Source organism: Thioclava sp. GXIMD2076, from assembly GCF_037949795.1.
GTDB classification, from domain to species: Bacteria; Pseudomonadota; Alphaproteobacteria; order Rhodobacterales; family Rhodobacteraceae; genus Thioclava; species Thioclava kandeliae.
Genome location: NZ_CP149932.1, coordinates 2656174 through 2713844, shown reverse-complemented (window position 1 = coordinate 2713844; position 57671 = coordinate 2656174). Strand labels below are relative to the sequence as shown.

The window sequence follows — 57671 nt, the reverse complement described above, 5'->3', positions numbered from 1 at the left end:
TGATGAGGGCGAGTCTGTCATGCGGCATCGGGTCGTCCTTATGTTGTGCTCCGCGCCGGAGCCGGTTTCTCTCGGGCCATCGAGGCCCTCGCGAAACCGGTCGGGGCCGCTGGCCCCTCCGGCGTCATCCATCTGTCAGCTACGAGAAAAGGCCGGGAATCTCCCGGCCTTTCCATGATCTGTATCAAATGCAGCTTTGATCAGCGGTCTTCGACGGGCACATAATCGCGTGCGGTCGCGCCGGTATAGAGCTGGCGCGGACGGCCGATCTTGCCGGTCGGATCCTCGATCATCTCTTTCCACTGCGAGATCCAGCCGATGGTGCGCGACAGCGCGAAGATCGGGGTGAACATCGAGGTGGGGAAGCCCATCGCTTCGAGGATGATGCCCGAGTAGAAGTCCACGTTGGGGTAGAGTTTCTTCTCGACGAAATAGGGGTCCTCGAGGGCGATTTTCTCGAGTTCCTTCGCCACCTGCAGGAGCGGGTTATCCTCGATACCCAGCAACGCCAGCACCTCGTCCGCCGATTCTTTCATGACCTTCGCCCGCGGGTCGAAGTTCTTGTAGACGCGGTGACCGAAGCCCATGAGGCGGAAGGGATCGTTCTTGTCTTTCGCCTTCGCGACATATTCCGGAATGCGGTCGACGGTGCCGATTTCACGCAGCATCTCGAGGCAGGCCTGGTTGGCGCCACCATGTGCCGGACCCCAGAGGCAGGCGATGCCGGCAGCGATACAGGCGAACGGGTTGGCGCCCGAGGAGCCCGCGAGGCGCACGGTAGAGGTCGAAGCGTTCTGCTCGTGATCGGCATGGAGCATCATGATGCGGTCCATGGCTTTGGCAAGCGCGGGCTCCACATGATAGGGCTCAGCCGGAACCGCGAAGCACATATGCAGGAAGTTCGACGCGTAATCGAGATCGTTGCGCGGATAGACGATCGGCTGGCCGACCGAATACTTATACGCCATCGCGGCGATGGTCGGCAGCTTCGCGATCATGCGGATCGCGGCGACCTCACGCTGCCACGGATCGTTGATGTCGAGGCTGTCGTGATAGAAGGCAGACAGGCCACCCACGACACCGACCATGGTCGCCATCGGGTGTGCATCGCGACGGAAACCACGGAAGAAGTTGTTGATTTGCTCGTGCAGCATCGTGTGACGGGTCACACGATATTCGAAATCTTCCATCTGCGCCTTGTCCGGCAGTTCCCCGTAGAGAAGCAGATAGCAGGTCTCGAGGAAATGCGAGTTCTGCGCGAGCTGGTCGATGGGGTAGCCGCGATGCAGAAGCTCGCCCTTTTCCCCGTCGATGAAGGTAATTGCGGATTCACAAGACGCGGTCGAGGTAAAGCCCGGATCATAGGTAAAGACGTCAGCCTGTGCATAGAGCTTGCGGATGTCGATGACATCCGGGCCTGCAGCCGGAGAAAGCACGGGGAGATCGTAGGACTTCCCGTCCAGGGTGAGCGTCGCCGTTCTATCAGCCATTGGGTTCCCTTTCGTAATGCCGGCTGGGCCGCGCCGGTCTGTAATTATCCGGTCGAGCCGGAAGGTGGCCCGGCCTCAGGCCACCTGATCACTCAGCCTCGCCACGGTCTCGTCGCGACCGAGGATCAGCATCATATCGAAAACACTAGGGCTTACTGAACGCCCTGCCAGAGCCGAGCGCAAGGGGGCAGCAAGCTTGCCAAGCCCCAGTCCATGCGCCTCTGCGACAGTTTGTACAATTGCCTCCAATTCCTCTCGCGTCCAGCTAGCATTTTGCAACTGCGGCGTCAATTCTTTCAGGATACCACGGTATACCGCATCCAAAGCCTTTTCCGATTTCTCGTCCAGTTCCAGCGGACGCTGGTTGAGGACAAATGCCGCTTTTTCAAGGAGTTCTGGGAAAGTCTTCGCGCGGTCTTTCAGGCAATACATTGCCCGCTCCAGGTCGGCTTTTTGTGCGTCAGAAAGCAGGGGCTGTTCGGCAGCTGCAAGATAGCCGTCAATTTGAGCAACAATATCGGCGTCATTCATCACGGCGATATGCTGACCGCAGATATTGGCGAGTTTCTTGAAATCGAGCCGCGCGGGAGATTTGCCGATTCCGCCCAGATCGAACCATTCGCGGGCCTGCTCGTCGCTGAAAAATTCATCATCGCCATGGCTCCAGCCGAGGCGCGTCAGATAGTTGCGCATGCCGGCCGCCGGATAGCCCATGGCCTGATATTCCTCGAGGCCGACCGCGCCGTGGCGTTTGGAAAGCTTTTTGCCATCGGGGCCATGGATCAGCGGAATATGCGCGAAGGTGGGCACATCCCAGCCCATCGCATTATAGACCAGCATCTGACGGGCGGAATTCGTCAGGTGGTCATCGCCACGGATCACATGCGTGACGCCCATATCATGATCATCCACAACCACAGCAAGCATATAGGTAGGCGTACCATCAGAACGTAAACAGATCATGTCGTCGATCTGGTCATTGCGGATGGTTACATCGCCTTGCACGGCATCCTTGATCACCGTCTTGCCCTCGAGCGGCGCTTTCACGCGGATTACGAAAGGCGCGTCGGGATGGGTCGAGGGGTCCGCATCGCGCCACGGGCTGCGGAAGAGGGTGGATTTACCCTCGGCCTTGGCGGTGTCGCGGAAGGCTTGGATCTCGTCCTGGGTCGAGAAGCACTTATAGGCCTCGCCACGCGCCAGCATTTCGTTGGCCACTTCGGCATGGCGGGGCGCGCGCTCGAACTGGCTGATCGGGTCGCTGTCGAAATCGAGGCCCAGCCAGTCGAGCCCTTTCATGATCGCCGCCGTGGCCGCATCGGTCGAGCGCTCGCGGTCGGTATCCTCGATCCGCAACAGCACCTTGCCCCCCATATGGCGGGCATAGAGCCAGTTGAAGAGTGCGGTGCGCGCGCCCCCGATATGCAGGTAGCCGGTCGGCGAGGGGGCAAAGCGGGTGACGATCTGGTCGGACATCGTGAGGGCCTTTCGAGGCGCCATTTAGCGCGCATTAAGCATTTGGAAACCATGTTGCCTGACCGTGGTCGGCGTAGGGTTCCGGTTTCTTTGCGTCGATGAATAAGAGGCACAGCCCGGAAGGACAAGGGTTCGAGCCATCACGCAGGGGCAGCCCGGCCAAATCTTTCGGGGTTTTCTACGGGGCATGGAGGCGTGATGAGCGAGGTTTTCTCGCAAGATCATATGGCTGAACGGGAGAGCCGCTGGTATGCGAGGGCACTGACGGTCCTCGGGCATGCCTCTATGCAGGCCTATCTGCAACTCATGCTCTGGCTGCCGCTGGGGTTGGGGACGGGAATCGGGCTCTGGTTCGGGCTGAAGACCGAGCCGGACGCGCCGGTTTATCTCATGGCAGGGGGCATCGTCGCGCTTGCACTGCTCGGGCGCGGGCGATTGCCAGTAGCACTATGGTTTCCCTGTGCGATGATCGGGGTGATGGCGCTCGGTTTCTGTTTTGCGGGGCTCAGGGCGCATCTGGTGGCCGCCCCCGTGCTGGACTTCCGCTATTACGGCACGATCGAGGGTCGGGTGCTCTCGCTGGATCGCAGCGCCTCGGACAGGCCGCGCCTGCTGCTGGACCGGCTGCGCCTCGACAGGGTCGCGCCGGAGCGCCTTCCTGCGAAGGTGCGGGTCTCGCTGCACGGAACACAGGACCATCTGGCGCTGCGCCCCGGCCAGCGGGTGATGCTGACAGGCTACCTGATGCCGCCGCCGCCCCCTGCTGCCCCTGATGCCTTCGATTTCCGCCGGATCGCCTTTTTCCAGCAGACCGGCGCGGTGGGTTATTCCCGCACCCCGGTGATGCTGATCGATCCGCCGCAAGGGGCCGCATTGCTGGCCAGCCGTCTCCGCGAGCGGCTGTCACGTCTGATCCTCGCCCATCTGCCAGGACAGAACGGGGCCATCGCCAGCGCCATCCTCACCGGTGACCGGTCCGCGTTATCGGAGAGCACGAACGAGGTGATGCGCGCGGCCAATATCTATCACGTCGTGGCCATCTCGGGTCTGCATGTCGGCTTGTTGACGGGGCTCGTCTTTGCCTTTGTGCGGCTTTGCCTTGCGGGGCTCGGGCGGCCCGCGCTGCTATGGCCGAGCCGCAAGATCGCCGCCGTTGTCGCGATCCTTGCGGCCAGCGCCTATCTCTGGCTGTCGGGCGGGCAGGTTTCCACCCAGAGGGCATGGGTGATGGCGGCGGTGATGCTGGGCGCCGTGATCTTCGACCGGCGCGCGCTCAGCCTGCGCAATGTGGCTCTGGCGGCGATCGTCATCCTGATGGCCACGCCTGAGGCACTCCTCAATCCGGGGTTCCAGTTGTCCTTTGCGGCGACCGTCGCGTTGATTTCGGGCCTTGCGCTATGGGTTAGGCTCGCACCGCGCCTGCCGCATGTCCTGCGCGTGCCGATCGGGTTCGGCTCCAGCTCGCTGATCGCAGGGCTGGCAACAGCGCCACTGACCGCAGCCACCTTCCATCGCATGGCCGATTACGGGCTCGTCGCCAATCTTCTGGCAGTGCCTGCTATGGGGATGGTGATCATGCCGGCGGGGCTTCTGGCGCTGGCGCTGGCGCCACTGGGTCTGGGCGGACCGGCCTTCTGGCTGCTGGGGCTCGGAACCGGCTGGCTGCTGGGCGTGGCGCGGATGGTGGCGGGGTGGCCCGGTTCTGTCACCGCCGTCAAGGCGCCGCCCGAACTGGTTGTGGCGCTCCTTGGAGCGGGGGCGGTGGTCTTTATCCTCTCGCGCGGGATCGGGCGGGGGGGCGGGGCGCTCGCTCTGTGTCTCGCGGCGCTTATATGGTGGCAGGCCCCGCGTCCGGCCCTGATCGTTGCGCCCGAAGCCGAGCAGGTCGGATTGATGACCCCTGCGGGGCGGGCGCTCTCACGCGACGGGGCGGGGTTCGTGGCAGGGATATGGCTCGAGGCCGATGGGGATATGGCGGGGATCTCGGAGGCGGCGTCCCGTCCGGCTTGGGCGGGGGACAAAGGCATCCGGCACAGCCATTGGCGTGGTGCGGATCTGGTCCACCTGACCGGTAAGGCCGCGCCCGATCACCTATCCGAGTATTGCCGGAACGGGGCACTGGTGATTATTGCGGCGGAGCTGCCACCTGATCTGCCGCGCGATACCGTGCAATGCCGGATCTGGGACAGGGCGCGGCTGGCGCAAACGGGGGCGGTGTCATGGGGCGAGGATGGGTCGCTGACCTCGGTCCGCGAAAGGGTCGGGCGCAGGCTCTGGACCACGCCCGAGCTTTATCAGTAGTTGCGGATCAGCCCGACAAGCCGCCCCTGCACACGCACCTGATCACCACGCAACATCCGGGTCTCATAGGCGGGGTTGGCCGCCTCCAGTGCGATCATGCCACTGCGGCGATAGAAGCGCTTGAGCGTTGCCTCCGCCTCGTCCACCAGCGCGACAACGATCTCGCCATTCTCGGCGGTGGATTGCTCGCGGATCACGACGATATCGCCATCATTGATCCCAGCCTCGATCATGGAATCACCCCGCACCTCCAGCGCGTAATGACGACCCGCTCCGGCCAGCATGCTTCCCGGCACCGCGACATTATGCGAGACCTCGGAGATCGCCTCGATCGGCACACCCGCCGCTATCCTGCCCATCACCGGCAGCTCCAGCGCATGCACCGCCTCGAGATCCATCGCCTTGGCGGGACGTTCGGGGCGGCCACCGTCTATCACCGCGGGCGTAAAGCCGCTATCACGCTGTTTTTCTTGCGTCTCCGGCATCTTGAGCACTTCGATGGCCCGCGCCCGGTGCGGCAGACGGCGGATGAAACCACGTTCTTCCAGCGCTGTGATCAGCCGGTGGATCCCCGATTTCGAGCGCAGTTCCAGCGCGTCTTTCATCTCGTCGAAAGAGGGCGGAACGCCGTCCTGCTGCAGACGCAGATTAATGAAATTGAGCAATTCCAGTTGTTTGCGAGTCAGCATCTGGGTCTCCGACGAAAATCTAAGCGCGTGTCAAGTCATGTTCGTTTAAAGTTCTACCTGTGTTCCTGTTCCGTGTCAATTCCGGAACGGGATTTTGCTTAGATCAAAGGGAGATAGGAGACTTCATCGCCTTGTTTGAAAGGCCCTTCACCACGTTCACAAATAAGTAAGGCGTCTGCCTGCGCCAGAAGGGACAGCATCGCGCTATCCTGATTGGCGAAGGGGGTGATGCGGGGCAAGCCGTCCGCTTCCTCCAGCGTCGCGCGCATGTAATGGGTGCGCGGACCGGTCGGGCCGAGGTCGCAGCCCAGAATGGCGCGCAGCGGTTCTTGCCGATGTGCACGGCCCTGCATCTTGGCCAACATCGGTTTCAGGAACAACTCGGCGCAGACCGTGGCCGAGACCGGATTGCCGGGCAGCCCCAGGAGGACCGCATCACGCATGCGTCCCGCCATCAGCGGCTTGCCCGGACGCATGGCGATTTTCCAGAAGCTACGCTCGAGGCCCAACTCTGCGGCCACCTCGCCCACCAGATCATGATCTCCCACCGAGGCCCCGCCCGAGGTGACGATCAGATCGGCACCCTTGGCCAGATCGAAGACCAAGCGTAGGCTCTCGCGGTCATCCGCAGCGATCGGCAGCATGCGCGCGATGCCCCCCATCGCCTCGACCTGGGCTGCCACGATGAAGCTATTGGAGGAGAGGATCTGGTCTGGGCCCGGAGGATTGCCGGGCATCACCAGCTCGTCGCCTGTCGCGATGATCGCGACCACCGGTTTGCGATACACCGTGACATTGGCCACATTCATCGCCGCCAGAAGTCCCAGATCGCGGGGCGTCAGCGGGCGTTCGGGATGGAAGAGGGTGCCCTGCGCGAAATCCTGACCTTTGGGCCGGATATTGGCATTGGTGGACAGCTCTGCGGCAAGCGTGAGCCTGCTTCCCTCACGAGTGGTGTTTTCCTGCAGGACCACCACGCCGCCCTCGCGCGGCACGGGCGCGCCGGTGAAGATGCGGATCGCCTCACCCTGTGCGATCTCGCCCTGATAGCTGCGACCGGCGGCGGATTCACCTACCACGTCAAGCTGTGCCGAGGGCAGATGGTCGGCGGCGTCCAGCCAGTAGCCGTCCATCGCCGAGGCCGAGAACGGCGGTTGGGTCAGGCCCGCATGGGCCGGCACGCCCATCACGCGGCCAGCGGCGGCGCGCAAGGGCACGGTCTCGAGGGGCAGGGGCGAGACCAGCGCGAGCACCCGCTCGAGCGCCTCCTCGACAGGGAGCAGGCTCATGCGCCCACCTCGTAGCGGCCCGATTTGCCGCCATCCTTCAGTACGACTTCGATTCCTCCGATCCGCATGGATTTCTCGACCGCCTTGAGCATGTCATAGACGGTCAGGCAGGCTGCCGACACGGCGGTCAGCGCCTCCATCTCGACACCGGTCTGGCCCGTGGTTTTGACGGTGGCTTCGACCCGCACACCGGGCAATGTGTCGTCGGGCACCAGATCCACCGCGACCTTGGTGATCGGCAGCGGATGGCACAGCGGGATCAGATCGGCGGTGCGTTTGGTGGCCTGAATGCCCGCAATCCGCGCGATCCCCAGAACATCACCCTTTTTGGCTGTGCCCTGGATCACATAGGCCAGAGTCTCGGGCGCCATCACCACATGGCCACGCGCCACAGCCACGCGGGCAGTGACGGGCTTGTCCGAAACATCGACCATATGGGCCTGACCGGCGGCGTCGAAATGCGACAGGCTCATGCGCGGGCCAGCAGGGCTTTGGTGGCAGCCGCCACATCGTCCTGACGCATCAGGCTTTCGCCGATCAGGAACCGGCGCGCCCCCACACCCGCCATATCGGCCATGTCTTCGGTGGTGAAGATGCCGCTCTCGCAGACCAGATCGCGGCCTTCGGCGAGGATCACCGGCGCCAGATCGCGGGTCACATCGAGCGTGACGTCGAAGGTTTTGAGGTTGCGGTTATTCACCCCCATCAGGGGCGATTTCAGCTTCAGCGCGCGGTCCAGTTCCTCGCGGTTATGCACCTCGAGGAGCACATCCATGCCATAGTCAAACGCCGCAGCCTCCAGCTCGGCGGCCTGACCGTCCTCGACGGAGGCCAGAATGATCAGGATGCAATCGGCCCCCCAGGCGCGGGCCTCGGTCACTTGATAGGTGTCATACATGAAATCCTTGCGCAAAGCGGGCAGCGAGCACGCCCCCCGCGCCTGCATCAGGAACTCGGGCGCACCCTGGAAAGAGGGCGTATCGGTCAGCACCGACAGACAGGCCGCCCCACCGTCCTCATAGGCTTTGGCAAGGCTCGGCGGGTCGAAATCGGGGCGGATGAGGCCCTTGGAGGGCGAGGCCTTCTTGATCTCGGCGATCAGGCCATAGCCTGCCTCGGATTTCGCAGCCAGCGCCTTGGCAAAGCCACGGGTGGGCGATTGCGCACGCGCCTCGGCCTCGATCCCCGCCAGCGGGCGGGCCTGTTTGGCGGCGGCGACTTCTTCAAGCTTGTAGGCCTTGATCTTGTCCAGAATGGTGCTCATGCCGTGGCCTCCTGCGTGATCTTGGCAAGCGTATCAAGGGCGCGCAGGGCGGCCCCGCTATCGATGGAATGGGCGGCAAGTTCGGCGCCCTCTTTCAGGGTCGTGGCGCGATCCGCCACCACGAGCGCTGCGGCCGCATTCAGCACAACCGCATCGCGATAGGCGCATTTCTCGCCATTGAAGATCGCGCGGAGGGCTGCGGCGTTCTCTGCCGCCGTGCCGCCCACGATATCGCGGAACCGGTGCACCGGCAGGCCCGCATCCTCGGGATGGATCTCGAACTCGCGGATCTTGTCGTTTTCGAGCGCGGCCACGGTGGTCACACCGGTGATGGTAATCTCGTCTGTGCCATCCGAGCCATAGACGAGCCATGCTTTCTCGGAGCCCAGCAGTTGCAGGGTCTCGGCCATCGGCCAGATCAGATCGGGAGCAAAAACACCTGTCAGCTGGCGTTTGACACCTGCGGGATTGGTCAGCGGCCCGAGGATGTTGAAGATGGTCTTGCAGCCCAGCTCGGAGCGGACGGGCCCCACATGGCGCATGGCAGGGTGGTGGACCTGCGCCATCAGGAAGCCGATGCCCGCCTCATTCAGCGAGCGCTGCGCCGCCTCCACGCCGGCCATCACATTGATGCCCAGCTCGCCCTGCACATCCGCCGTGCCCGATTTGGACGAGGCCGCGCGGTTGCCATGTTTGGCCACCGGCACGCCGGCTCCCGCCACCACAAAGGCCGTCGCGGTCGAGATATTGAGCGTGTGTTTGCCATCGCCACCGGTGCCCACGATATCCATCGCGCCCTCGGGCGCATGGATCGGCACACAGGCCGCGCGCATGGCGGCCGCGGCCGCGGCATATTCGCTCACGCTCTCGCCGCGCGCGCGCATGGCCATCAGGAGCCCCGCGATCTGGGCGGGCGTGGCCTTGCCCTCGAACAGGAGCGTGAAGGCATGTTCGGCCTGCGCACGGCTAAGCGGCCCCTCGGAGGCCGCAAAGATCAGCGGTTTCATCGCATCGCTCATCGCTCAGGCCTCTTTCATGTCTTTCAGCGTGACACCGGCATCCTCGAGGAAGTTGCGGATCATCTGGTGGCCATGTTCGGAGGCAATGGATTCGGGGTGGAACTGCACCCCCTCGATCAGCTTCTCCTTATGGCGCAGCCCCATGATGGTGCCATCTTCCAGCCATGCGGTGACCTCGAGACAGTCGGGCAGGGTAGCACGGTCCACCACCAGTGAATGGTAGCGCGTGGCCTGAAGCGGCGAGGGCAGCCCGCGGAACACGCCTTTGCCGTTGTGATGGATGGTGCCCATCTTGCCATGCACGATCTCGGTATGGCGCACGACATCGCCGCCGAAAGCCTCGCCGATGGTCTGCTGGCCGAGGCAGACGCCAAAGAGCGGCAGGTCCGCCTCATAGGCTGCCAGCGTCACAGGCACACAAATCCCCGATTGTGCGGGCGTGCCCGGACCGGGCGAGAGCACCAGTGCCTCGGCTCCCATGCCCATCGCGTCTTGCGTGTTCAGCGCGTCATTGCGCACGACCTTCACATCCGCGCCCACCTCGCCGAAATAATGCACCAGATTATAGGTGAAGCTGTCGTAGTTATCGATGAGAAGTAGCATATGCTCGCCTAACGCCTTCGGGCCGGAACCGGGGAAGCTTTTGGGTCACGTCCGCGCAGGCTTTGCACGTCCGAGCCGATTTCCGGGGTGATCCGGGATGGATGTCGCGCTATAGATGCCCGCAGCGTGGCGCGATGGTCAAGAGCAGGACCCATGATTTCCTGCATCCCGCCCGCGAGATTGGCAAGAACGAGGGAGTTTGCCTTATGGTGCGAGGCCTTTTGTCCGGTGTAGCAGTTGGCGCGATCGTGTCGGTGCTGGGTTTGGGCCTTGTGTCGCTCATTCTGCCGCTGGACGGGCCGCAGGCCGACGATGCCCCTGTCAGCCAGTCCGAAGCGCCCTCGGAGGGTCGAGCATCTTCCGGAGCGCCCGTGGCGGATACGCCCGTTCAGGGCCATGCGCTGCAGGACAAGGAGAGCGCCGCACCTGAAGAGGAAATGGCGCCCGATACCGCGCCCGTATCGCCGCTGGCCGTATCGCCGCTGGCCGCGCTCGATGATTCGACCGATGCGCCCGCCGGTTTCACCGCCGGGCTTGCCGCTGCCCTGCCGGAAGCCGCCCCCGATATAGCGCCTGACTTGGCACCGGAGCGCGCGCCCGATCCCCGCCCCGCGCCGCAGGCCACACGACTGGCACAGGTCGTCGGTCCCGATGCGGGGGAGGTGGAGGATTTCACCGATCCGGGCGCGCGTCCCGAGGCGGGCCTGAGCGCGCCCGATACCGCGGGCACTCCCGCGACCGGCGATGAGGCCGCCAATATGCCCGGGAGCATCGAGCAGATCCCCGTTCCGCCACCCGGCGAGGCCGTGGCGCCCGATCTGCCGATGGCCGAGAAACCGGTCGATCCGGCGATCACCCCCGAGGGCGATGACGGCGCCAGCGCCCCCCCGTCCGGAACCGCCTCCGAGATCGTGCTGCTGCCCGATGGCTCGCAGGTCCTGCCGGATGGGCGGGTCGAAAAACCGCGGGTCTTTGCCGCAGGCGAGGGGGCGGGGCTCCGCGCCGATCCCGATGTGGCGACGGACCGCCTGCCGCAGATCGGTGCGGGGGCCGCGCCGTCTGCTGCCGCCCCGACCCCCGACGCCAGCGCATGGAAAACCAATCGTGCGGCGTTCGAGCGGCCCGAGGGCGCCGCGCTCTTCTCGGTGGTGCTGATCGATAGGGGCATCGCCAGAGGTGGTCTGGATCAGGACACGCTTCTCAGCCTCGGCTATCCGCTGACCATCGCGATCGACCCCGCGCGGTCGGATGCGCGGGCGGTGGCGCAGGCGTATCGGAGCGCGGGCTACGAGGTCGCTATCCTGATGACGGGGCTGCCTGCCTCACCCGTGGTGCAGGATCTCGACACCGCGATGGAGGCATGGCGGCAGGCCGTGCCGGGTGCGGTGGCGCTGGTCGAACCTGCGGCACCTGTGGTGCAGAACGACCGCCAACTCTCGCAGCATCTGCTGGAGCTGGCCGAGCGCGACGGTCTGGCCCTGATCACGCAGGACCGCGGTAGCAATTCGGCTTCCCAGCTGGCGCATAATGCCGATTGGCCCGAGGCGAAGATCTGGCGGGTGCTCGATGACGGGCGCGAGCGGGCAAGCCATATCGCCCGTGAGCTGACCCGCGCCGAATTCGAGGCGAAGCGCGACGGGAAGACGGTGGTCATGCTAAGCGCATGGCCGGAATCGGTGGCGGGCCTGCGCGACTGGGCCTCGGGCGCGCATGATGACGTGGCACTGGCGCCGGTCTCGGCGCAATTCGATACGCAGGACTAAGCCAGACAGCAAAAAGGCCCGCGCGCTGCGGGCCTTTCGTTGTTCAATTGCCGCGATGGGCGAAGAGACCGGCATCCTCGGCCGCCTTGCGCAGGGCCTTGGATTTATTGACGGTTTCCTCGTATTCCGCCGCCGGATCGCTGTCATAGACGACACCGCCCCCGGCCTGGATATAGAGCGTCTGGTCCTTCACCACCGCCGTGCGTAGCGCGATGCACATATCCATCTCGCCATTGGCCGCAAAATAGCCCACGCCGCCGCCATAGATCCCGCGCTTCTCGGGTTCCAGCTCGTCGATGATCTGCATCGCGCGGACCTTGGGCGCCCCCGACACGGTGCCCGCAGGCAGCCCTGCCAGCAGCGCCGAGAGCGCGTCATGCTCGTCCGAGATCTCGCCTACCACATTGGACACGATATGCATGACGTGGCTGTAGCGCTCGATGATGAATTTCTCGGTCGGATGGACGGTGCCGATCTTGGCCACGCGCCCCACATCGTTGCGCCCCAAATCCAGCAGCATCAGATGCTCGGCCAGTTCCTTCTTGTCCGACAAGAGATCGGCTTCCAGCGCACGATCGGCCTCGGGCGTCGCACCCCGCGGACGGGTGCCCGCGATGGGACGGATCGTCACCTCGCCATCGCGCACCCGCACGAGGATCTCGGGCGAGGCGCCCACGATCTGGAACCCGCCGAAATTCAGATAGAACATGAAGGGCGAGGGGTTGGTGCGGCGCAGCGAGCGATAGAGTGAGAAGGGCGGCAGCGGGAAATCGGCCGACCACCGCTGAGCGGGGACGCATTGGAAGATATCGCCTGCGCGGATATAGTCCTTGGCCTTCTCGACCGCGGCCATATAGCCCTCGCGGGTGAAGTTCGAGCGCAGCTCGCCCACGGCAAAGTTCTCGCCCATTTCACGGGGCTGGTTGGGGGTGCGGTCCAGATCGCGCAGCGCGTCCATCACCCGTTCGGCGGCCTGCGCATAGGCGGCCTTGGCCGAAAGGCCCGAGCCGGTCCATGCGGGCGCACAGAGGATGACCTCTCCCTTCACGCCATCAAGGACGGCAATCACCGACGGGCGCATCAGCACCGCATCCGGCACGCCCAGCGGATCGGGGTTCACATCGGGCAGTTTCTCGACCAGGCGGATCATGTCGTAGCCAAGATAGCCGTAAAGGCCGGCGGCCCCTGCAGGCAGGTCTTTGGGCATGTCGATGCGGCTTTCCGCAATCAGCGCGCGCAGGCTGTCGAGCGGGTGACCGTCGAGCGTCTCGAAGGTCTCCTCGAAACGCGCCGAACGGTTGATCCGCGCGGTCTCGCCACGACATTCCCAGATCACATCGGGTTTCATACCGACAAAGGAATAGCGCCCGCGCACCTCGCCACCGGTGACCGATTCCAGCATGAAGCTGTTTTTCGACGCATCGGTGAGTTTGAGCATCAGCGAGACGGGCGTATCGAGATCTGCCGCCAGACGCGCATAGACCAGTTGGTTCTTACCGTCTTGCCAGCCGGAGTCGAACGCCTCGAAAGACGGGAATAGGGCAACCATGTCGAACCTCCTCAGGCTTTGGGTAATGGGTGGCGTCAGCGCATCTGCGCGTTGACGCCGTTGATGGCGGTGGAATTTATCTGCATGCCATCCTCGTTCTGGATCGCGGTGGCATAGAGATCGACCATGTCACCGGCCAGCGATTGCGAGACCTGATTGCGCAGGTTCTCCACCATCTTGGCGGTCGCATCATCTTTCAGATCGGGTTTGGTGATCTTGACGGGGCGCACAACGAAGACCTTCTCGCCATCGGTGACCTTGGCGGCCGCGTTCAGATCGAGCGTGAAGGCCTGTTGCAGGGCGGCAGGCGAGAGGCCCTTGACATAGGCGCCCCGCGCCAGATTGCCGCTTTCGGTGGTCAGAAGCCCGGTGGCCGAGAGTTGGGTGTCGGGTTGGTCGGTGACGGCTTTCACGGCCTCGTCGGCACGGGCCTGTTTGGCCTCTAGAAGCTTCTCGGCCTCCCATGCGGCCTGGACCTGATCGCGGGATTTGTCGAAGGGGATCACGGCGGCGGGCGTCGTGCCATCGAGGCGCATCGCGAAGAGGCCACCATCATCCAGCTCGGTCAGCTCGGCGAAATCGTCGGATTTGATCTGGGCGGCCGCTTTGCGGAAGGCGTCATAGCCCGCGATGCCTTCGGAGCTGTCCTCGCTATATTCGATGGTGCCCAGCTGCATATCGGTATCTTTGGCGATATCCTCGAGCGTGGCACCGCCTGCGACTTCATCCTCGAGCTTGCTGCGCTCGTCCTCGATCATCTTGCGGGCAGCGGCATCGCGGGCGCTTTCGCCCAGCTCGCTCTTTACCTCGTCGAAGCTGCGGTTATTGGCAGGCAGAACCCCGTTCACACGGTAAAGGGCAGGGCCCAGATCGGTCTCGACGGGGCCGATGACCGCGCCCTTATCGGCGGCAAAGATCTCCTTGCCCGCATCGCCCAGATCATCCTCGGCCATATCGCCCATATCGGTATCCTGCAGCGTCAGGCCGCGATCCTTGGCCAGCGCCTCGAAATCCTTGGAGCCATCATCAAAGGCCGCACGGGCGGCTTTGGCGGCATCCATATCGGGATAGACCAGACGGTCGAGCAGACGGCGCTCGGGCTGCTGGAATTCCTCGATGCGGGAATTGTATTCGGCTTTCAGGTCGTCGTCAGACAGTTTGACCTTGTCGGCCAGCATGTCGGGCGAGATCCAGACATAGGTGATCTTCTTGGTCTCGGGCGACATGAAGTCATCCGAATGCTCGTCGTGATATGTCTTCAGCGCGTCCTCGGTGGGGGCGGGCACAGGCTGGGTCAGATCGGATTTGGTGACCTCGGCCCAGGCCACGCTGCGGGTCTGGCCCATATATTCTGCGTAGGCATTCACCTCGGCATCCGGTGCATGGACGCCCGACACAACGGCGCTTTGCAGGATCGAGCGCGAGACTTCGGCGCGCAGCTTCTGCTCGAATTCACGCTCCTTCATGCCCTGATTGCGCAGCGCCATCTGGTAGGTGTTGCGGTCGAAATCACCGGCGGCATTCTGGAAACCCTGAATTTGCTGGATCTGCTTGGCAAGCTCGTCATCGCTGATCGAGATGCCGATCTTGTCGGCGGCGTTCTCGAAGGCGGCCTGACCAAAGAGCTGACCCTGCACGCGGCGGTCCAGACCATACATCTCGAACTGCTGGAAGCTCATCGCCTGACCGGTCTGTTGCTGCATCTGGTTCTGTTCGCGCTGCAGCGCGCGGGCATAGTCATTGGTCGAGATCTTGGTGTCGCCCACCGAGCCGATCGAGCCGGTGCTCGTGCCGAAATTGCTGGCAGAGAAGCCGATCAGGCCAATCACGATCAGTCCGAGCAGAATCCAGACCACGGTATTCTTGCCATGGGTGCGCAGCTTGTTTGCCATCAGTTCCTCCGCCCGGGGGGCATGCCTGTCAGTGTGTTGGGTGGTGTTTAGGCGCAACTCATCAAGCCCGCAAGCATTCCGGCCCTGCAAGGCCGTCTGCTCGCGGGGAATTCAGAGTTTTCCTTAGAGCGAGACGGTGCTCAGCCGGTCCATCAGGGTCGAAATACCTTGTGCATCGACATTGGCAAAGGCGATGCGGAACTGGCGTTTGCCCGAGGCATCGGTTTCGGGCATGAACATCGTTCCGGGCAGCAGGAGGACGCCGGCCTGTCTGACCAGCTCGCGGGCCGCATCGGGCGCATCGAGCGTGAACGGATGCTCGACATAGGCGAAATAGGCGCCACAGCCCATCAGCCGCCAGCCGTTGAGCCATTTGAACCCCTCGACCATCGCCTGACGGCGGGCAAGGATCTCGGCGCGTTCGCCCGCGACCCAATCGCCCAGATTGCGCATCCCCCAGAGCGCGCCGATCTGGCCCAGCTGGCCTGCGCAGATGGCCACGGTGTCGAGGAATTTCTCGACCTCGGCCAGACGCGCCTCGGAGGCCACCATCGCGCCGACGCGGTGGCCGGTCAGGCGGTAGGCCTTGGAGAAGGAATAGAGATGGATCAGCGTGTCGCCCCAATCGGGATCGGTGAACAGCTCATGCGGGCGGGTCTCGCGGCTGTCGAAATCGCGATAGGTCTCGTCGAGGATCAGCGCAATCCGGTGGTCACGCGCCAGATCCATGAAGGCCTGCACGAGGGCCGGCGGATATTCCACCCCGCCCGGATTATTGGGCGTGATCAGGATGATGGCACGGGTGCGCGGGGTGATCAGGGCGCGGGCTTTCTCGGGGTCGGGCAACAGATCCGCACCGGTGGCCAGGGGCACGGCCGTGACCGAAGCCATATCGCACCACATCTTATGATTGAAATACCAGGGCGTCGGCAGGATCACCTCGTCTCCCGGTGCCGCAAGCGTCGACATCGCGGCGGCAAAGGCCTGATTGCAGCCCTGGGTGATGGCGACATTGCTGTCCCTGATCGTGCCGCCATAGGCTTTGGACCATTGGGCGGCCAGCTCGGTGCGCAGCTCGGGCATCCCCAGCACGGGGCCGTAGAGATGCGCCTCGGTCTGCGTCATCGCCGCATCGGCAATCGCGCGGCGCAGCCCTTCGGGGGGCGCGGCCACGGGCGCTGCCTGCGAGACATTGATCAAAGGGCGATCTGCGGGGAAGGTCACACCCTCGAGCCAGCGCCGCGCCTCCATCACCGGCGGAGCGAAAGTGGCGGCCATGGGCGGAGCAAGGGGCGTGAGTGTCATCTTATCCTCGTAAACTTGCGCATACCTGAGCAGCTTGCCCCCGTAAGCACAAGGCCAAGTGCCACCCGTTCTGCGCATTTTTTGCCCATGTCGGTAGCGCCCTCGCGTTTTTCCGAGAAAACTCAAATTGAAAATGAACAATTCGGGCTTTTGTCACGTTGTGATGACAGACTTACCTGACGTGAGTGGCCATGATGTGAGTCGCCGCTGCTTGCTGGTCAGAGCCTCGACGGAAGATAATTTGGAGCCAATTCGGAGATTGCCCATGCCTCATCTACCCAATGCCGCACGCCCGATTGCCTATGCTGCCGCTGTCGCCGCATCGACTTGGGGGATCATGTCCGCTGTCGGTGGGGCAGACGCGCAGCAGGCAAGCAATTTTGTAACCCTGACCAGCACCAATGACAGCCTTGACGGGTTGCGCTGGAAGGCCCGTCCGGTGATCGTGCTGGCCGATGATCCTGCCGATCCGGCCTACAGGATCCAGATGACCAATCTGAAATCCGCAGCCTCAGAACTTAAGGATCGGGACATCGTGGTTCTGTCCGAGGCCGATGGATCAGCCTCCGCGCTGAGGGACGCGCTCGGCAACCCCGAGGGATTCCGCGTTGTGCTGGTCGGTAAGGATGGCGGGATCAAGGTCAATCAGGACAGCCCGCTGGGCGTCAGCGAGCTGTTTTCGACGATCGATGCCATGCCAATGCGCCAGCGTGAGATGAAGGGCTGATTTCCTGACTACAGTCAGGAAATAATCTCAGTCGAGCGTCTCAGGCATCCGTGCCGCGATAGGGCTCGACATATTGCAGCGCCATATCCCACGGGAAGAAGATCCATGTATCCTGGCTGACCTCGGTCACATAGCTGTCGACCATCGGCACACCCATCGGTTTTGCGTAGATCGTGGCGAAATGCGCCTTGGGATAGAGCGTGCGCACCAGTTCCAGCGTGCGGCCCGTATCGACGAGATCATCCACGATCAGAACGCCTTCACCATCCGCGCCCATGATATCGGCCTGCGGTGGCTTGATCACATGCGGTTCGGTCCGGGCCTGATGGTTGTAGCTTTTGACAGAGATCGTATCGACGGTGCGGATGTCCAGCTCGCGCGCCATGATCATCGCGGGCACGAGCCCCCCGCGGGTGATGCCTACAACTGCCTTCCAGTTGCCCTCGATCGGGCCCTTGCCATCCAGACGCCATGCCAGCGCGCGGGCATCGCGGTGGATCTGGTCCCAGCTGATATGGAAGCCTTTTTCATGGGGCAGGCGGGTCATGAGGGTATCCTCTCAGCTAATGGCGAGTTTGAGGCCGAGCAGGCCAAGGAGACCGCCAAAAACGCGGTCGATTGTGGTTTTGAGACCCAGATAGGCGCGGCGCGTGCGTTCGAGCGAGAAGATCCGCGAGACGATCACATTCCAGCCCGCATCATTGAAAAACACGATGCCGATGATCGCGACATAGACCCAAGGCGGGGCCTGCGGCGGCACGAAGGTCAGGAATATGGTCCCGAAGAACACCGCGGGTTTGGGATTGGCAAGTTGTGTGGCGATCCCGAGCCAGACCAGCCCTGCTGCATTGCGCGGGGCTTCGGTTTCGGGGAGATCGGCCAGCGGCTCGGACGCATGGCGCCACATTTTGATCGCCAGATAGATCAGATAGACCGCACCCGCGAATTTCAGCGCGGTCAGCAGGGCAGGCGCCACCTTGAACAGCAGCGCCAGCCCGAAGAGCGCGGCAATGGCCCAGATGCAGGCACCGATCCCGATGCCGACCGCCAGCCAAGTGCCGCGCAGGAAGCCTTCACGCAGGCTGGTCCGGGCGCAGAGCAGGACCGCCGGGCCGGGCGAGATCGCCGCGGCCAGATGGACCAGATAGATCGCGCCCAGAACCCCGAGCACAGGCTCAGTCCTTGCGCTTGGTGGTGACGTCGATATCGGGCGCGTCCACGGCCTTCATCCCGACGACATGGTAACCCGCATCTACATGCAGCGTCTCGCCGGTGGTGGCGGTGCCCAGCTCGGACAGCAGGAACAGTGCGGCCTTGCCGACCTCATCCTGCGTCACGTTGCGGCGCAGCGGCGAGTTCAGCTCGTTCCATTTCAGGATGTAACGGAAATCGCCGATCCCCGAGGAGGCCAGCGTCTTGATCGGACCGGCCGAAATGGAGTTGCAGGTGATGCCCAGCTTGCCCACATCTTCCGCGATATACTTGACCGAAGCCTCGAGAGCCGCTTTGGCGACGCCCATCACGTTATAATGCGGCATGACCTGTTCGGCACCGTAATAGGTCAGCGTCAGGAGCGCGCCGCCATCGGGCATGATCTCGACGGCACGACGGCACACAGCGGTGAAGGAATAGACCGACACGTCCATGGTGACGCGGAAGTTCTCGGGCGAGGTGTCGACATAACGGCCGCGCAGCTCGTTCTTGTCGGAGAACCCGATGGCGTGAACGAGGAAATCGATCTTGCCCCATTTCTCTTTCAGCGATGCGAAGAGCTGGTCGATGGACTCGCCATTCGAGGCATCGCATTCGACGACCGTATCGCAGCCCAGCTGCTCGGCCAGCGGATCGACGCGTTTTTTCAGCGCTTCACCGTGATAGGAGAGGGCGAGTTCCGCGCCTGCATCCCGAAGTTGTTTGGCAATGCCATAGGCGATGGATTTATCGTTCGCCAGGCCCATGATCAGGCCGCGTTTGCCTGCCATAAGGTTATTGGTCATGTCAGGTTTCCCCCGCTTCCCTCTGATATGTCGGATTGCATTAAGAGAAACGCAACAAAAGAACAAGGTGCAGCGCTTGCATTCCGCGCCCTTGCGCGCAAGTTGTGGCATGGTATCCGCGCCTCGGGGCTTCATGCCCGCTGCAGCGGTAATAAAGATGGACGGAGGATGACCCGATGGGGGATCGCGAGGGAATTTTTGCGGGCAATGACCCGTTTGCCATTGCAAAAACATGGCTGGCCGAGGCCGAGGGAACAGAGATCAACGATCCCAACGCGATCGCGCTTTCGACAGTCGATGCGCATGGTCTGCCCAATGCGCGGATGGTGCTCCTGAAGGAGATCGAAGGACAAGATGCCGCATCTGGCGGGGCCTTCGTCTTCTACACCAATTACGAATCACGCAAGGCGCAGGAGCTCGATCATGCGGGTAAGGCCGCTTTCGTGATGCACTGGAAGTCCCTGCGCCGCCAGATCCGGGTGCGCGGGCTCGTGTCGCGCGAGGATGGTCCGCAGGCGGACGAATATTACGCCTCACGTTCGCTGAAATCCCGTCTGGGCGCGTGGGCGAGCCGCCAGAGCCAGCCCCTTGATAGCCGCGCGACGCTGATGGCCGAAGTGGCTAAGATCACCGCCCTGAAAGGGCCGAACCCCAAGCGCCCGCCGTTCTGGGGTGGCTTCCGTATCCTTCCGCTGGAGATTGAATTTTGGGCGGATGGTGCATTCCGTTTGCATGACCGTTTCCGCTGGGAAAGATGTGACGCAACGTCAGATTGGAGCGTTCAGCGTCTAAATCCTTGAATTTCGCGCTTCGTGAATTGCGAATGAGGTAAAATAATCGTTTTTTTTCGGAAACAGTTACGTTACCTGTAGGGTATGGGAGCACAGGCTGCATTGGGCCATGCAGCGAGGTGTCTGGTTTATTCGACGGATCTATTACACATGATTGACGGTGTGCATGACTTGAGCGAGCTACGCGGTAAAGTGAAGTGGTTCGATCCAGCCAAAGGCTTTGGGTTTATTCTTGATGGGGAAGGTGGGCCCGACATCCTTCTCCATGCCAATGTATTACGGAACTTCGGACAGGGGTCGGTCGCCGATAATGCACTGATTTCTGTCAGGGTGCAGAAAACGCCGCGCGGGCGTCAGGCGGTCGAGGTATTACAGATCGAACCGCCGGAAAACGAGGATGACGTGCCGCCGATCGAGGATCTCGATGGCACCGAGCCGGCGGATCTGGAAAATCTACCGCTCGAACCGGTTCGTGTGAAATGGTTCGACAAGGTCAAGGGCTTCGGCTTTGCCAATGTGTTCGGTCGGTCCGAGGATGTCTTCATCCATATCGAGGTTCTGCGCCGGTCGGGATTTGCCGATCTGGCTCCCGGCGAGGCGGTCTGCCTCAAGGTGATCGAGGGGCGGCGTGGCCGGATGGCGGCGCAGGTTCTCGCATGGGAAAACGGTGTGCGGGCACAAGCATGATTTTCCGGCCCGGTTCTCTGTGCGCCGCGCTGGTTGCTCTGGCCTGCTATCATAGCGGGCCGGCTGAGGCCGCTGGGATTTCCTGCGCGTTGGACCGTGCCGTTTTCAGCGAGAACGGTAAGCAGCTCGATAGCTTTGATATCGAGCTGGCGACAACGGTCAAGGAGCGGGAGCGCGGTCTGATGTATCGCGAATCCATGCCGGAAGATGCGGGAATGCTTTTCGTCTATCCTGACGAAGGCCCGCGGTCGTTCTGGATGCGCAATACGCTGATTCCTCTGGATATGATCTTTATCGATGCCGCCGGCATGGTGGTCTCCGTACATGAAAACGCTATTCCCGGAGATCTGACTCCGATCTCCTCGGGGGCCGATGCGCGTTTCGTGCTGGAGCTGAATGGGGGCAGGGCGCGGGCGGACGGGATATCGCGCGGTACCGTTTTGTCGCATCCGATGATTGCGCGTCAGGTGGCGCTGCGCCCCTGTAGCGACTAATTTCCCCGTTCGGCGCGGGAGAGGATGTTTATTCGCATCTTACCTCTTCCCCTTTTCGAGCCGAGCGGTTATCAGGGCAGCAGTCGGGGCGTAGCGCAGCCTGGTAGCGCGTCTGTTTTGGGTACAGAAGGTCGTGAGTTCGAATCTCGCCGCCCCGACCACTTTCTCTCCTTCACCATGAGATCCACTCGCTTGGCGCCGCGTTACATGCTGCAGCGTTAGGAATCGGCTTTGTCCGTGCGCTCCGGCGCTTTCGGGCGGAGGGAGAGCAGGCATGGCGTTATTTTTTCGATATGCCCGATTTTGCGTCCGCTCACCGATAGGCTGTGGATAGCTTCAGCCAGTCGGGCTGTTGTCGGGCCAAGCCTTCGTGACTCAAGGAAAACTTGCGTCCGCATGGTAGTGGGGCTGCCGCATGCCTCTGTGGAGGAATCGGTCGGCCTTTCGAGGAGTCCCGCCGTCAATCCTAAAATGCCGATTTTGCTGGTTAAAGATAAGTTGACGCGCCACCGGAGCTGCGCCAACTTGTGCAGAGCTTCCGGTGAAGCCACCATATGTAGTGGTGCGGAGGCCGCGCAGGCAAATATACAGATTCCTTTTAGAATCGGTCTTGTACGGGGGTGCAAGGCTCCGGTCTGGTATGCCGGAAATGTCGGTGGGTAAGAGTTGGCTTTGTTCAGGGAATTGAGCAGATGAAGATCGAGCGGAAATTCACGACCTCTGAGAGCGGCGCTTACGGAGCTATCGCCTTCACCACCACGCAGTCCGAGATCCGTAATCCGGACGGGAAAATCGTCTTCCGTAACGATAGCGTTGAGGTGCCCGAAGGCTGGAGCCAAGTGGCCTCGGATGTGCTGGCCCAGAAATATTTCCGCCGTGCGGGTGTGCCTGCCGCGCTCAAGCGCGTGCGCGAGAAGGACGTGCCCGAGTTTCTCTGGCGTTCCGTGCCCGATGAGGCCGCGCTGAAGGATCTTCCCGAGGACCAGCGTTTCGGTGGCGAGACCTCGGCCAAGCAGGTCTTCGACCGTCTGGCCGGCGCCTGGGCCTATTGGGGCTGGAAGGGCGGCTATTTCACCACCGAAGAGGATGCGCGGGCCTATTATGACGAGATGCGCTACACTCTGGCATGCCAGATGGGTGCACCGAACTCCCCGCAATGGTTCAACACGGGCCTGCATTGGGCTTACGGCATCGACGGACCGAGCCAGGGGCACCATTATGTTGACCCGAAATCGGGCAAGCTGGTGAAATCGGCCTCGGCCTACGAGCATCCGCAGCCCCATGCCTGTTTCATCCAGTCGGTCTCGGATGATCTGGTCAATGAAGGCGGGATCATGGACCTGTGGGTCCGTGAGGCGCGTCTGTTCAAATACGGTTCCGGCACCGGCACCAATTTCTCGAGCCTTCGCGGCGAGAGCGAGCCGCTCTCGGGCGGTGGCAAATCCTCGGGTCTGATGGGGTTCCTGAAAATCGGGGACCGTGCGGCGGGGGCCATCAAATCGGGCGGCACCACGCGCAGGGCTGCCAAGATGGTCATCATCGATATGGACCATCCCGATATCGAGGATTTCATCAACTGGAAGGTCATCGAGGAGCAGAAGGTTGCCTCGCTGGTGGCCGGCTCCAAGCTGCACGAGCGCGAGCTGAACAGGATTTTCGAGGCGATCCGCGCCTTTGACGGCTCGGATGAAGGCGCGGTCGATCCGGCCAGGAACCCCGCTCTGAAGGCGGCGATCAAATCCGCCAAGGGCGTGATGATCCCCGAGACCTATATCAACCGCGTGCTGCAATATGCGCGTCAGGGCTACTCGAGCATCGAGTTCCCGACCTACGACACCGATTGGGATAGCGATGCCTATGCCTCTGTTTCGGGTCAGAATTCCAATAATTCGGTGCGGGTGACCAATGCCTTCCTGCAGGCGGTGAAGGACGATGCCGATTGGGAACTTCTGCGCCGCACCGATGGTAAGGTCGCCAAGACCATCAAGGCGCGCGATCTGTGGGAACAGGTGGGCCATGCCGCATGGGCCTGCGCCGATCCGGGCATCCAGTTCCACGATACCGTTAACGAATGGCATACCTGCCCCGAGGATGGCCCGATCCGCGGCTCGAACCCGTGCTCGGAATATATGTTCCTCGATGATACGGCCTGTAACCTCGCCTCGATGAACCTGCTGACCTTCTACAAGGACGGCCGCTTCGACGCGGAAGGCTATATCCATGCCTGCCGGATCTGGACTGTTACGCTGGAAATCTCGGTGATGATGGCGCAATTCCCCTCGGCGGAAATCGCGCAGCGCTCCTATGATTTCCGCACGCTGGGGCTTGGCTATGCCAATATCGGCGGCCTCCTGATGAATATGGGGCTGGGCTACGACTCGGACGAGGGCCGTGCGCTGACCGGTGCGCTGACCGCGATCATGACGGGCGTCTCCTATGCCACCTCGGCGCAGATGGCCGCCGAGCTTGGTGCCTTCCCGGGCTATGCGAAGAATACCCAACACATGCTGCGGGTCATCCGCAACCACCGCGCCGCCGCCCATGGGCTCGACGCGTTCGAGGGCCTCGAGGTCAAGCCGGTGGCGCTGGATCATGCCAATTGCCCCGACCCGAAGCTGGTCGAGCTGGCCACGGCCGCATGGGATCAGGCATTGGCCTTGGGCGAGGCGCATGGCTTCCGTAATGCGCAGGTCTCGGTGATCGCGCCCACGGGCACGATCGGCCTTGTGATGGATTGCGACACCACCGGTATCGAGCCCGATTTCGCGCTTGTGAAATTCAAGAAACTCGCAGGCGGCGGCTATTTCAAGATCATCAACCGCTCGGTGCCTGCAGCGCTCGCCAAACTCGGCTATAGCTCCGCGCAGGCCGAAGAGATCGTGTCCTATGCGGTGGGCCATGCCAGCCTTGGCAATTGCCCCGCCATCAACACGACCTCGCTGATCGGCCACGGTTTTGGCGATGCGGAGATCAAGAAGATCAACGCAGCACTACCGACCGCGTTCGATATCCGTTTCGTGTTCAACCAGTGGACGCTGGGCGAGGAGTTCTGCACCAAGACGCTGGGTATTCCGGCGGCCAAGCTGAATGATCCGAGCTTCGACATGCTCCGTCATCTGGGCTTTACCAAAGCGCAGATCGAGGCCGCCAATGACCATGTCTGCGGCACCATGACCCTTGAGGGCGCGCCGCATCTGGACCCTGCGCATCTGAACGTCTTCGATTGCGCCAATGCCTGCGGCAAGAAGGGCAAGCGCTATCTGTCGGTCGAGAGCCATATCACCATGATGGCGGCGGCGCAGAGCTTCATCTCGGGCGCGATTTCGAAAACGATCAATATGCCCAATTCGGCCTCGATCGAGGATGTGAAGGCGGCTTATGAACTGTCTTGGTCGCTGGGCATCAAGGCCAATGCGCTCTACCGTGACGGCTCCAAGCTCAGCCAGCCCTTGGCCTCGGCCCTGATCGAGGATGACGAGGAGGCCGAGGAGATCCTGACCTCCGGCACCCCGCAGGAAAAGGCGCAGGTGCTGGCCGAGAAGATCGTCGAGAAGGTCATCGTCAAGGAACTGGTGCGCTCGCATCGCGAGAAACTGCCCTCGCGGCGCAAGGGCTATACCCAGAAGGCGATTGTCGGTGGCCATAAGGTCTATCTGCGCACCGGCGAATATGATGATGGCGCCTTGGGCGAGATCTTCATCGACATGCACAAAGAGGGCGCGGGCTTCCGTGCGATGATGAATAACTTCGCCATCGCCGTGTCGGTGGGCCTGCAATATGGCGTGCCGCTGGAAGAGTTTGTCGATGCCTTTACCTTCACCAAATTCGAGCCCGCGGGCATGGTGCAGGGCAATGACTCGGTCAAGAATGCGACCTCGATCCTCGATTATGTGTTCCGCGAGCTGGCGATCTCCTATCTCGACCGCACGGATCTCGCGCATGTGAAGCCCAAGGGGCACACATTCGACGATCTCGATATCGGCGGCGAGTCGGCTCCGCTCGAGGAGGACGGCGCGTCCAAATCGCTCGAGGTGCTGCGCCAGATCTCGTCTTCGGGCTATCTGCGCAAACGTCTGCCGCAGGAGCTGATGATGTTCCAATCGGCCCCGCAGGCCGCCCGCGGGTTTGCCGAAGGGCAGGCGGGGTTTACGCCCAAAGCCTCCACGGCAGTCACTTCGGGGACCGTGTCGATGGATGCGCGCACCAAGGCCAAGATGCAGGGCTATGAGGGCGAGGCGTGCGGCGAATGCGGCAACTATACGCTCGTGCGCAATGGCACCTGCATGAAATGTAATACCTGCGGCGGGACCTCCGGCTGCAGCTGATCCTAGCGGTCCGGCACCCTGCCGGACCTGACCACCTCTCACCTGTTTCGCGGAGAAGACGTTGGAACTGATTATCGGAAATACGCGCGTGCTCGCGGCAGAGCTGGAGCTGATCGAGGGCGGCATGGTCGCCAAGCTTTCTGGCGATGCGCTCAAATCGGTGCTGAATGCCACATTCGGCGGACAGGCCTCGGTCGAGGTCTGGGGCGAGGGGCTTGGGGCCCGTCCCATGAGTGTGGCCGAGATCGAGATGCATGGTGCATCCTCGACCGTGACGCTGATGCAGGCGGGCAGCGTCTACGGTCTGCACTGAGATTTCCCATTCGACCCGTTTCAGGGTGGCGGTTAACGAGTTCGGGGGCAGGTGCGCTTGCCCTAGACGTCGAGAGGGCCCAGGCAAAAAAGACGCTACGAGGGCAGTGAACGAGAACGAGCCCGACTGACGAACCTCCCCCCGTTGCCTTGCGGCTGCGGGGGGCTTTTCGTTGGGCAAGGGGGCACGGAGCTGATCAGTCCCGCAGGGGCGCGGCGGGGGCCAACGGCAGATGCAGGGTCACACGGGCCTGTGGCGGCGGGCCGGCCTGCATGGCAAATGTGACCGCGATCCCCAGATCCTGCGCCAGACGGCGGGTGATATCGAGGCCGAGCCCTGCGCCTTTGGAACTGGCCGATCTGTCGCCCCGGTCCAACTGGAACCCTGCCTGACCACTGGTCTGGTTGGTGACCGTCAGCGTGCCATCGGGCGCCAGCCGGAGCCGGATCTCGCCCGTGCCGTGCTCGCGCGCATTGCCCAGCAGGTTGCGCAGGATGATCGCCAGCGCGTCGCGATCGCTCTCGATCTGCAGGGCCTCTATATCGCTATCGTCAAAAAGGATCGGCATCTGACCCGTATTGACGGGGCGCATGTCATGACAGACGAGGCGGATCAGCGCGATCACATCGATGGTTTCGCGTGCCAGCCCCAAGCCTGCCTCGGCCCGTTCGAGCTGCAAGAGCCGCTCGACCCTGAGCGACAGCCGGTCGATCGTTCCCATCAGATCGGCCTGTGCCTCGGGCAGGCGCTCGGGGGCAGCGGCCATCACCTCGATCCGGCTTCGCAGCACGGCCAGTGGCGTGCGCAGCTCATGCGCGGCATTGGCGATGAAATGGCGCTCGGCTTCCCGCAGGTTCTGGATGCGGGCGAGATAGATGTTGAAGGCCTCGGCCACGCGCGTCATCTCCTGTGGCAGGGTCTCGGAGACCAGCGGCGACAGATCCTCGGCGCTGCGCCGGCGCATCCCTTCGGAAAAGCGCACTGTCGAGGACAGGCTCTGGCGGAGCGTCAGCATGATCGCCGCCGTCACCAGTAACAGGAGCGGCAGGATCAGGAAAAGGAAAGCGCGGGCGGCCTCCATCAGCTCGTGCCGGCGCATGGCAAGGCTCTGTCCGATCTCGATTACGCCATCATCGGTGCTGCGCCGTATCACCTGCCAGCCCTCGGTGGTGTGGACGCCGTCGCGGGTGAGGTCCGGCCAAGGCGCGGCGGGGGCGGCGGCGGTTCCGTGAAGGATGCGCAGCCGCCAGTCATCGCCATCAGGATGGGCATCGGCCCATTCGGCGATGGTGCGGGTCTTGTCCTGCGCCAGAAGCCGCGCGATCAAGGTCGCATCATCCTTCAGTGCGTCATCGAGGATCTCGCCCATCTCGTGATTGAGCGCGAAAATCCCGACACAGAGCGTGGCTCCCCAGCCAATGCCCACCGCCACCAGCACATTGCGCAACAGGCGCCGCTTGAGCGACCATGCCTTCACGGGATCAGATATCCCAAGCCCCGCCGCGTTACGATGACGCCCGCGCCCAGCTTGGCCCTGAGCCGCGAGATGTAGACCTCGACGGCATTGCTCTCGACACTATCGCCATAGGCGAACAGGGTCTCTTCCAGCGCTATACGCGAGAGGATGCGTCCGCGCGCGGCCAGAAGCGCATCAAAAAGCGAATATTCGCGCGATGTCAGGTGCAGCTCCTCGTCATCGCGCCACAGGCGGGCGGCGGCACGGTCGATGCGCAGATCGCCGAGCACGGTTTCGGCGGCGGGCTGGCCCTCCGAGCGGCGGGCATGGGCGCGCAGCCGCGCCGCCAGTTCGCCCAGATCGAAGGGCTTGGTCACATAGTCATCGGCTCCCGCATCCAGTCCTGCGATCCGGTCGGAGATCTGGTCGAGCGCCGTGGCGATGATCACCGGTGTGCGGTCTCCCGCGCGTCTGCGGTTGCGCAAAAGCGCGAGCCCCGAGCCATCGGGCAGTCCCAGATCCAGCACCACCCCCGCATAATCGGTGACGGCCCATGCCGCCTCGGCCTCGTCAAGCGACCCGGCCACATCCACCGCATGCCCCTGTAGCCGCAGGAAGGCGGCGATATTGCGGGCCAGATCGGGGGTATCTTCGACAAGCAGAACTCTCATAGGCTCAGCAATAGCGCGCCCGCGCGGGCAGGGGAAGCCTCAGACCTCCACCCCTTTCATGCCTTCTGCCGTGTAGCGCGCGCCTGCGACCGGCAGGGCGGCCAGATCGCGGTCCAGTGCGGCCAGCTCGGAGGCGCTGAACGCGATATCGAGCGCGCCTAGATTATCCTCCAGATAGCGCAGTCGCTTCGTGCCGGGGATCGGAACAACATCCTCGCCCTGCGCCAAAAGCCATGCCAGTGCGAGCTGAGCGGGGGTGCAGCCCTTGGCTGCCGCGCGCTCGCGCACCAGATCGGCGATGCGCAGATTGCTGGCCAGTGCGGCGTCACGGAACCGCGGCAGTATGGCGCGGAAATCGCCTTCGGCCAGTTTGCCCGGGTCGCTATAGGCGCCGGTCAGGAAGCCGCGCCCCAGCGGTGAATAAGGCACAAATCCCACGCCCAGCTCGCGGCAGGCGGGCAGGATCTCGTCCTCGACCCCACGGGTCCAGAGCGAGTATTCGGTCTGCAGCGCGCTCACCGGATGGACCGCATGGGCGCGGCGCAGTGTTGCGGCGCTGACCTCGCAGAGCCCGATATGGCCGATCTTGCCCTCCTTCACCAGCCCCGCCAGCCCCGCCATCGTCTCCTCGACCGGCTCGTCGGGATTGACGCGATGCACATAATAGAGGTCGATCCGTTCGATGCCTAGGCGCTTGAGGGAGCCCTCTACCGCGCGGCGTGCATAAGCAGGGCTGTTGTCGAGATGGCGCTCATAGGCGCCGGGCTGCCGGACGATGCCGAATTTGGTAGCGATTTTGACGGGCTGACCGGTCTCCTTCAGGAAGCGCCCGATCAGTTCCTCGTTATGGAAGGGGCCATACATATCCGAGGTGTCGAGGAAATCGAGCCCGCGCTCGACCGCGCGATGCAGCACCTCCAGCGATTGTGCGTCATCGCGGGGTCCATAAAACTCGCTCATCCCCATACAGCCAAGGCCCAGGGCCGATACCTCGAGGTCCCTTGTCAGGTGGCGCTTTTGCATGATCCGTCCTTTCGTCTTGTCCTGGAGCCCCCTGTTTGTCACTTTCCGAAGTTGGAGGGTATTCACTCATATGGTGAATTGCTTTCCATAATCGGTAAAGGTGGCGCGATGGCAGTGGTCTGGGATGATCTGAAAGTATTTCTGGCGGTGGTGAGGGCGGGCACGCTCTCGGGAGCGGCGGCCCAGTTGCATCTGGGGCTTGCCACGGTCTCGCGCCGGATCGAGCGGCTGGAAGCGGCGATGGGCGCGCCTTTGTTTCTGCGCACCCAGACGGGGTATCGCGTGACCGAGGATGGCGCGGCGCTGGTGGAACGGGCCGAGGATATGGAGGCTGCCGCCAACAGCCTTGCAGGTCATGTGCAGCCCTCGCGCGAGGTAACGGGCACGGTCCGGCTGGCCACGGCCGAGAATTTCGCCACCGATCTCATCCTGCCTGCCTTGGGTCGGTTACAAGAGCGCCATCCCAAACTATGCCTCGATCTGGTGACAGATGTGCGCACCGTCAACCTGCATCGGCGCGATGCCGATCTGGCGTTGCGCATGGTCAAGCCCGAGCGAGGTCATGTCACGCTGCAACGGCTGGGGCGACTGGGCTACGGTCTTTATGGCGCGCCGGCATATCTGGCGCGGCGCGCGGCGCCGGCGGATGGAGCGGCCTTCGATCGGGACCATTTCATCATGTGGGGCGAGGGGCACGCGCATCTGGCCGCCGCGATCTGGGTGGAACAGGTGCTGCAGGGCCGCCCGCCCGTCCTGTCGACCACCTCGCTTGCCACGCAGGTGGCGGGCTGTGTCGCGGGGCTGGGGCTGGCCGTGCTGCCGCATTTTCTGGCCCGCCCGCGCGGGCTGGTCTGCCTGCGCGCCGATCTGGGGATCGATCAGCCGGTCTGGCTGGTGACGCAGACCGATCTGGTGCAATCGCCGCGGGTGCGGGCGGTTGCCGGTTTCCTGCGCGATCTGGTCATGGAAAATCACAGTTATCTGGCCGGAACTATGGCAGGGGGCGCATGACGGCCTCACCATTATTTCATGAGGGAGAATACTGTTTGCAGGGCTTCGGGCATTTTCCCGCACTGCAGCCGTCCTACTGTCATGGGTCGAAGGCGCGCAGGATGCGCCGGAGAATTTGAAAAAGGAGGCCTTTCATGAAGACCAAATCCCTTGGCACCACTGGTTTCGAGATCTCTCCCATCGTGTTCGGCGGCAATGTATTCGGCTGGACGCTGGATGAGGCCGAAAGTTTCCGCATGCTTGACGCACTCATCGATCATGGTTTCACCACCATCGATACGGCCGATGTGTATTCCGCATGGGTCGAGGGAAATAAAGGCGGCGAATCCGAGACGATCCTCGGCAAGTGGTTTGCGGCCCGTCCGGGCCTGCGCGAGAAGGTAACGCTCTTTACCAAGGTCGGATCCGATATGGGCGGCCCGGGCGAGAAGGGGCTGTCGAAGGACTGGATTTCCAAGGCAATCGATCTGTCGCTGGGCCGGTTGAAAACCGATCATGTCGATCTCTATTTCTCGCACTGGCCCGATGACAGCGTGACCCATGAAGAGACGCTGGGCGCCTATCAGGATCTCCTGAAGGCGGGCAAGATCCGCGCCATCGGCGCGTCGAACTATGATTATGCGCTGCTGTCTTCGGCACAGAAAGCGGCCAAGGAGAAGGGGCTTCCGGCCTATCAGGTGCTCCAGCCCGAATATAATCTCTATGACCGTGACGGGTTCGAGGGCGAGCTGCGCGATCTCTGCATTGCCGAAAATATCGGTGTGGTGACCTATTTCAGCCTCGCAGCGGGCTTCCTGAGCGGCAAATATCGCAGCCCCGAGGATCTTAAAGGGTCCAAACGCGGCGGCATGGTCGAGAAATATATGAACGACCGTGGCATGGCGATCGTGAAGGCGCTGACCGAGGTGGCCGATGCGCACGGGGCCAAACCCGCCGAAGTGGCGCTGGCATGGCTGATCGCGCGTGATGGCGTGACAGCGCCCATCGCCTCGGCCACCAGCGAGGGCCAGCTGGCAAGTTTCGTGAAAGCGGCCGAACTGCGTCTGGCCGCAGACGAGATGACGGCGCTGACCGAGGCCGGTGCGGTCGAAGCCGCCCATTAAACGCGGGAACGGGGCCGGTTGCGGCCCCGTTTCATACCGTCAGAAGACCCGAGCGTTTCATATCTTCGCGGGCGAAATCGACCAGCGCGCGCAGTTTGGTCGGCAGGCGCTGGCCCTCGAGATAGACGATATTGACCGGAAAACTCTCGCCGGTCTCTTCGGGAAGAATCTCCACCAGACTGCCCGCATCCAGCGCGTCACGCAGCGCGAAATCCGGACAATAGGTGATACCGAGGCCCATCTCCGCATAACGGCAGGACACGCGCGCCGAGTTTACCTGAAACCGCCCGTTCACCGTGACGATCGTCCCGTTCGCAAACCTCCAGCGGCGCGGGGTGCGGCGGTTATTGTCGATAATGCAGTTGTGGTTCTCCAGATCGGCAAGGCGCGCGGGGGTCCCATTGCGGGCCAGATAGGCGGGGCTTGCCGCGAGCTTGACCCCGAACACACCGATCTTGCGCGATTTCAGCGCCATCGCGTCCAACTGGCCGATCCGGAAGGCAAGGTCGATCCCGTCCCCCGCCAGATCCGCGAATTGGTCGCTCAGCCGCAGATCGATGCTCAGATCCGGATGCGCCTCGCCGAACCGCGCCAGCATCTCGGCCAGATAGGCCTCGCCAAAGGTCACGGGGGCCGAAATGCGGATCAGCCCCGACAGCCCACGCGCGCCGTCGGCGATATCGCTGATCATCAGATCCAGATCGTCGAGAAGGGCGGGCGCGCGCGCCATCAGATCCTCGCCCGCGGGTGTCAGCCCCACCTTGCGGGTAGTGCGCTGGAAAAGCCGCGTGCCCAGACGTGTTTCGAGCGCGGCCACATATTTCGAGGTCAGCCGGTTCGACAGACCCAACTGATCGGCTGCGGCTGTGAATGAACGGGTCTGCGCGGTGGCGACAAAAGCGCGTAATTCATCGACCAGATCCATATGATCCCCCACATTTCATGGGAGATCATGGGGTGATTATCCATAACTCGCAAGCTGAGATGTGCCTGACTTTAGTCAGTTATTTTTCGCCAGATAGTCCTCGATCAGCGCGACCTCCTCGGAGGCACCGAAGATCAGCGGCACAAATTCATGCACCTCTTTCGGCACCAGATCGAGGATATCTCTCGCGCCATTGCTCGCCCGTCCACCGGCCTGCTCCATCAGGAAGGCAATCGGCACCGCCTCATAGGTCAGGCGCAGACGGCCATTCTCGTAGCCCTTGCGCGCATCCTGCGGATAGAGAAATGCTCCGCCTTTCAGGATGATACGGTGAAGTTCGCCCACGGCGGCCGCCAGCCAGCGCATGTTGAAATCGCGCCCGCGCGGGCCGGTCTTGCCCAGTCGCAGGTCATTGATATAGGCCTGAAGGCCTGCAGGCCAGTGGCGCTCGTTCGAGGCGTTATAGGCGATCACCTTGGCCTGATCGGGCAGCATGACCTTGGCCAGCGTCACATGGAACGCATTGCTTTGCGCGTCATAGGTGGCGATATGCACGCCATCGCCAAGACTATAGCCGAAATCGAGCGAATGGCCGAAAGAGGCATAGCCCGCCGCCACCGCCTCGCGGCCCGCACGCAGAAAATCCCCCGAGCCCGCCGGATAGATCGCAAACAGCATCCCCAGAGGCGCACCGATCCCGATGGAGCCCGAACCGTCGATCGGATCGATGACCAGATCCCAATCGCCTTCCGGATCGAGACAGCTAGGCAGGGCGGCTTCCTCGGACAGCACATGGCGGATATTGGCGCCCTTGAGCGCCGCCAGCACATGGTCATGCGCGCCTACATCCAGCGCTTTCTGCGCATCCCCGCTGTCATTCTCGCCCACAAGAGCCGCCGGGTCACCGGGGAGTTTTCCGGCCGCCAGCCGTGCCGAAAGCGGCACCATCGCACGCGCAAGGGTCAGGACGATCTGGCCCAGATCATCGTCTTCGACCAGAGCCTCCAGCAGGGGGTAATCATGTTGCGCATCATCGGGGAGGACGAGCATGGCAATCTCCTTCATCGTGTTGCCCCTTTCTGCCCCTGATCGCAGGCGATGTCACCGAGGATTTCCCAAGCATGATTGGCAAATTGTCATTTTTTCCCACGACGGGTTGAATTTCAAAAGCAAGGTGATTATCCGCAGGATCAGAAATGAGAAATCTTGTTACGATTCCGAGGAAGAAAATGAAATCAATCGCCGCCTTCTCGCAGTTCGTGGGGCGAACCTTCGCGTTCTGGACTGTGCTTTTTGCCGTTCTGGGCTTTGCCTTCCCCGAGGTTTTCGTGCAGCTCAAAGGGCTTATCGTGCCGCTTCTGGGGATCATCATGTTCGGCATGGGGCTGACCATCTCGGCACAGGATTTTGCGGAAGTGGCCAAACGTCCGGTGCAGGTGGCGGTCGGTGTGGTGTCGCAATTCGTCATCATGCCGCTTATTGCAGTGGTGCTGACGCTGGTGGTGCCGATGTCGCCGGAAGTGGCGGCCGGTGTGATCCTTGTCGGTTGCTGCCCGGGGGGGACCTCGTCGAACGTGATGACCTATCTTGCCAAGGGTGATCTGGCGCTGTCGGTGGCCTGCACCTCCGTGACCACGATTCTGGCACCGGTGGTCACGCCCTTCCTCGTCTTCACCTTCGCCTCGACCCACCTGCCGGTGGACGGGATGGCGATGTTCCTGTCGATCCTGAAAATGGTGATTTTCCCGCTCGTGCTGGGGATCCTCGCGCAGAGATTCCTGCCCAAGCTGGTAACCGCGGCTGTGCCCGCACTGCCGCTGGTCTCGGTTACGGGGATCGTGCTGATCGTGGCGGCTGTCGTTGCCGCCTCCAAAGGCGCCATCGTTCAATCGGGGGTGATGATCTTTGGCGTCGTTGTGCTGCATAACCTGCTGGGATATCTGATCGGCTATCTGGCAGGGCGTATGACCGGCATGAGCCTTGCACGCCGCAAGGCGATCGCCATCGAGGTGGGGATGCAGAATTCGGGTCTGGGGGCGGCACTTGCGACCGCCTATTTCTCCCCCTTGGCGGCAGTGCCGTCGGCCATGTTCTCGGTCTGGCACAATATCTCGGGCGCGCTGGTCGCCAATATCATGTCGCGGATGACAGATGATTGCGCCGAGGCGGAGCCGGAAGCCGCATTGCGTTAAGCCCTTTTGGTAGAACCGGAAAACGCCCCGACTGCACGGTCGGGGCGTTTTGCGTCAGTAGCGGCGGGAATGGTTGAGGGTGGGGCGGTCGAAGACCGAGCGGCCGAAAAGCGAGGCGGTCAGATCCACCATCAGTTGCGCCGTCTTGCCGCGCTCGTCCATGAACGGGTTCAGCTCGACCAGATCGAGCGAAGTCACCAACCCGCTATCATGGAGCATCTCCATCACCAGATGCGCCTCGCGGAAGGTCGCGCCCCCCGGAACGGTGGTGCCCACGGCGGGCGCGATCGAAGGGTCGAGGAAATCCACATCGAGCGAGACATGCAGCATGCCGTTCGCGGCCTCGACCTCGGCCAGAAAGTCACCCAGGGGCTTCGCGATGCCGGTCTCGTCGATGGCGCGCATATCATAGCGGCGGATCGGGCTCTTTTTCAGCGCGTGTTTCTCGGCGGGGTCCACCGAGCGCAGCCCGATCATACAGGTATGCGAGGGCTCGAGATGGTGCTCGAGCACGGGGAACCCCTCGAAGCCCTCGCGCCCCGTCAGATAGGCTACAGGGGTGCCATGCAGGTTGCCCGAGCCCGAGCTTTGCGGGCTGTGGAAATCGGAATGCGCATCAAGCCAGAGGAGATAGAAGGACCGCCCCAGATCGGCGGCATGCTGGATCATTCCTGCAACCGAGCCCATCGCCAGTGCGTGGTCCCCGCCCATGAAGATGGGAAAGCCCAGCTTGGCCGCCTCGCGCCCGGTCTCCATCAGGGTCCGCGTCCACGCGACCGTTTCGGCCATCTTGTAGATACGGTCGTTGTCGGGGGTGACTTCGGGCAGAGGGCCGGGGCCGAGATTGCCGAGATCCCGGACATCGCGCCCCAGTTCGGTCAGGATCTCGCGGAGACCCGCGACACGATAGGCATCCGGACCCATCAGGCAGCCCTTGCCGCGCTTGCCGCAATCGACCGGCGCACCGATCAGGATGGTATTGGTATCAGACATTGCTTCCTCCGCCCGTAGTCAACCAACTCGTCTTTGACCAAGTCTCACGCCTTGAGGTCGGAAAGGAAACCCCGCGGACATGCGATTTATGGGAGGAAATCTAGGTCGCTCTCGCAGTGAGAAAACAAAAAGCCCTGTGATCAACGATCACGGGCCGGATACTGGGAAACAAAAAACGGGACAACAGGCCCGGATCGGGAATGTGGGGGGAGGTCAGTTATTGGCGACGAGCCGGATGGTCTGGGTCTCTTGCGCGAGCACCGGTTGGGTTTGTTCGACCGCCATCATCTGTGGTGTGTTTTCGACATAGCGGCGCAGCATATGGGCGAAAAAGGCGAGATCCTCTTTCTTCTGGGTCAGTGCCTGAAGTCGGAGCGCGACCTTGAAGGGAAGGTCGCTATCGGAGAAGGTGTCGATCTCCACATGGGCCAGATCGAGGCAGGGCATCAGAAGCGACAAAAGCGCATCCGTTGCGCCCTTTTCGAGAGTGGTCAGCGTCTGGCCCTCGCTGCGGTGGCGGATCGACAGGATCGCCTGCAGTTGTCCCACCATGTTGCGGAAGCGCACGGCAACCCGCTGCATGCCGTTCACGCTGCGCTGGGCAATGATCCGCATCCCACCCAGCATTGCGCCGGGCACTTCGATCACGTTATGCGAATTGGTCGAAACCGAGAACTCGCCACCCGTGGGGAGATGTGTGGCAAGTGCCTGCGCGAAACTGGCGATAAATGCACTTTCCAGAGGCTCCGGCTGCCGGAACGTGATCTGGTTGCGCATGTTCTCCAAGTTCATTTCCACCCGTTCTGCAAACCATGCGCCTGTCACATCGTCGCGTAGAAGGTGTAAAGTAACTACCCCAAACTCATGATGGCTTTTCTGCCCGTCAGCACCCATCTCGGGTATCCTTTCGGTCTAATGGATTTTGTTTCTTTCACTCATCATCTGGTTGTAATTGTTAATAAGAGATTAATTCTGAGCGGGCTTTTGATCACGCCGCTTTCAAATGGCTGAAATTAGCCGATCTGTCGAAGAAACGCCTAATCGATAGCCCGTATCGAGCCGTAAACATGGGTCACCTGGCCACTTTGGTTGCAATCGATGTTGCCGCGGATCTGGCATCTGTGCGGGGCGCCGTGACGCAAATTCAGAACCTCCTCGATGGTGAACGGTTTTTTCTGCTGGATCGCATCCTGCAAGGTCTTGCGCAGGCTCGTCTGCCGCTCGGTGGGCAGATGCGAGATCAGCCCGTCGAGCGAGGGCGCTCCCGCATCTTTCCCGTTCAGCATCTCTGTCAGAACCGGGTTCCAGTAATGCAGGTTGTTGATGATATCGATGGAGAAGAAGCCCACATGCTGTTCGGTGGTGATCTCGTCGTAATGGCGCACCAACAAGTTCTCGTTCTGGATGCGCGAGAAATCGCGGCAGACGCCGATCAGGGCGATGGGTTCGCCCAGCTCGTTGCGCACGGTCGAGCCGGAGCTTTCCACGACCACTGTCGTGCCATCGCCGCGCCTGAGGCGGGCGAAGAAATGGAAGGGCTCGTTGCGGGTCAGTGCGGTCTCGATCGCCGATTTGACTATGTCGCGATCGTCCGGATGGTAGAAGTTCACCGCCTCCGACATCTTGCGTTTGGTCTTGTCGGGGGGGAGGCCGTGGATGGCGAAGGTCTCGCTCGACCAGCTCACCTCCTCGGTCGCCAGATTGACGCGCCATGTCCCGATATTGGAGAATTTGCGCAGCGTCTGGTTGAGAAGGGAATCCACTGTCATATCGACCGATGTGATCAGCACGATCAACCCGATCAGCCCCTCGTTATCGGTGACCAGAGGCGATACGGTCATCGAATGGCAATGATCGTCGATCTCGAACTGCCGGTAATGCGGACGCCGGTCCAGAAGCGCCTGCGAGCAGATATCCACAAGCGGCGGATACCCCATCGGCATATAGCATTGCGAAAGATGCCCCAGAGAATGGCCACGCTCGCGCACCTCGAAGGTGCGGACGGCCGACTGGCTGGCATGACGGATCAGGAGCCCCTGATCGAGCATCATCATCACCGTAGGCAGGCCCTTGATCAGTCCGTTCAACTCGGCCGAGGTGCGCTCCAGCTGCCCGGTATTGACCAGAAGCTCCTCATTGACGGTGATCAGCTCCTCATTGGTCGATTGCAGCTCTTCGTTGGAGGTCTCGAGTTCCTCATTGGTGGATTGCAACTCCTCGTTCGAGGATTGCAACTCCTCGTTGAGCGATTGGAGTTCCTCATTGGATGTCTGCAGCTGCTCTATGGTGATCTGTAGCGTGTCACGGGTGCGCGACAGCTCGGTTTCGAGATAATCCAGATAGTCGGTGCGTTCGACATTTTCCGGATCGGGGGCCGAGCGCATTTCGGTCTCGAACCCGATCAGGACCACCGGTTCGTCGACCTTGTCATCGATGATCGGCCATGCGGTCATCCGCACGGTGTTGAAATCACGGCCTTCGAGCTGATGCCATTGCCCCGAGCGCGCCTCGCGCTGCTTGAGCGCCACCAGCACCATTGAATTGGCCTCATAGGCCAGCGCTTTTTGCAGCACATCCAGCGTCATGCCGCCATGGATCGGCGTGCGCATCTCCACGAAGGGAGCGATGTCGCCATAGATCTTCACCACCGAACGGTCGCGATTGGTCAGGAAACCGTTCTTGACCACAGACTTGGCCAGCGCATCAAAGCGCCACCAGTCATTGGGCGGGGGCGGGGCACTGCGATAGCCACCCGGAGAGGTGGCGCGCAAGCGATTGGTGGGCGGCAGCGAGCCATTGAGCGCGGTGCTTGCCGAATTGAGCCGTGTCGAGCGTTTGCGCAGGATCTTGCCATGCTGGCTCAGCGGCACGAAGAAGCTCTCGAGCGCCCCTGTCGTCTCGGAGGTGCCAAGGAACAGATAGCCATTCTGTTTGAGCGCATATTGGATGCGGGTCAGGACCCGTTCCTGCAGTTTGGGTTCGAAATAGATCAGCACATTGCGGATCGACACGAGATTGATCGACATGAAGGGCGCGTCCTGGAAGACATTATGCCGCGAGAACATGACGAAGCTGCGCAGCTTCGATTTTACCACCACATGGTCCTCGGCCAGCTCGAAATAGCGCGCGAGATATTCCTGCGGGATATCGGTGACGGCAGAGGCCGGATATTGTCCGCGCCGCCCGATCGCCAGCGCGCGGTCGTCGATATCGGTGGCAAAGATCTGTAGCCGATCCTTCTCGACCTTGCTGAGCCCGCCCATGGCCTCGACAATCAGGATCGCGATGGAATAGGCTTCCTCGCCCGTGGCACAACCTGCGATCCAGACGCGCAGGGGCTCTTCGACCCCGTCATTGATCTTCTTGTTGAGCGCATCCCGCAGCGCGATGAACTGCTCGGGGTCGCGGAAGAAATTGGTGACCGAGATCAGCAGGTCGCGATAGAGCGCCTCCACCTCGTCGACCGAGCGGCGGCACAGCTCGACATAGTCGTTATAATTCTCGATCCCCTTGGCAATCATCCGGCGCTGGATGCGTCGGTTGATCGTGTTTTCCTTATACTGGCGGAAATCGACCAGCGTATGGCCCAGCAGGATCTGGAACAGATCGGCATTCTTGCCGGTATGCTCGTTGATGTCCTTGAGGCTCTGCAGATCGCGCGGCTGGGCAAGGATCATGGCCAGATGCTGGCCCATCTGCTGCGGCGTCAGAGTGAGGTCGACACAGCCGGTGCGGATCGCCGAGACCGGCATTGAATCATATTTCGAGCTGGAGGGCTCCTGCGCGAGGGTGATACCGCCGGCCTCGCGGATGGCCTGCACCCCATAGCTGCCATCGGACCCCGTGCCCGAGAGAACGATCCCGACGGAACGCTCGCCCACTTCCGAGGCAATCGACTTGAACAGACGGTCGGCAGAGGGTTTGGGGGCTGCAGGATGGCCTTCGGGGCTGCGCAGCACAAATTCGCCATTCTCCAGCACCACATCATGGCCGGGCGGCGGGATATGGATCGTGTTCGCCGCAGGCACGGCCCGTTCCTCGATTTCTACTACGGCCAGCGTGGTTTCACGGCCAAGCAATTGAACCAACATGGATTTATGGCTGGGCGACATATGCTGGGCCAGCACATAGGCCAAATCAAGCGTGCGGGGGAGGTTCTGCGCCAGCAGGGATGTGGCCTCCAGACCGCCTGCGGAGGCTGCGATCCCGACGATGAAAGACGGGGTTTTCGCATCGCTTGTCACGTGTGTCTCTCCTTGCGCGGACTGCGCCAATCGGTCCCGAGGCAAAATGGCTTTCGGATTAATTCTTTATCCTAAGGTTATAGTCGGAAAAATTCGATCTGTCCAAATGGAATGGGCGCGTATCCGGAAAGGAATACGCGCCCGTTTTCTGCGGTTGTCAGGACTTTAACTTATCTCAGCGGCCCAAGGCGGATTTGCCCCCGCACGCCCGACGACGATCGCCGCTACTTTCGCCCCGAAACCGAGCGCCTCGCCAAGCGCCTCGGGCGTGATGGCGCGCAGGCTGGCCTTGTCGAGAAGCCCCAACTCCGCAAGCCGGGACAGCACACCCGCGTTGAAGCAGTCTCCCGCGCCGACTGTATCGACCACCTCCGCTCGCTGGGCGGGCACGGACACCTCCTGACCTTCTGTAAACCAGGCGGTGGCCCCTGCGGCGCCGCGCGTCACGATGACGATGGACGGCCCCTGCGCCTGTAGTGCATGGGCCTTTTGGGCCAGATCGGAGCCCTCGGGAATGAGCCAGTGCAGATCCTCGTCGGAGACTTTCACGATATCGGCGCGGGCAATCATCGCCCCCAGACGCGCACGGTAGCGCGCCTCGTCGCGGATGAATCCGGGGCGGATATTGGGGTCGATCATCACCGCCCGATCCGCATGGTCGCGTGCCAGAAGGGCGGCATAGGCCTCGGCGCCCGGCTCGCAGGCCAGAGAAATGCCCCCGAAATAGAGCGCGCGCACCGTGTCGGGCAGGGGCGGCAGATCGGCCTCGGTCAGCATCCGTCCGGCGGAGTTCTCGTCATAGAAGACATAGCTTGCATGGCCATCGGTCAGTTTCACGAAGGCCATCGTGGTCGGGCGCGGGCTGCGGATGCAGAGCGCGGTGTCGACATGGCTCTCGGCCAGTCCGGCTTCCAGCTGCGTGCCGAAAAGGTCAGTCGACAGCCCTGTCAGCATCGCGGTCGGCTGCCCGAGCCGCCCCAGCGCGATGGCCGTGTTGAACACCGCTCCACCATTATGGGGCACAAACCCGTCGGGCCCTTGGGTGGTGGGCTTGGGGATCATATCGATCAGGGCTTCACCGGCACATAGGATCATGGCGTGGTCCTCATTGAATGGATCGGATCGCGGGATAGGCCGCACGGAACGCCTGATAGGCGCTCTCGTAGGCGCCCGCAAGCGCTGGGTCGGGCGCGATCAGCGCGCCGATCGCGGGGGGCGTCATAACTTGCGCGGGGTCCGCGCCCGTGGCCGCACAGAGCCCCAGACGGGCTGCGCCCAGAGCCGCGCCGAACTCGCCGCCCTGCGGCTTCGCCAGCGGCACCCCCAGCACGGTCGCGATCAGTTTCAGCCAGAGGGTCGAGGCCGATCCGCCACCGATAGCAAACAGCTGGCCCAGCTCGGCGCCGGTGGCCCGCAGGGCCTCGGCGCTGTCACGCAGCCCGAAGGCCACGCCGGTCAGCACTGCCAGCACCATGTCATCGACGGTGGTGTCGGTGCCAAGCCCGGTAAAACTGCCACGGATAGCAGCATCATTATGCGGCGTGCGCTCGCCCGAGAGATAGGGCAGGAAGCGCACCCGTCCGGGCGGCGGCAGGGTTTCGTGCCAAGTGGCATCGAGCGGCTCGACCAGCGCGCGCGGGGATTTGCCCGTGATGGTCGAGAGCCAGTTGAGGCTGTCGGTCGCCGAGAGCATCACGCCCATCTGGTACCAGCGGTCCGGCACGGCATGACAGAAAGTATGCAGTGCGGTCTCGGGGGCGGGGGCAAACCCGTCCCGCGCCGCCAGAAGCACACCCGATGTGCCGAGCGAGACAAAGCCCTGACCCTCGGAAAGTGCGCCGATGCCACAAGCGCTTGCGGCATTGTCGCCCGCGCCACCTGCCACGGTGACATCGCCCACACCCCAAGCCTGCGCGAGATCGGCGCGCAAATGCCCTGCGGGGGCCGAGCCTTCGACGAGCCGCGGCATCTGACCGGCCCGCATTCCGCTGGCGGCCAGCAACGTGTCCGACCAGTCCCGCGCACCCACATCAAGCCAGCTCGTGCCCGCGCTATCGGACATATCCGCGACATGCTTGCCCGTCAGATACCAGTTGAGATAGGCGGCGGGCAGAAGGACTTTATTCACCTTTTCAAAGATTTCCGGCTCGTTCTTTGCTACCCAGACCAGTTTGGGCGCGGTGAAACCCGGAAAGACGATATTGGCCGAGAGTGCGCGCATCTCTGCCAGCGCATCCAGCTCTGCCGCCTCGATATGACTGCGGGTATCGTTCCACAGGATACAGGGGCGCAGCACCTGATTGCCGGCATCCAGAAGCGTTGCGCCATGCATATGGCCCGCCACGCCGATGCCTTTGAGGGCGGTGAATTCGGGATGGGCGGCACGCAGGGTGGCCACCGCCTTGTCGAGGGCCGCGATCCATTCGGCAGGGTCCTGTTCGGACCAGCCCGCATGGGGATGGACGGCTTTGTAATGGGCCTCGGCGGCGCCCAGGCTGCGCCCCTGACCATCGATCAGAAGCGCGCGCAGGCCTGAGGTGCCCAGATCAATTCCGAGATACATGGCTTACCCCAGATAGGCGTCGAGCGCGGCATCGAGCCCCTGCGTATGGATCATGGAGAGCCAGGTGCAGAAGGGACCGGCGAAGCGCGGCTCATCGGCCAGATCGCCATAGATCAGGCGGTTGTCGAGCCATGCCTGCGGCGTGTCCTTGGCGGCCAAGGCGCGGATCTGCAGATCGGCCCAGAACGGGTCGTTGGGCTCGACCGTGGTGCCATCCTCGCGGATGCCGGTGCAATAGCGTGCCCAGGCGGCTGATACCAGCGCCAGACCCTCGACCGGCATATCCTTCGCCAGACATTCGCGCACCGAAGGGAGGATGAACCCCGGATGGCGGGAGGAGCCGTCAAAGGCCACGCGGCGGGTGGTGTCGACGATCATCGGGTTCGAGAACCGCTCCTCGATCAGATCGACATAGGCGTCGGGCGTCATACCGGGGACGGCGTGGACATGGGGCATGATCTCTTCGGTCTCGACCTTCCGGTAGAGCGCGTGGATCTTGGGATGCTCCATGCATTCCGAGATATGCTTTACCGAGAGGATCTCGCCCACATCGGAGATCACCTGATGGCCGCCATTGAGGATGCGGATCTTCATCGTCTCGAAACTGTGCACATCATCGGAGAAGGTCGCGCCAGCCTTGTCCCAATCGGGGCGGCCTGCGCAGAAATTGTCCTCGATCACCCATTGGCGGAAATTCTCGTGGGTGACGGGGCAATTGTCCTCGATCCCCAAGGACCGCACCAGCTCCAGCTCCTTGGGGCCGGTGGCGGGGACGATGCAATCGACCATCGCATTGGGGAAGGTGCAATTGGCGTCGATCCACTCGGCCAGTTCGGGGTCGGAGAGGCGCGCGAGCGAGACCACGGTCTGGCGCAGGATCGCGCCATTGCCCTGCAGGTTGTCGCAGCACTGGCCGGTGAAGGGGCCGGTGCCATTCTCGCGGCGGATCTTCAGCGCGGCCACGATGGCCCCGAAGGCGGTCTTCGGGCTCTCGGGGTTGGCGGCGTCATACACGATATCGGGGTGGCTCGCGTCAAAGCCCTTGGTGGCGGGGTCGATGAAGTAACCGCCCTCGGTCACCGTCAGGGCCACGATGCGGATTTCGGGACGGGCCATGGCCTCGATCAGCGCGCCATTGCCCTCCTCGATCGGGATGTAACCGATCATCGAGCCCACAACCTCTGCGGATTGGCCCTTGGGGTCCAGCTCGATCAGCGTAGTCAGGCAGTCCTGCGCCAGCAGTCTCTCGCGCATCGCCGCATCCGGCGCGCGCACGCCCGCACCGAGGATCGCCCAGTCATGGGCCAGACCCGCCTCCATCAGCCGGTGCAGATACCACGACTGGTGCGCGCGGTGGAAATTGCCCAGACCGATATGCACGATACCGGGGGTCAGTTTGCTGCGGTCATAGCCCGGGCGCTTCACGGCCTCGGGCAGTTGCGACAGGGTGGCGTTGGAAAGCTGTACCATGGTGGCACCTATCTGAAAGGGGGGGCGTTGTGGGGCGAGGGGCCTTGGCCCCCCGCCGGATAGGGTTCAGCGGATCGACAGCATCAGCGGATCGACAGGCCGTCCTGGTCGAAGCGGTGGATATTGTGTTCCTGCGGGGTCAGCCAGACGGTGTCGCCGGCATAAACCTCGACATCGCCCGAGACACGGACATTGAACTGGCCAATGCCGTCCACATGGACATGCGCGAAGGTATCGGAGCCCAGATGCTCGGACACGCCCACGCGGCCCTCGATGGCGCCCTCGACCGGCGTGGTCGACAGATCGATATGCTCGGGGCGGATGCCGATCGCATGGGCGCCGCGCGACGCGGCCCGCTCGCCTTCGATGAAGTTCATCTTGGGGCTGCCGATGAAGCCCGCGACAAAACGGTTATCGGGGCTGCGGTAGAGATCGAGCGGGGAGCCCACCTGCTCGATCTTGCCTGCGCGTAGCACCACGATCTTGTCGGCCATGGTCATCGCCTCGACCTGATCATGGGTCACATAGATCATGGTGGTCTTGAGCTTCTGGTGCAGCTCGGAGATCTCGAGGCGCATATTCACGCGCAGCGCGGCGTCGAGGTTCGACAGCGGCTCGTCAAAGAGGAACGCCGACGGCTCGCGCACGATGGCACGCCCGATGGCCACCCGCTGGCGCTGACCGCCAGAGAGCTGGCCGGGCTTGCGGTGCAGGTAATCTGTGAGGTTGAGCGCCTCGGCTGCGGCCTTGATGCGGCGTTCCTGCTCGTCGGCCGCCACACCCGCCATTTTCATCGGGAAGGCGATGTTTTTCTTGACCGACATATGCGGGTAGAGGGCGTAGGACTGGAACACCATTGCCAGACCGCGTTTGGCGGGAGGCGCATCGGTGGCGTCGGTGCCGTCGATCATGATCTGTCCGCCCGAGAGGTCCTCGAGCCCCGCGATCAGGCGCAGAAGGGTAGATTTCCCGCAGCCCGACGGCCCCACGAAGACCACGAACTCGCCGTCCTTGATATCGAGATCCAGCGGCGGAATGACTTCGACTTCGCCAAAGGTCTTGCGCACGCCCTTAAGAGTGATTTGTCCCATGACTAGGTTCCTTATTTCACCGCGCCGAAGGTCAGGCCGCGGACAAGTTGTTTCTGGCTGAACCAGCCCATGATCAGGATAGGCGCGATGGCCATGATCGAGGCGGCAGAGAGTTTTGCGTAGAAGAGACCCTCGGGCGAGGAATAGGAGGCGATGAACTGCGTGAGCGGCGCGGCCTTGGCGGTCGTGAGGTTCAGCGTCCAGAAGGCCTCGTTCCAGGCGAGGATGATGTTGAGAAGGACGGTCGAGGCCATGCCGGGGATCGCCATCGGCGTCAGCACATAGAGGACCTCTTCCTTGAGCCCCGCGCCATCCATACGGGCGGCCTCGAGGATCTCGCCGGGGATCTCCTTGAAGTAGGTATAGAGCATCCAGACGATGATCGGCAGGTTGATCATGGTCAGGACGAAGACCAGACCGATGCGGCTGTCCAGAAGCCCCAGATCACGGAAGATCAGGTAGATCGGCACCAGAACACCCACCGGCGGCAGCATCTTGGTGGACAGCATCCACATCAGCACATCCTTGGTGCGCTTGCCCGGCACAAAGGCCATGGCCCATGCAGCAGGCACCGCGATGACCAGCGCCAGCAGGGTCGAGCCCACCGAGATGATCACCGAGTTCATGAAGAACAGCGGATAGTTCGAGCGTTCGAGCACGGTGTGGTAGCTCTCGAGCGTCCAGCCCGAGAAGATCATCTTGAACGGCGTCGCGATCGCGTTGCCTTCCGTCTTGAAGGACAGGATGAAGATCCACAGGATCGGGAAGAAGATCGCGATGCCCACGGCCCATGCAAGCACGGTGGTCAGCGCCTTGCGGCGGGGAGTAACAGCACGCGCCATATCAGGCCTCCAGATTCTTGCCGATCATCCGCATCAGGAAGATCGCAACGATATTGGCGAGGATGATCGCGATGACGCCACCGGCAGACCCGCCACCCACATCGAATTGCAGAAGCGACTGGATGTAGATGAGATAGGTCAGGTTGGTCGAGGCTACGCCCGGACCGCCGCTGGTGGTCACGAGGATCTCGGCATAGATCGACAGCAGGAAGATCGTCTGGATCAGGATCACTACGGTGATCGCCCGCGACAGGTGCGGCAGCATGATGTGGAAGAAGCGCGCCAGTTTCGAGGCGCCATCCATTTCGGCCGCCTCCAGCTGTTCCTGATCGAGCGATTGCAGCGCGGTCAGCAGGATCAGCGTGGCAAAAGGCAGCCATTGCCACGAGACGATGCCGATAATCGACAGAAGCGGTGCCTGCGCCAGAAAATCATAGGCGGGCAGGCCGAAGAAATGCGCGATATGCGCGAAGAGCCCGTTCACCGGATTGAGGAACATGTTCTTCCACACCAGCGCCGAGACGGTGGGCATCACGAAGAAGGGCGCGATGACGAGGATGCGCACGATCCCCTGACCGAAGAAGGGCTGGTCCAGCAGCAGCGCCAGCAGGATGCCGCCCACGATGGTAATCACCAGAACACCGACGACCAGTAACAGGGTGTTAATCAGGGCCGTGGTAAAGGCAGGATCGGTCAGAAAGAACTCGTAATTGAGGAAGCCTGTCCACTCTTCCATGCCGGGCATGAGAAGATTGTATCGCAGGAACGAGAAGTAGAGCGTCATCGCCAGAGGGACGATCATCCAGCCGAGAAGGAGAATTACGGCAGGAGAGATCATCAACCTCGCGGCGGCGCGTGAATGCTTCGTGGCCATGGGCTACCTCGGCACGCTTGGTTGGGACAATAGTGGTGAATACGGTCCCACAGGATGCGGGGCCGGATTTGTTATGCGCATTGGATGCGGTATCAGTGCCGGATAACGGGAAATGCGGGCAGGCCGATGATCCTGCCCGCATACCGTGAGTGACGGCGTCAGCGATTACTTGATGTAACCGGCCTTTTTCATCTCACGCTCGGTCAGTGCCTGCGCGGATTGCAGCGCCTGATCCGCACCCATCTGCCCGGCAAGAGCTGCCGAGAAGATCTGGCCTACAGCCGTGCCGATCCCTTGGAATTCGGGGATCGAGACGAATTGAGCACCGACATAGGGCACTTCCTGCACCGACGGTTTCTCGGGCGTCGCCTTGGAGATCGTGTCGATGGTCAGCTGTGCGAAGGGCGCGGCGGCCAGATAGTCGGGGTTCTCGTAGAGCGAGGTCCGGGTGCCGGGAGGAGCTGCGCGCCAGCCCTGCTTGTCGGCCACGACCTGAGTATACTCTTTCGAGGTCGCCCATTCGACAAAGGCTTTTGCCGCGTCTTTATGTGCCGAGCTTTCCGGAATGGCGAGGTTCCACGACCACAGCCAGTTGCCGTGATTGTCGATGCCGTCCTTGTTGGGGAAGACCGCATAACCGACCTTGTCGGCCACGGTGGATTCCTCGGGATCGGTCACGAAGCCTGCTGCCACGGTCGCATCGATCCACATACCGCACTTGCCTTGCTGGAAGAGCGACAGGTTCTCGTTGAAGCCGTTCGAGGAGGCACCCGGAGGACCGTATTTGGTCATCAGGTCGAGATAGTCGGTGACGGCAGCCTTCCACGGTTCGCTGTCGAATTCCGGCTCCCAGTTCATGTCGAACCAGCGCGCGCCATAGGAATTGGCCATTGCCGAGATGAAGGCCATATTCTCGCCCCAGCCCGGCTTGCCGCGCAGGCAGATGCCATAGATGCCGTTGTCTTTATCGGTCATCTTCTCGGCCGCTTCCTTGACTTGCGTCCAGGTCGGATTGTCACCAAGGGTCACACCGGCTTTCTCGGCCAGATCCTTGCGATACATCACCATCGCGGATTCGCCATAGAAGGGAACCGCGTAAAGCGTGCCATCGACCGACAGCGCCGAGCGCATGGCGGGCAGCAGGTCATCGGCATCGTAGTCTGCCGGAAGGTCGTTCAGCGGCACCAGCCAGTCACGCTGGCCCCAGATCGGAACCTCGTAATTGCCGATGGTCATCACGTCGAACTGGCCGCCATTGGTGGCGATATCCTGCGTGACGCGCTGACGGAGGATGTTTTCCTCCAGCGTGACCCACTCGACCTTGATGTCGGGATGTTTGGCGTAGAAGTCGTCCATCAGGCCCTGCATGCGCACCATGTCGCCGTTATTCACGGTGGCAACAGTAATGGTGGTTTCGGCTGCAGCGGCTGTGGCAAGCGCGCCCAAGGCGCAAGCACCCAGAAGGGCACGGATTGTCTTGGTCATGAATTCCTCCCAAAATTCAAACGAGCAATTATCCGCTCTATGGGCAAATGCTCATGAACGGGCCCGTGAGTCAAGTGTGAATTGCGTGTTGGAGATGGGTGCTATGCGCAAAACGCCCTGCGATTGTGCGTAGATAGTTGATAGCGGTAACATGTCCCATCTCCATCATGCAGGGATGCGCAGATCATACAGCAAAATGTCGTAAAAAGTGCGCATCAATGCAGAATGGGAATCAAGCGTTAAGAAGTGCTTTCGCGGTGCGCTCATCCGTGACCAGATGGCTCAATAAACCGCCCCGGAGAGCCGCGCGCAGGGCGGGCAGCTTTTTCTGGCCCGCCGCAAAGCAATGCACCGGCATATTGCCATGCGGCACGCGCGCGCCCACGATCCGGCGCGACATGGGATGGTCGAGAAACTGACCATCGGCATTGAACGCGTGACCGCCGATCTCGCCGATGGCGCCGGCCCCGACCCAGTCAGCATGTTCTTCGGGCGTGATGAACCCGTCCATCAGAAGCGGCGCGTCAGGCCCCATCTGGCCCATGCCGACCACCGCGAAATCCGCCCGTAACGCCAGCTCGATCGAGGCTTTCACATGCGGAAGCGAGCGATACAGATCGCGCTCTGCCTCGGTGGCCGCGACCACAGGGATCGACATCGGAAAATGCGGCGCCGAGACTTTCTCGGCCAGCCGCACGATCACCTCGTAATGCGAGGCCGAGCCGTCAGGCGCCACGTTGCCGATAAGCGAGACCAGCCTGTGATGATCGCCCGCGATGGTCTGCATCCGCTCCACGATCATCCGCAGCGTCCGTCCCGTGCCGAGCGCGATCAGCTTGGCGTCAGGCTCGGTGAAAAATCGCTCGAGGATCGGGGCCGCGAATGGCGCGATCGTGTCATTCGGGTCGCCCGTTTCCGAGAGCGAGGGGGCCACGCGCACCGATTGCAGTCCGAACCGCTTGCGCAGGATCTGCTCCAGCTCCAGACATTCGGCAATGGGATGATCGATGCGCACCCGGATCAGCCCTTCGGCAGAGGCGCGCGCCACGAGCCGCTGAACCCGCTGGCGCGAGATCCCCAGTTCGAGCGCGATCTGGTCCTGCGTCATGCCCCCTACGAAAGACAGCCATGCCGCGCGGGCGGCAAGATCCAGCAGATTGGCTTCGGCCTCGTTGGGGCGATCGGGCTGGATCATGAGACCTCTCCGGTGCAGGAATGGGGTGCCGGCCATTGCGCGAGAAGCGCGTCGAATTGTGCAAAATCACGGAAGGCCAGATCGGCCCCGCCGCGCAGGGCAGGGTCATCAGGGGCGAGAGCATGGGCACGGGCCAGACCGGCCAGATGCGCACCACCCAGAAACCGCCAGACCGGCATACCGGCGGCTTTCGCCCCTGCGATCCCGACCGTGGAATCCTCGATCACCAGACAGTTCTCGGGCGACACACCATAGATACCTGCTACATGGAGGAACAGATCGGGCGCGGGTTTGCCGCGCATGACCTCGGAGGCGGTCGAGGCCCGCCCGTCAAAGAGTGTATCAAGCCCTGTGATGGCCAGCGATTGTGCAAGTCGTGCCGGCGCGGAGGAGGTGGCCAGATGGTAGGGCACCTCAAGCGCCTTGATCACCCCGATGACCCCCGGCACTACAACCAGTTCGGTCGAGAACCGCTCGACCAGACGGGTGCGGAATGTCGCCTCGAAGGTGTCGGGCAAAGAACGCGAGAAATCACGTTCCAGCGTTGCGCGCACGGTCGGGAAGGCACGGCCAAGACAGTGCTGCGTGAAATAGTCGAGGTCGATTGCAATTCCCAGATGGGCCAGTTCCGCGATGAAAACACTGGCAGAGAGCGCCTCGGAATCGATCAGGACGCCATCACAATCAAAGATTACCAGCGCTGGACCAGCCATCGGGTTCCTCCTCCACGATCAGATGTCTATAGCGTGACGGAACCTGTTTCGCCAAGCCCTCGCTTGGGATCACGCCTTCTGCGGTGCCTTTACACGGAAAATGGCGCAATAGAGCGCAGGAACAAACAGAAGCGTAATCAGCGTGCCCGCGATGATGCCCCCCATCATGGCAATGGCCATCGGCCCCCAGAAGATCTGGCGGGCGATCGGGATCAGCGCCAGCGAGGCGGCCGCCGCCGTCAGCAGGATCGGGCGGGCGCGCTGGTCCGAGGCATGCCAGATGGCGCTCCAGCGGTCATGGCCCTCGGCGCGTAGATCCTCGGTGGCCTGGACCAGGATCACCGAATTGCGGATCAGGATGCCGATCAGCGCCAGCACCCCCAAAAGCGCCACAAAGCCCATGGGCGCCCCCAGCGGCAGCATTGAGGCGACCACCCCGATCAGCCCCAGAGGGGCGGCTGCCAGCACCACCACCATCAGGCGGAAGCTGCGCAGCTGGAACATGATCAGCGTCAGCAGGATCAGCACCATTAAGGGGACAATGGCAATGATCGGTGCCTGTGATTTGCCGCTTTCCTCGACCGCTCCGCCCAAGGCCAGTCCGTAGCCCGCAGGTAGCGCCTTGGTAAAGGTCTCGATTTTCGGGGCGAGCTCCGCCACGATAGTCGCGGGTTGGTCCCCTCCGTCAATCGCACCGCGCACGGTGATGGTGGGCACGCGGTCACGCGCATGGATCACGGGCGGCTCGGTCACATATTCGAACCGCGCAATCGAGGTCAGCGGGATGGGATCGCCGCTGGCATTGGCGAATTGCAGGCTGCGGAGCCCGTCCATCGTGTCGCGGTCGGATTTGCGGCCCTTCAGCTCGACCTCGATCAGATCGATTCCCTGCCGCAGATTGGTGATGGTCGTGCCGGAATAGAGCGTGCTCAGCACCTGCGCCACATCAGACTGTGTCAGCCCCAGCTGGCGCATCCGCGCCTGATCCAGATCCAGTTTCACCACCCGCGCGGGCGTGCCCCAATCCATATCGATGGCATAGAGCCTGTCATCCCCAGCCAGAAGCGCCGCCAGTTTGCGCGCCTCGGTCAGCAGGACCGTATCATCGGGACCGGAGATCCGGTATTGCACGGGCTTGCCCACCGGCGGACCCAGCTCGATGGGTTTGGGGAAGAACTCGACACCGGCGCGGGTATCGGAATAGCGGCGGATCTTGGCGCGCAGGCTGTCACGATCTGCCAGAGAATGGGTCTCGATCACCACCTGACCCTCATTGGGCACGGCGGGCTGCACATCGAGTGTCAGCACGAAACGCGGCGCGGGCGTGCCGATATAGGAGGTCCAGAACGAGACCTCTGGCTGGTCTTTCAGCCATGTCTCGAACCGGGCGATCTCGGCATCGGTGGCCTCGATCCCCGCACTGTCGCGCAGGGTGACGTCGGTCACGAGTTCCGTCCGCTCGGAAGAAGGGAAGAACTGCTGTTCCACATGGCCGAGGCCCACAACCGAGATCGCGAAGAGGAAGATGGTGGCGAGGATGGTGACCCAGCGATGGCGCATCGCCTGTTCGAGCACGCGGTGGAACCCACGGCGCAGGCGGCCCGCCTGCGCATGCTGGTGTTTCCATTTGGCGGGCAGGAAGGTCTTGCCCAGCACGGGCGCAAAGAGCACCGCTACGATCCAGCTGATCACCAGCGAGATCGCGATGACATAGAAGAGCGAGCGGGTGTATTCGCCTGCTTGGCTGGCATTGAGCCCGATCGGGATGAAGCCCGCCACCGTGACCAGCGTGCCGGTCAGCATGGGCCATGCGATGGAGGTCCAGGCATAGGAGGCGGCCTTGGTGCGGCTCTCGCCCTTTTCCAGCCGCGAGATCATGGTCTCGATGGCGATCATCGCATCATCGACCAGAAGCCCCAGCGCGATGATGAGCGCCCCAAGCGAGATCCGTTGCAGCGTGATCCCCATCAGATCGAGGATCAGGAAGGTCACCGCCAGCACCAGCGGGATGGTGAGCGACACGACAAACCCCGCCCGCACACCCAAAGACACGAAACTGACTGCCAGCACGATCAACAGCGCCTCGGCCAGTGCGCGGGTAAAATGACCGACCGACTCCTGCACCACCGTCGGCTGGTCGGCGATCTTGTGGATCGAGATACCCACCGGCAGCTGCGTGACCTCATGCGCCATCAGCGCATCGAGGTTCTTGCCGAAATCGAGGATATTGCCGCCCTCGCGCATGCCGATGATCAAGCCAATGGCGGGCTCGCCCTCATAGCGGATCAGCGAGGCGGGCGGATCGGTATAGCCGTCCTTGACCTGCGCCACATCCGAAAGTGTGAAGAAGGTGTCATCCACGCGCAAGGGCGTATGGGCCAGCGCATCGGCATCTGGGAAGGCGCCTGTCAGGCGCAGCCCGATCTGTTCCTGCGCGGTCTGGATCGTGCCGGTCTGGGTGATCTGGTTCTGCGCCGAGAGCGTGTCGATCACGCTTTGCGCATCTAGGCCCAGAGCGGCCAGACGGCGGGTCGAGAACTCGACCGTGACCACGCGGTCGCGGGTGCCGATCAGATCGACCTTGCCCGCCTGATCGAGGCGTTCCACATCATCGCGGATTTTCCGCACCCAGGCCCGTAGCTCGTCGGGGCTATAATCGGGGGCGGTGAAGGCATAGACATTGCCATAGACATCCCCGAAATCGTCATTGAAGGAAAAGCCTTGGAATTCGCTAGGGAAATCGCCGCGGATATCGGACATCAGCTCGCGCACACGGGTCCATGTGGGCTGGATCTGCGCATCGGGAATATCGTCGCGCAGATCGACATAGACCACCGCCTGACCGGGATAGGTGATCGAGCGGGTCACATCGAGCGCATCGATCTCCGAGAGTTTCCGTTCGATCCGGTCGGTCACCTGATCCATCGTCTCGGTGGCCGTCGCACCGGGCAGGCTGCCCGAGACGACCATCGTGCGGATGGTGAAGCTCGGGTCTTCCTCGCGCCCCATCGAGTTGAAGGCGAGGATCCCCGCGAGCAGTGACATGACCATCAGGAACCAGATGACGGAGCGGTTATGCAGGGCCCAGTCCGAGAGGTTGAACTTCATTTCGGGGCTTTCTCCTGGGTCGTCTGGTTTAGGGTAGTCGGGCGCGCTTTGCCCGCGACGGTCAGCCCCGCGCCGACCGTCTCGCCCTCGGTGAGCACCTCGCGTCCGCGCAATACCACCTCGTCACCGGATTTCAGGCCTTCGGTGATGGTGATGCGGTTGCCGAGCCGGGCGCCGGTGCTCACGCTCTGCCGGTGCACTTTGCGCGGATCGCCCGAGACAATCCAGACCGAGGGGCCGTCCATCAGCGCGGCCTCGGGCAGGCTTAGCAATTCGGCCGCGCCGTTATCGAGCCGCGCCGACACCAGCGAACCGATCCGGTAATCCGGAGCGGGGGCTTCCAGCGTCAGGTGGGCGCGCATCGTGTCGAGGCTGGAATTGGTCACTGGCTCGATCAGGCGCAGCTTCGCCCTGATCGGCGCGATATCATCAGCATGATGGTTGATGAGAAAACCCTGATCCGCGGGCAGGCTGGCGGCCAGCGCCCGTGGCAGGTCGATGACCGCCTCCCGTGCATCGCCTCGCGCGAAACTCACCACCTCGGTGCCCGCCGAGACCAGCGTGCCGGGCTCGACCGAGCGCGAGAGGATGATCCCGTCGGAGGGGGCGGTAAGTTTGCCATAGCTTGCGGCCTGTGCGCTCTGGCGTTCCTGCGCGCGCGCACTCTCGAGATCGGCCTTGGCCGAAGCGAGACTGGCCTGCGCCGTCTCGAATTCGGATTGTGCGATTACACCGCGCTGCCGTAGGGTCGCGGCACGGTCGAAACTTGCCTGCGCATAATCGAGCGCGGCCTGTGCCTGCGAGGTGCTGGCGCGCGCCTCGCGCAGATCCTGTTCCAGCGTGATTTGGTCCAGCTCGGCGATTACCGCACCTTTTTCCACGCGATCGCCTGCCTCGACATGGAGCCGCGCGATGCGCCCGCCGGTGCGGAAGGCCAGCGAGGTTTCGTAACGCGCCTCGACCATACCCGAAAACACGCGTCGGCCCGGGGTGACCTCGCCGATGATTTCGGTGATCACGGGGCGGGGGGGATCCGCCGCCGGAAGGTCCTGCGCAAGGGCGGGGGTGGCAAGGAGCGCCACGAAGGCGAGCGCGGCTCTCATGGTGTGTCCTCCACGATCGGGGTGACCTTCTGACCGTCAAACAGCCCCGCAGCGCCTTTGCCGACCACCTGCAATCCGGTGCCGATCCTGTCCGAGGGGACCAGCTCGATACCCGCCGTGTTATAGGCCGCGACCTTCACCGCCAGCAGTGAGACCGACTGCGTCTCGGGATCGACGACCCAGATCGCTGGCCCCTGTGGCCCGCTCACCAGCGCATCCCAAGGGAGGGACAGGCGCTCTGGATGGGACAGGTCGATTGTGCCGGTGATCAGCGTGCCGATCCGCAAGGGCGCGCCCGTAGCATCAAGACGGGCCTTGATGGTCACCGTGCCGGTCTCGGACAGCTGGGGCGAGACCTCGGTGATCCGTGCGGAGAGGCTCTGCGGCTGATCGGGGCTTTCCACGCTGATCTGCCGTCCGGAAAGGCGGGATAGCCCTGCAATGTCGGGGGCTTGAAATACCGCCTCGCGCGCGGAGCGGTTGGCCAGCATCACCACTTCCTGACCGGCGCTGACCACCTCGTCGATCTCGGCGGGGCGTTCGGTGACAACGGCATCATCAATCGCGCGCAGCACGGTATCGTCCATGCCCTGTTGGGCGGTCTCCAGCTGGGCCTGCGCCTGATCGGAGCTTGCCCGCGCCTGCAGAAACGCCTGCATTGCCTCGTCGAGAGCATCCTGCGTACCGGTCCCGCGATCCAGAAGCCCCTGTGCGCGGTCGCGCGCCTGACGCGCCTGATCGAGCTGCGCCTGCGCGGCTGTGACGCCGGCCTCGGCGGCATCGAGCGAGGCCCGGGCGGCCGTCTGGTCCAGCTCGGCGATGATATCGCCCTTGGCGATCCGGTCGCCCGTTTCCACCGGGAGCGCCGTTATGCGCCCGCCGCTGCGGAAACTGGCGGGATAGGTTTCTGGCGCTTCGACCGTCCCGATGAAATGCACGGTATGGGCAGCGGGCAGCGGGCGGGGATGGGTAATCTCGACCGCGACAGGCGGCTGTGCGTGAAGCCCAGAACCACAAACCGTGCCGAGCGCCAGCAGGACAGATCCGGCGAGCCGCCGGAACTTCCGGTGTAAAAACGGATGGGCCATTCCCGATCCTTCCAAATGGACTATGCCGGAGAGGGGCTCCGGCCGCAAATTATGCGACGGTTTCACTATGGCGAAACCGGCCACGGTGGAAAGACTAGAATTATGTTACGTTCCGGCGAGGGTTTTCGCACGCTGGATGAAATGTTCTGCCGCCACGGAATGGCCGGCATCGCGGCGATAGACCAGAACGGACTGATCGACGGCTCCGGTGCGCAGATCGAGCGGGCGGGTGGTAATCCGGCGTTCGGCAATATCGGGCGGGCTGAGCGGGCTTGCGGCGCGCAGCGAATATCCCTGACCCTGTGCCACGGCATTGAGGATCTGCACCTCGTCGGGAAATTCCTCGACAAGATTCGGCTCGACCCCTTCTGCGCGCAGGATATTGGGAAAGAGATCGCGGGCCGGTGGCAGCGAGAGGCCGATCATCGGCGCGTCCTCCAGATCCTGCGGCGTGAGGCGCTCGAAGGCCGTCAGGGGATGATCCTTGGGAAGAAGGACCCATGCCGAGAGCTGCACCAGAGGCACGCGCGCCAGCGTCTCGGGGAGATTGGCGTCATGGACCAATGCCACCTCGATGCGCCCCTCGGCCAGCGCCTGCAGAAGCCGCGGCTGATCTCCGCGCAAAAGCCGCGGCGTGATCTCGTGCAGCCCGCGCAGGATCTCGGGCAGAAGCCAGCCTGCGAAAGAGGGGATCGCTCCGATCCAGAGCGGTGTTCTGGTGATGTTCTCCTGTTCATTCATGACCGGATCGCCAGTGAGCGGGCGGATGAATTCCGCATCCCGCCCGTAGACCTGTTTGACAGTGTTCAACGGCAGCCCCAACTCGCCCAAAAACGGCTTTTCCTGCGATACGAACCCGACCTGTCCCGCAAGCGGTGTGCGATCCTGCGCGCGTTTCTCTGAATGGGTCGCGGCAGAGCGGCTAGCGAGAAGTGCGGCCTGTATCAGCGCGGGCTGCAGGCTGTCCGTCATGGCGCGGGCGGGCTGGGCCACTTGTTGCGAGACATTCTGGCCAAGGTTCTGCGCGGCATTCTGGGCCGCGTTCTGCGCCGCATTTGCAGATGCTTGCGGCTGGACCAATGCGGGCTGGTTGGTGGGGGTGGGCAGGCTCTGCTGCGTCGTTGTGCTGGAATTCGTGGTTGCGCTGGCCGTCGTGCCGCTGGTGGCGGTTTTGGCGAGCTGGGTTGCGGCATCCTTGACGGCTTCGCTGACCTGTTGGGCGGCATTGGCCTGCGTGCCTGTTTTGCCGATTTCCTGCAAGAGCTTGCCGAATTGCGCCGATTGCGTGCCAGCCTTCACGCCGGTCTGGGCGGCCAGCCGCAACAGGCTCGCCAGCCCGTCCGCCGTGAGGCGCGGGGGAATCATCGGGCATTCCCCGATGATGCAGGGCGTGGCGCTGGGCGGTGCCGCATGGCATCCCCTCCGAGGTTACACTCCCTTTCAGGCTATCCGCAAAAGGGTTGATAATTCCCTTACGCCGTAAAGATTGCAAAAGGCCCCGCCGGAGGGCGGGGCCTTCGAGCCGTGTCAGGGGGATTACAGCGTGCCTTCGCGCTGTTTGATCATCATGAAGGTGTCGTAGTTGTATTCGGCCAGCTGGGCCCAGAGATAGGCGTCCTTCTTGAAGGCGGCCTGGCTCTCATAGACCTTCTTGAAGTTCTCGTTGGAGCCGTTGAGCTCGGTATAGACATCCTGCGCGGCCTTGAAGCAGGCGTTGAGAACCTCGGCCGAGAACGGACGCAACTGCGCGCCCTGACCGATCAGCGATTTCAGCGCCGCCGGGTTCTTGTGATCGTAGGAGGCCAGCACATCGGCATTGGCAGCCTGACAGGCGACCTTGATCGCGTCCTTGTAGGATTCGGGCAGCGCGTCATATTTTTCTTTGTTGAAGAAGGAATGCAGCACGGCCCCACCTTCCCACCACCCCGGATAGTAATAATAGGGCGCCACTTTTACGAAGCCGAGCTTCTCGTCATCATAGGGACCGACCCATTCGGTCGCGTCGATCGTGCCTTTCTCGAGGGCTGCATAGATATCGCCACCCGCGATCTGCTGCGGCACGACGCCGAGCTTCTCCATGACCTTGCCGGCAAAGCCGCCCAGGCGCATCTTCAGCCCGTTGAGATCCTCGACCGAGTTGATCTCCTTGCGGAACCACCCGCCCATCTGGGCGCCGGTATTGCCGGTGGGGAAGGCCACCGTGTTATAATTGGCATAGAATTCGTTCATCAGATCGATGCCGCCGCCATAATACATCCACGCATTCTGCTGGCGGGCATTGAGGTTGAACGGCACGGCAGTGCCGAGCGCGAAGGTCGGATCCTTGCCCCAGAAATAATAGGAACAGGTATGGCAGGCCTCGACGGTGCCGTTGGAGACGGCATCGACCGCCTGAAGGCCGCCCACGATCTCGCCTGCGGCGAAGACCTGGATCTTGAATTTGCCATCGGTGATCTGCTCGACATATTTCGCCATGGTCGCACCGCCGCCATAGATGGTGTCGAGCGATTTCGGGAAGGACGAGGTCAAACGCCAGTTGAGTTCGGG

The 57671-nt window shown here is 62.6% G+C and carries 48 protein-coding genes and 1 tRNA gene (2 of these 49 only partly in view); 12 read left to right on the top strand and 37 right to left on the bottom strand.

Annotation, left to right across the window (positions count from 1 at the left end):
- The 3 genes from WDB91_RS13400 to gltX form a co-directional block, all read right to left on the bottom strand.
- On the bottom strand, positions 1-28 hold the 5' portion of the coding sequence (locus tag WDB91_RS13400) for an SDR family NAD(P)-dependent oxidoreductase (protein ID WP_339113043.1). Its footprint begins 635 nt before the window's first position; 28 of the gene's 663 nt are visible here — the first part of the coding sequence; it begins with the start codon at positions 26-28; its stop codon lies off the left edge, out of view.
- Positions 29-200: 172 nt separating this feature from the next.
- Entirely contained in the window at positions 201-1490 is a 1290-nt protein-coding gene (locus WDB91_RS13395) for a citrate synthase (RefSeq protein ID WP_339113042.1), read from the bottom strand.
- A gap of 75 nt (positions 1491-1565) precedes the next feature.
- On the bottom strand, positions 1566-2966 hold the full coding sequence (gene gltX, locus WDB91_RS13390; protein WP_339113041.1) for a glutamate--tRNA ligase: 1401 nt from the start codon (positions 2964-2966) through the stop codon (positions 1566-1568).
- A gap of 198 nt (positions 2967-3164) precedes the next feature.
- On the opposite strand from gltX, the gene WDB91_RS13385 reads away from it, so the two are divergent.
- Complete coding sequence (locus WDB91_RS13385; protein WP_339113040.1) at positions 3165-5267, top strand: ComEC/Rec2 family competence protein; 2103 nt, start codon at positions 3165-3167, stop codon at positions 5265-5267.
- Here the strand turns inward: WDB91_RS13385 and lexA are convergent.
- The 6 genes from lexA to WDB91_RS13355 all read right to left on the bottom strand — a co-directional run bounded on the left by lexA (position 5261) and on the right by WDB91_RS13355 (position 10131).
- On the bottom strand, positions 5261-5956 hold the full coding sequence (lexA, locus tag WDB91_RS13380) for a transcriptional repressor LexA (protein WP_339113039.1): 696 nt from the start codon (positions 5954-5956) through the stop codon (positions 5261-5263). The genes WDB91_RS13385 and lexA overlap by 7 nt on opposite strands.
- 98 nt (positions 5957-6054) lie before the next feature.
- Positions 6055-7239 (bottom strand): gephyrin-like molybdotransferase Glp, encoded by a 1185-nt coding sequence (gene glp, locus WDB91_RS13375; RefSeq protein WP_339114524.1) that lies wholly within the window; start codon positions 7237-7239, stop codon positions 6055-6057.
- Positions 7240-7241: 2 nt separating this feature from the next.
- The gene (gene moaC, locus WDB91_RS13370) at positions 7242-7718 is read right to left on the bottom strand and encodes a cyclic pyranopterin monophosphate synthase MoaC (RefSeq protein ID WP_339113038.1); all 477 of its coding nucleotides are present in this window, start codon (positions 7716-7718) and stop codon (positions 7242-7244) included.
- The gene (gene trpC / locus WDB91_RS13365; RefSeq protein ID WP_339113037.1) at positions 7715-8509 is read right to left on the bottom strand and encodes an indole-3-glycerol phosphate synthase TrpC; all 795 of its coding nucleotides are present in this window, start codon (positions 8507-8509) and stop codon (positions 7715-7717) included. The genes moaC and trpC overlap by 4 nt, the downstream gene beginning before the upstream one ends.
- Positions 8506-9528: an anthranilate phosphoribosyltransferase gene (gene trpD, locus WDB91_RS13360; RefSeq protein WP_339113036.1), complete on the bottom strand. Its 1023-nt coding sequence runs from the start codon at positions 9526-9528 to the stop codon at positions 8506-8508. The genes trpC and trpD overlap by 4 nt, the downstream gene beginning before the upstream one ends.
- Before the next feature lie 3 nt (positions 9529-9531).
- Complete coding sequence (locus WDB91_RS13355) at positions 9532-10131, bottom strand: aminodeoxychorismate/anthranilate synthase component II (RefSeq protein ID WP_339113035.1); 600 nt, start codon at positions 10129-10131, stop codon at positions 9532-9534.
- A gap of 101 nt (positions 10132-10232) precedes the next feature.
- On the opposite strand from WDB91_RS13355, the gene WDB91_RS13350 reads away from it, so the two are divergent.
- Positions 10233-11894, top strand: a complete 1662-nt coding sequence (locus WDB91_RS13350) for a divergent polysaccharide deacetylase family protein (protein ID WP_339113034.1) — start codon at positions 10233-10235, stop codon at positions 11892-11894.
- 43 nt (positions 11895-11937) lie between these two features.
- On the opposite strand, the gene trpE is transcribed toward WDB91_RS13350, so the two are convergent.
- The 3 genes from trpE to WDB91_RS13335 form a co-directional block, all read right to left on the bottom strand.
- A complete protein-coding gene (gene trpE / locus WDB91_RS13345) occupies positions 11938-13443 on the bottom strand; it encodes an anthranilate synthase component I (protein ID WP_339113033.1) in 1506 nt (501 codons plus the stop codon).
- A 35-nt stretch (positions 13444-13478) separates the two neighbouring features.
- Positions 13479-15335, bottom strand: coding sequence for a SurA N-terminal domain-containing protein (locus WDB91_RS13340; RefSeq protein ID WP_339113032.1), 1857 nt, complete (start codon positions 15333-15335; stop codon positions 13479-13481).
- Between the two features lie 123 nt (positions 15336-15458).
- Positions 15459-16640, bottom strand: coding sequence for an aminotransferase (locus tag WDB91_RS13335; protein WP_339113031.1), 1182 nt, complete (start codon positions 16638-16640; stop codon positions 15459-15461).
- 265 nt (positions 16641-16905) lie between these two features.
- Between WDB91_RS13335 and WDB91_RS13330 the strand changes: the two genes are divergently transcribed.
- Positions 16906-17367: a DUF4174 domain-containing protein gene (locus tag WDB91_RS13330; protein ID WP_339113030.1), complete on the top strand. Its 462-nt coding sequence runs from the start codon at positions 16906-16908 to the stop codon at positions 17365-17367.
- A 40-nt stretch (positions 17368-17407) separates the two neighbouring features.
- Here WDB91_RS13330 and gpt read toward each other — a convergent pair whose 3' ends face one another.
- Genes gpt through fabI form a run of 3 tightly spaced genes read right to left on the bottom strand, consistent with a single transcriptional unit; the run spans position 17408 to position 19364 of the window.
- Entirely contained in the window at positions 17408-17914 is a 507-nt protein-coding gene (gene gpt / locus WDB91_RS13325; protein WP_339113029.1) for a xanthine phosphoribosyltransferase, read from the bottom strand.
- Positions 17915-17926: 12 nt separating this feature from the next.
- A complete protein-coding gene (locus WDB91_RS13320; RefSeq protein ID WP_339113028.1) occupies positions 17927-18538 on the bottom strand; it encodes a LysE family translocator in 612 nt (203 codons plus the stop codon).
- 4 nt (positions 18539-18542) lie between these two features.
- Entirely contained in the window at positions 18543-19364 is an 822-nt protein-coding gene (gene fabI / locus WDB91_RS13315; protein ID WP_339113027.1) for an enoyl-ACP reductase FabI, read from the bottom strand.
- 176 nt (positions 19365-19540) lie between these two features.
- Between fabI and pdxH the strand changes: the two genes are divergently transcribed.
- The 6 genes from pdxH to WDB91_RS13285 all read left to right on the top strand — a co-directional run bounded on the left by pdxH (position 19541) and on the right by WDB91_RS13285 (position 25974).
- Positions 19541-20164, top strand: a complete 624-nt coding sequence (gene pdxH, locus WDB91_RS13310; RefSeq protein ID WP_339113026.1) for a pyridoxamine 5'-phosphate oxidase — start codon at positions 19541-19543, stop codon at positions 20162-20164.
- Between the two features lie 141 nt (positions 20165-20305).
- Positions 20306-20842, top strand: coding sequence for a cold shock domain-containing protein (locus tag WDB91_RS13305; protein ID WP_339113025.1), 537 nt, complete (start codon positions 20306-20308; stop codon positions 20840-20842).
- Positions 20839-21336 (top strand): DUF192 domain-containing protein, encoded by a 498-nt coding sequence (locus tag WDB91_RS13300; RefSeq protein WP_339113024.1) that lies wholly within the window; start codon positions 20839-20841, stop codon positions 21334-21336. The genes WDB91_RS13305 and WDB91_RS13300 overlap by 4 nt, the downstream gene beginning before the upstream one ends.
- A gap of 84 nt (positions 21337-21420) precedes the next feature.
- Positions 21421-21497, top strand: a tRNA-Pro gene (locus tag WDB91_RS13295).
- 531 nt (positions 21498-22028) lie between these two features.
- Positions 22029-25661 carry a vitamin B12-dependent ribonucleotide reductase gene (locus WDB91_RS13290; RefSeq protein WP_339113023.1) on the top strand — a complete coding sequence of 1211 codons (3633 nt, stop codon included), beginning with the start codon at positions 22029-22031 and terminating at the stop codon, positions 25659-25661.
- Positions 25662-25722: 61 nt separating this feature from the next.
- On the top strand, positions 25723-25974 hold the full coding sequence (locus WDB91_RS13285; protein WP_339113022.1) for a hypothetical protein: 252 nt from the start codon (positions 25723-25725) through the stop codon (positions 25972-25974).
- 196 nt (positions 25975-26170) lie between these two features.
- Here WDB91_RS13285 and WDB91_RS13280 read toward each other — a convergent pair whose 3' ends face one another.
- The 3 genes from WDB91_RS13280 to WDB91_RS13270 are packed head-to-tail and all read right to left on the bottom strand — an operon-like array spanning position 26171 to position 29124.
- Complete coding sequence (locus tag WDB91_RS13280) at positions 26171-27451, bottom strand: HAMP domain-containing sensor histidine kinase (RefSeq protein ID WP_339113021.1); 1281 nt, start codon at positions 27449-27451, stop codon at positions 26171-26173.
- Positions 27448-28101, bottom strand: a complete 654-nt coding sequence (locus WDB91_RS13275) for a response regulator transcription factor (protein ID WP_339113020.1) — start codon at positions 28099-28101, stop codon at positions 27448-27450. Before WDB91_RS13275 ends, WDB91_RS13280 begins: the two co-directional genes overlap by 4 nt.
- A gap of 39 nt (positions 28102-28140) precedes the next feature.
- Entirely contained in the window at positions 28141-29124 is a 984-nt protein-coding gene (locus tag WDB91_RS13270; protein ID WP_339113019.1) for an aldo/keto reductase, read from the bottom strand.
- A gap of 108 nt (positions 29125-29232) precedes the next feature.
- Here WDB91_RS13270 and WDB91_RS13265 point away from each other — a divergent pair, with 108 nt between their 5' ends.
- Positions 29233-30135, top strand: coding sequence for a LysR family transcriptional regulator (locus tag WDB91_RS13265; protein WP_339113018.1), 903 nt, complete (start codon positions 29233-29235; stop codon positions 30133-30135).
- 134 nt (positions 30136-30269) lie between these two features.
- Complete coding sequence (locus WDB91_RS13260; protein ID WP_339113017.1) at positions 30270-31238, top strand: aldo/keto reductase; 969 nt, start codon at positions 30270-30272, stop codon at positions 31236-31238.
- A 31-nt stretch (positions 31239-31269) separates the two neighbouring features.
- Here WDB91_RS13260 and WDB91_RS13255 read toward each other — a convergent pair whose 3' ends face one another.
- Entirely contained in the window at positions 31270-32163 is an 894-nt protein-coding gene (locus WDB91_RS13255; protein WP_339113016.1) for a LysR substrate-binding domain-containing protein, read from the bottom strand.
- 75 nt (positions 32164-32238) lie between these two features.
- The gene (locus WDB91_RS13250) at positions 32239-33213 is read right to left on the bottom strand and encodes a class 1 fructose-bisphosphatase (RefSeq protein WP_339113015.1); all 975 of its coding nucleotides are present in this window, start codon (positions 33211-33213) and stop codon (positions 32239-32241) included.
- 179 nt (positions 33214-33392) lie between these two features.
- Between WDB91_RS13250 and WDB91_RS13245 the strand changes: the two genes are divergently transcribed.
- Complete coding sequence (locus WDB91_RS13245; RefSeq protein ID WP_339113014.1) at positions 33393-34355, top strand: bile acid:sodium symporter family protein; 963 nt, start codon at positions 33393-33395, stop codon at positions 34353-34355.
- A 54-nt stretch (positions 34356-34409) separates the two neighbouring features.
- Here the strand turns inward: WDB91_RS13245 and rocF are convergent, their stop codons facing one another.
- From rocF to WDB91_RS13160, 17 genes are all read right to left on the bottom strand, one after another.
- Positions 34410-35348, bottom strand: coding sequence for an arginase (gene rocF, locus WDB91_RS13240; protein WP_339113013.1), 939 nt, complete (start codon positions 35346-35348; stop codon positions 34410-34412).
- A 213-nt stretch (positions 35349-35561) separates the two neighbouring features.
- On the bottom strand, positions 35562-36242 hold the full coding sequence (locus WDB91_RS13235; protein ID WP_339113012.1) for a hypothetical protein: 681 nt from the start codon (positions 36240-36242) through the stop codon (positions 35562-35564).
- A gap of 143 nt (positions 36243-36385) precedes the next feature.
- On the bottom strand, positions 36386-39592 hold the full coding sequence (locus WDB91_RS13230; RefSeq protein WP_339113011.1) for a chemotaxis protein CheB: 3207 nt from the start codon (positions 39590-39592) through the stop codon (positions 36386-36388).
- Positions 39593-39757: 165 nt separating this feature from the next.
- The gene (locus tag WDB91_RS13225; RefSeq protein ID WP_339113010.1) at positions 39758-40687 is read right to left on the bottom strand and encodes a carbohydrate kinase; all 930 of its coding nucleotides are present in this window, start codon (positions 40685-40687) and stop codon (positions 39758-39760) included.
- Positions 40688-40697: 10 nt separating this feature from the next.
- Positions 40698-42155 (bottom strand): xylulokinase, encoded by a 1458-nt coding sequence (gene xylB, locus WDB91_RS13220; RefSeq protein ID WP_339113009.1) that lies wholly within the window; start codon positions 42153-42155, stop codon positions 40698-40700.
- 3 nt (positions 42156-42158) lie between these two features.
- Complete coding sequence (locus WDB91_RS13215) at positions 42159-43625, bottom strand: mannitol dehydrogenase family protein (RefSeq protein WP_339113008.1); 1467 nt, start codon at positions 43623-43625, stop codon at positions 42159-42161.
- A gap of 83 nt (positions 43626-43708) precedes the next feature.
- Positions 43709-44716: an ABC transporter ATP-binding protein gene (locus WDB91_RS13210; RefSeq protein ID WP_339113007.1), complete on the bottom strand. Its 1008-nt coding sequence runs from the start codon at positions 44714-44716 to the stop codon at positions 43709-43711.
- A gap of 11 nt (positions 44717-44727) precedes the next feature.
- Positions 44728-45558 carry a carbohydrate ABC transporter permease gene (locus WDB91_RS13205; protein WP_339113006.1) on the bottom strand — a complete coding sequence of 277 codons (831 nt, stop codon included), beginning with the start codon at positions 45556-45558 and terminating at the stop codon, positions 44728-44730.
- Position 45559: 1 nt separating this feature from the next.
- Entirely contained in the window at positions 45560-46432 is an 873-nt protein-coding gene (locus tag WDB91_RS13200) for a sugar ABC transporter permease (RefSeq protein WP_339113005.1), read from the bottom strand.
- A gap of 165 nt (positions 46433-46597) precedes the next feature.
- Positions 46598-47917, bottom strand: a complete 1320-nt coding sequence (locus WDB91_RS13195; protein WP_339113004.1) for a sugar ABC transporter substrate-binding protein — start codon at positions 47915-47917, stop codon at positions 46598-46600.
- 232 nt (positions 47918-48149) lie between these two features.
- Complete coding sequence (locus WDB91_RS13190) at positions 48150-49112, bottom strand: sugar-binding domain-containing protein (RefSeq protein WP_339113003.1); 963 nt, start codon at positions 49110-49112, stop codon at positions 48150-48152.
- Entirely contained in the window at positions 49109-49825 is a 717-nt protein-coding gene (locus WDB91_RS13185; RefSeq protein ID WP_339113002.1) for an HAD-IA family hydrolase, read from the bottom strand. The genes WDB91_RS13190 and WDB91_RS13185 overlap by 4 nt, the downstream gene beginning before the upstream one ends.
- Positions 49826-49894: 69 nt before the next feature.
- Positions 49895-52933 carry an efflux RND transporter permease subunit gene (locus tag WDB91_RS13180; RefSeq protein ID WP_339113001.1) on the bottom strand — a complete coding sequence of 1013 codons (3039 nt, stop codon included), beginning with the start codon at positions 52931-52933 and terminating at the stop codon, positions 49895-49897.
- The gene (locus WDB91_RS13175) at positions 52930-54036 is read right to left on the bottom strand and encodes an efflux RND transporter periplasmic adaptor subunit (RefSeq protein WP_339113000.1); all 1107 of its coding nucleotides are present in this window, start codon (positions 54034-54036) and stop codon (positions 52930-52932) included. The genes WDB91_RS13180 and WDB91_RS13175 overlap by 4 nt, the downstream gene beginning before the upstream one ends.
- On the bottom strand, positions 54033-55124 hold the full coding sequence (locus tag WDB91_RS13170; RefSeq protein ID WP_339112999.1) for an efflux RND transporter periplasmic adaptor subunit: 1092 nt from the start codon (positions 55122-55124) through the stop codon (positions 54033-54035). The genes WDB91_RS13175 and WDB91_RS13170 overlap by 4 nt, the downstream gene beginning before the upstream one ends.
- 105 nt (positions 55125-55229) lie before the next feature.
- Positions 55230-56489 carry a LysR substrate-binding domain-containing protein gene (locus WDB91_RS13165; RefSeq protein ID WP_339112998.1) on the bottom strand — a complete coding sequence of 420 codons (1260 nt, stop codon included), beginning with the start codon at positions 56487-56489 and terminating at the stop codon, positions 55230-55232.
- 171 nt (positions 56490-56660) lie between these two features.
- Positions 56661-57671, bottom strand: the 3' portion of a protein-coding gene (locus tag WDB91_RS13160; RefSeq protein ID WP_339112997.1) for a TRAP transporter substrate-binding protein. The gene runs 93 nt beyond the window's last position; the window shows 1011 of its 1104 coding nt (coding positions 94-1104); its start codon lies beyond the right edge, outside the window; the stop codon is at positions 56661-56663.

What these genes read in the sequence shown, in the direction of transcription:
- WDB91_RS13395 (WP_339113042.1), bottom strand. Translation starts at nt 1,490, where the DNA reads ATGGCTGATAGAACGGCGACGCTCACCCTGGACGGGAAGTCCTACGAT.
- WDB91_RS13175 (WP_339113000.1), bottom strand. Translation starts at nt 54,036, where the DNA reads ATGAGAGCCGCGCTCGCCTTCGTGGCGCTCCTTGCCACCCCCGCCCTT.
- WDB91_RS13200 (WP_339113005.1), bottom strand. Translation starts at nt 46,432, where the DNA reads ATGGCCACGAAGCATTCACGCGCCGCCGCGAGGTTGATGATCTCTCCT.
- WDB91_RS13335 (WP_339113031.1), bottom strand. Translation starts at nt 16,640, where the DNA reads ATGACACTCACGCCCCTTGCTCCGCCCATGGCCGCCACTTTCGCTCCG.
- WDB91_RS13355 (WP_339113035.1), bottom strand. Translation starts at nt 10,131, where the DNA reads ATGCTACTTCTCATCGATAACTACGACAGCTTCACCTATAATCTGGTG.
- WDB91_RS13290 (WP_339113023.1), top strand. Translation starts at nt 22,029, where the DNA reads ATGAAGATCGAGCGGAAATTCACGACCTCTGAGAGCGGCGCTTACGGA.
- lexA (WP_339113039.1), bottom strand. Translation starts at nt 5,956, where the DNA reads ATGCTGACTCGCAAACAACTGGAATTGCTCAATTTCATTAATCTGCGT.
- WDB91_RS13250 (WP_339113015.1), bottom strand. Translation starts at nt 33,213, where the DNA reads ATGCTCGTCCTCCCCGATGATGCGCAACATGATTACCCCCTGCTGGAG.
- xylB (WP_339113009.1), bottom strand. Translation starts at nt 42,155, where the DNA reads ATGTATCTCGGAATTGATCTGGGCACCTCAGGCCTGCGCGCGCTTCTG.
- WDB91_RS13180 (WP_339113001.1), bottom strand. Translation starts at nt 52,933, where the DNA reads ATGAAGTTCAACCTCTCGGACTGGGCCCTGCATAACCGCTCCGTCATC.
- WDB91_RS13185 (WP_339113002.1), bottom strand. Translation starts at nt 49,825, where the DNA reads ATGGCTGGTCCAGCGCTGGTAATCTTTGATTGTGATGGCGTCCTGATC.
- WDB91_RS13195 (WP_339113004.1), bottom strand. Translation starts at nt 47,917, where the DNA reads ATGACCAAGACAATCCGTGCCCTTCTGGGTGCTTGCGCCTTGGGCGCG.
- WDB91_RS13270 (WP_339113019.1), bottom strand. Translation starts at nt 29,124, where the DNA reads ATGCAAAAGCGCCACCTGACAAGGGACCTCGAGGTATCGGCCCTGGGC.
- trpD (WP_339113036.1), bottom strand. Translation starts at nt 9,528, where the DNA reads ATGAGCGATGCGATGAAACCGCTGATCTTTGCGGCCTCCGAGGGGCCG.
- WDB91_RS13255 (WP_339113016.1), bottom strand. Translation starts at nt 32,163, where the DNA reads ATGGATCTGGTCGATGAATTACGCGCTTTTGTCGCCACCGCGCAGACC.
- WDB91_RS13190 (WP_339113003.1), bottom strand. Translation starts at nt 49,112, where the DNA reads ATGATCCAGCCCGATCGCCCCAACGAGGCCGAAGCCAATCTGCTGGAT.
- gltX (WP_339113041.1), bottom strand. Translation starts at nt 2,966, where the DNA reads ATGTCCGACCAGATCGTCACCCGCTTTGCCCCCTCGCCGACCGGCTAC.
- WDB91_RS13210 (WP_339113007.1), bottom strand. Translation starts at nt 44,716, where the DNA reads ATGGGACAAATCACTCTTAAGGGCGTGCGCAAGACCTTTGGCGAAGTC.
- WDB91_RS13170 (WP_339112999.1), bottom strand. Translation starts at nt 55,124, where the DNA reads ATGGCCCATCCGTTTTTACACCGGAAGTTCCGGCGGCTCGCCGGATCT.
- WDB91_RS13350 (WP_339113034.1), top strand. Translation starts at nt 10,233, where the DNA reads ATGTCGCGCTATAGATGCCCGCAGCGTGGCGCGATGGTCAAGAGCAGG.
- fabI (WP_339113027.1), bottom strand. Translation starts at nt 19,364, where the DNA reads ATGACCAATAACCTTATGGCAGGCAAACGCGGCCTGATCATGGGCCTG.
- WDB91_RS13225 (WP_339113010.1), bottom strand. Translation starts at nt 40,687, where the DNA reads ATGATCCTATGTGCCGGTGAAGCCCTGATCGATATGATCCCCAAGCCC.
- WDB91_RS13165 (WP_339112998.1), bottom strand. Translation starts at nt 56,489, where the DNA reads ATGATTCCCCCGCGCCTCACGGCGGACGGGCTGGCGAGCCTGTTGCGG.
- WDB91_RS13235 (WP_339113012.1), bottom strand. Translation starts at nt 36,242, where the DNA reads ATGGGTGCTGACGGGCAGAAAAGCCATCATGAGTTTGGGGTAGTTACT.
- trpE (WP_339113033.1), bottom strand. Translation starts at nt 13,443, where the DNA reads ATGGTTGCCCTATTCCCGTCTTTCGAGGCGTTCGACTCCGGCTGGCAA.
- WDB91_RS13215 (WP_339113008.1), bottom strand. Translation starts at nt 43,625, where the DNA reads ATGGTACAGCTTTCCAACGCCACCCTGTCGCAACTGCCCGAGGCCGTG.
- rocF (WP_339113013.1), bottom strand. Translation starts at nt 35,348, where the DNA reads ATGTCTGATACCAATACCATCCTGATCGGTGCGCCGGTCGATTGCGGC.
- WDB91_RS13385 (WP_339113040.1), top strand. Translation starts at nt 3,165, where the DNA reads ATGAGCGAGGTTTTCTCGCAAGATCATATGGCTGAACGGGAGAGCCGC.
- WDB91_RS13340 (WP_339113032.1), bottom strand. Translation starts at nt 15,335, where the DNA reads ATGGCAAACAAGCTGCGCACCCATGGCAAGAATACCGTGGTCTGGATT.
- WDB91_RS13300 (WP_339113024.1), top strand. Translation starts at nt 20,839, where the DNA reads ATGATTTTCCGGCCCGGTTCTCTGTGCGCCGCGCTGGTTGCTCTGGCC.
- gpt (WP_339113029.1), bottom strand. Translation starts at nt 17,914, where the DNA reads ATGACCCGCCTGCCCCATGAAAAAGGCTTCCATATCAGCTGGGACCAG.
- WDB91_RS13205 (WP_339113006.1), bottom strand. Translation starts at nt 45,558, where the DNA reads ATGGCGCGTGCTGTTACTCCCCGCCGCAAGGCGCTGACCACCGTGCTT.
- trpC (WP_339113037.1), bottom strand. Translation starts at nt 8,509, where the DNA reads ATGAGCACCATTCTGGACAAGATCAAGGCCTACAAGCTTGAAGAAGTC.
- WDB91_RS13330 (WP_339113030.1), top strand. Translation starts at nt 16,906, where the DNA reads ATGCCTCATCTACCCAATGCCGCACGCCCGATTGCCTATGCTGCCGCT.
- WDB91_RS13275 (WP_339113020.1), bottom strand. Translation starts at nt 28,101, where the DNA reads ATGAGAGTTCTGCTTGTCGAAGATACCCCCGATCTGGCCCGCAATATC.
- moaC (WP_339113038.1), bottom strand. Translation starts at nt 7,718, where the DNA reads ATGAGCCTGTCGCATTTCGACGCCGCCGGTCAGGCCCATATGGTCGAT.
- WDB91_RS13265 (WP_339113018.1), top strand. Translation starts at nt 29,233, where the DNA reads ATGGCAGTGGTCTGGGATGATCTGAAAGTATTTCTGGCGGTGGTGAGG.
- WDB91_RS13305 (WP_339113025.1), top strand. Translation starts at nt 20,306, where the DNA reads ATGATTGACGGTGTGCATGACTTGAGCGAGCTACGCGGTAAAGTGAAG.
- WDB91_RS13245 (WP_339113014.1), top strand. Translation starts at nt 33,393, where the DNA reads ATGAAATCAATCGCCGCCTTCTCGCAGTTCGTGGGGCGAACCTTCGCG.
- WDB91_RS13260 (WP_339113017.1), top strand. Translation starts at nt 30,270, where the DNA reads ATGAAGACCAAATCCCTTGGCACCACTGGTTTCGAGATCTCTCCCATC.
- pdxH (WP_339113026.1), top strand. Translation starts at nt 19,541, where the DNA reads ATGGGGGATCGCGAGGGAATTTTTGCGGGCAATGACCCGTTTGCCATT.